47 protein-coding genes and 1 pseudogene (2 of these 48 cut by a window edge) are annotated in these 57,671 nt (G+C 32.0%); 12 read left to right on the top strand and 36 right to left on the bottom strand.

Annotation, left to right across the window (positions count from 1 at the left end):
* The 3 genes from LJY17_RS12880 to LJY17_RS12870 form a co-directional block, all read right to left on the bottom strand.
* A protein-coding gene (locus LJY17_RS12880) for a M48 family metalloprotease (protein WP_264544226.1) crosses the window boundary here: on the bottom strand, positions 1-213 show its 5' portion. It extends 1,092 nt beyond the left edge of the window; the window shows 213 of its 1,305 coding nt (coding positions 1-213); it begins with the start codon at positions 211-213; the stop codon falls past the left edge of the window.
* A 30-nt stretch (positions 214-243) separates the two neighbouring features.
* Positions 244-1,785, bottom strand: a complete 1,542-nt coding sequence (locus tag LJY17_RS12875) for a glycine--tRNA ligase (protein ID WP_264544225.1) — start codon at positions 1,783-1,785, stop codon at positions 244-246.
* Positions 1,786-1,854: 69 nt separating this feature from the next.
* Positions 1,855-2,712 (bottom strand): hypothetical protein, encoded by an 858-nt coding sequence (locus tag LJY17_RS12870; protein ID WP_264544224.1) that lies wholly within the window; start codon positions 2,710-2,712, stop codon positions 1,855-1,857.
* 210 nt (positions 2,713-2,922) lie between these two features.
* Between LJY17_RS12870 and LJY17_RS12865 the strand changes: the two genes are divergently transcribed.
* Together LJY17_RS12865 and LJY17_RS12860 are read left to right on the top strand one after the other, a co-directional pair.
* Positions 2,923-3,459: a ComF family protein gene (locus LJY17_RS12865; RefSeq protein ID WP_319800130.1), complete on the top strand. Its 537-nt coding sequence runs from the start codon at positions 2,923-2,925 to the stop codon at positions 3,457-3,459.
* 69 nt (positions 3,460-3,528) lie between these two features.
* Positions 3,529-5,130: an Ig-like domain-containing protein gene (locus LJY17_RS12860; protein WP_264544222.1), complete on the top strand. Its 1,602-nt coding sequence runs from the start codon at positions 3,529-3,531 to the stop codon at positions 5,128-5,130.
* Here LJY17_RS12860 and LJY17_RS12855 read toward each other — a convergent pair.
* The 9 genes from LJY17_RS12855 to LJY17_RS12815 all read right to left on the bottom strand — a co-directional run bounded on the left by LJY17_RS12855 (position 5,119) and on the right by LJY17_RS12815 (position 16,470).
* Positions 5,119-5,886, bottom strand: coding sequence for a nitrilase family protein (locus LJY17_RS12855; protein ID WP_264544221.1), 768 nt, complete (start codon positions 5,884-5,886; stop codon positions 5,119-5,121). The two genes, LJY17_RS12860 and LJY17_RS12855, sit on opposite strands and share 12 nt — an antisense overlap.
* Positions 5,887-5,889: 3 nt before the next feature.
* The gene (locus LJY17_RS12850; protein ID WP_264544220.1) at positions 5,890-8,718 is read right to left on the bottom strand and encodes a GH92 family glycosyl hydrolase; all 2,829 of its coding nucleotides are present in this window, start codon (positions 8,716-8,718) and stop codon (positions 5,890-5,892) included.
* Positions 8,719-8,789: 71 nt separating this feature from the next.
* Positions 8,790-9,905 (bottom strand): polysaccharide deacetylase family protein, encoded by a 1,116-nt coding sequence (locus LJY17_RS12845; RefSeq protein ID WP_264544219.1) that lies wholly within the window; start codon positions 9,903-9,905, stop codon positions 8,790-8,792.
* Between the two features lie 2 nt (positions 9,906-9,907).
* A complete protein-coding gene (locus tag LJY17_RS12840) occupies positions 9,908-11,086 on the bottom strand; it encodes a tetratricopeptide repeat protein (protein ID WP_264544218.1) in 1,179 nt (392 codons plus the stop codon).
* Between the two features lie 106 nt (positions 11,087-11,192).
* Positions 11,193-11,708 carry a thioredoxin family protein gene (locus tag LJY17_RS12835; protein WP_264544217.1) on the bottom strand — a complete coding sequence of 172 codons (516 nt, stop codon included), beginning with the start codon at positions 11,706-11,708 and terminating at the stop codon, positions 11,193-11,195.
* Between the two features lie 67 nt (positions 11,709-11,775).
* Entirely contained in the window at positions 11,776-12,540 is a 765-nt protein-coding gene (locus LJY17_RS12830; protein WP_264544216.1) for a succinate dehydrogenase/fumarate reductase iron-sulfur subunit, read from the bottom strand.
* Between the two features lie 27 nt (positions 12,541-12,567).
* Positions 12,568-14,577, bottom strand: a complete 2,010-nt coding sequence (locus LJY17_RS12825) for a fumarate reductase/succinate dehydrogenase flavoprotein subunit (protein WP_264544215.1) — start codon at positions 14,575-14,577, stop codon at positions 12,568-12,570.
* A 17-nt stretch (positions 14,578-14,594) separates the two neighbouring features.
* On the bottom strand, positions 14,595-15,425 hold the full coding sequence (locus LJY17_RS12820) for a succinate dehydrogenase cytochrome b subunit (protein ID WP_264544214.1): 831 nt from the start codon (positions 15,423-15,425) through the stop codon (positions 14,595-14,597).
* Positions 15,426-15,594: 169 nt separating this feature from the next.
* Positions 15,595-16,470 (bottom strand): hypothetical protein, encoded by an 876-nt coding sequence (locus LJY17_RS12815; protein ID WP_264544213.1) that lies wholly within the window; start codon positions 16,468-16,470, stop codon positions 15,595-15,597.
* Between the two features lie 150 nt (positions 16,471-16,620).
* Between LJY17_RS12815 and LJY17_RS12810 the strand changes: the two genes are divergently transcribed.
* The 3 genes and pseudogenes from LJY17_RS12810 to LJY17_RS12795 all read left to right on the top strand — a co-directional run bounded on the left by LJY17_RS12810 (position 16,621) and on the right by LJY17_RS12795 (position 19,837).
* Entirely contained in the window at positions 16,621-17,913 is a 1,293-nt protein-coding gene (locus tag LJY17_RS12810) for an aminopeptidase P family protein (RefSeq protein WP_264544212.1), read from the top strand.
* Between the two features lie 80 nt (positions 17,914-17,993).
* Positions 17,994-19,051 (top strand): annotated as a pseudogene (locus LJY17_RS12805) (DUF2891 domain-containing protein).
* 3 nt (positions 19,052-19,054) lie between these two features.
* The gene (locus tag LJY17_RS12795; RefSeq protein ID WP_264544210.1) at positions 19,055-19,837 is read left to right on the top strand and encodes an alpha/beta fold hydrolase; all 783 of its coding nucleotides are present in this window, start codon (positions 19,055-19,057) and stop codon (positions 19,835-19,837) included.
* Here LJY17_RS12795 and LJY17_RS12790 read toward each other — a convergent pair.
* From LJY17_RS12790 to LJY17_RS12765, 6 genes are all read right to left on the bottom strand, one after another.
* On the bottom strand, positions 19,834-22,050 hold the full coding sequence (locus tag LJY17_RS12790; protein ID WP_319800129.1) for a PD-(D/E)XK nuclease family protein: 2,217 nt from the start codon (positions 22,048-22,050) through the stop codon (positions 19,834-19,836). The two genes, LJY17_RS12795 and LJY17_RS12790, sit on opposite strands and share 4 nt — an antisense overlap.
* 29 nt (positions 22,051-22,079) lie before the next feature.
* Positions 22,080-22,598, bottom strand: a complete 519-nt coding sequence (locus tag LJY17_RS12785; protein WP_319800128.1) for a hypothetical protein — start codon at positions 22,596-22,598, stop codon at positions 22,080-22,082.
* A 64-nt stretch (positions 22,599-22,662) separates the two neighbouring features.
* Positions 22,663-24,081, bottom strand: coding sequence for an OmpA family protein (locus LJY17_RS12780; protein WP_264544209.1), 1,419 nt, complete (start codon positions 24,079-24,081; stop codon positions 22,663-22,665).
* Positions 24,082-24,185: 104 nt separating this feature from the next.
* Positions 24,186-25,382 carry a glycine C-acetyltransferase gene (gene kbl, locus LJY17_RS12775; protein WP_264544208.1) on the bottom strand — a complete coding sequence of 399 codons (1,197 nt, stop codon included), beginning with the start codon at positions 25,380-25,382 and terminating at the stop codon, positions 24,186-24,188.
* Between the two features lie 25 nt (positions 25,383-25,407).
* On the bottom strand, positions 25,408-28,560 hold the full coding sequence (locus tag LJY17_RS12770; RefSeq protein WP_264544207.1) for a UvrD-helicase domain-containing protein: 3,153 nt from the start codon (positions 28,558-28,560) through the stop codon (positions 25,408-25,410).
* 8 nt (positions 28,561-28,568) lie between these two features.
* On the bottom strand, positions 28,569-29,987 hold the full coding sequence (locus LJY17_RS12765) for a hypothetical protein (protein WP_264544206.1): 1,419 nt from the start codon (positions 29,985-29,987) through the stop codon (positions 28,569-28,571).
* Positions 29,988-30,154: 167 nt separating this feature from the next.
* Between LJY17_RS12765 and LJY17_RS12760 the strand changes: the two genes are divergently transcribed.
* Positions 30,155-30,760, top strand: coding sequence for a superoxide dismutase (locus tag LJY17_RS12760; protein WP_264544847.1), 606 nt, complete (start codon positions 30,155-30,157; stop codon positions 30,758-30,760).
* Positions 30,761-31,231: 471 nt separating this feature from the next.
* Here the strand turns inward: LJY17_RS12760 and LJY17_RS12755 are convergent, their stop codons facing one another.
* From LJY17_RS12755 to LJY17_RS12740, 4 genes are all read right to left on the bottom strand, one after another.
* Positions 31,232-33,130 (bottom strand): amidophosphoribosyltransferase, encoded by a 1,899-nt coding sequence (locus LJY17_RS12755; protein WP_264544205.1) that lies wholly within the window; start codon positions 33,128-33,130, stop codon positions 31,232-31,234.
* 102 nt (positions 33,131-33,232) lie between these two features.
* Entirely contained in the window at positions 33,233-34,159 is a 927-nt protein-coding gene (locus tag LJY17_RS12750; protein WP_264544204.1) for a PfkB family carbohydrate kinase, read from the bottom strand.
* A gap of 105 nt (positions 34,160-34,264) precedes the next feature.
* Entirely contained in the window at positions 34,265-34,744 is a 480-nt protein-coding gene (gene rnhA, locus LJY17_RS12745; RefSeq protein WP_264544203.1) for a ribonuclease HI, read from the bottom strand.
* A 9-nt stretch (positions 34,745-34,753) separates the two neighbouring features.
* Positions 34,754-35,323 (bottom strand): phosphoribosylglycinamide formyltransferase, encoded by a 570-nt coding sequence (locus LJY17_RS12740; protein ID WP_264544202.1) that lies wholly within the window; start codon positions 35,321-35,323, stop codon positions 34,754-34,756.
* A 218-nt stretch (positions 35,324-35,541) separates the two neighbouring features.
* Between LJY17_RS12740 and LJY17_RS12735 the strand changes: the two genes are divergently transcribed.
* The 5 genes from LJY17_RS12735 (at position 35,542) to pyk (ending at position 40,010) form a co-directional block, all read left to right on the top strand.
* A complete protein-coding gene (locus tag LJY17_RS12735) occupies positions 35,542-35,778 on the top strand; it encodes an acyl carrier protein (RefSeq protein WP_007137004.1) in 237 nt (78 codons plus the stop codon).
* Between the two features lie 194 nt (positions 35,779-35,972).
* Positions 35,973-37,223 (top strand): beta-ketoacyl-ACP synthase II, encoded by a 1,251-nt coding sequence (gene fabF / locus LJY17_RS12730; RefSeq protein WP_264544201.1) that lies wholly within the window; start codon positions 35,973-35,975, stop codon positions 37,221-37,223.
* 8 nt (positions 37,224-37,231) lie between these two features.
* Positions 37,232-37,978, top strand: a complete 747-nt coding sequence (gene rnc / locus LJY17_RS12725) for a ribonuclease III (protein ID WP_264544200.1) — start codon at positions 37,232-37,234, stop codon at positions 37,976-37,978.
* Positions 37,979-38,093: 115 nt separating this feature from the next.
* Complete coding sequence (locus LJY17_RS12720; protein WP_264544199.1) at positions 38,094-38,573, top strand: IPExxxVDY family protein; 480 nt, start codon at positions 38,094-38,096, stop codon at positions 38,571-38,573.
* 3 nt (positions 38,574-38,576) lie between these two features.
* Positions 38,577-40,010 (top strand): pyruvate kinase, encoded by a 1,434-nt coding sequence (pyk, locus tag LJY17_RS12715; protein ID WP_264544198.1) that lies wholly within the window; start codon positions 38,577-38,579, stop codon positions 40,008-40,010.
* Between the two features lie 15 nt (positions 40,011-40,025).
* On the opposite strand, the gene dinB is transcribed toward pyk, so the two are convergent.
* Entirely contained in the window at positions 40,026-41,105 is a 1,080-nt protein-coding gene (gene dinB / locus LJY17_RS12710; protein ID WP_264544197.1) for a DNA polymerase IV, read from the bottom strand.
* 25 nt (positions 41,106-41,130) lie between these two features.
* Between dinB and LJY17_RS12705 the strand changes: the two genes are divergently transcribed.
* Positions 41,131-41,598, top strand: coding sequence for a CYTH domain-containing protein (locus LJY17_RS12705; RefSeq protein ID WP_264544196.1), 468 nt, complete (start codon positions 41,131-41,133; stop codon positions 41,596-41,598).
* On the opposite strand, the gene LJY17_RS12700 is transcribed toward LJY17_RS12705, so the two are convergent.
* The 13 genes from LJY17_RS12700 to LJY17_RS12640 all read right to left on the bottom strand — a co-directional run.
* Positions 41,599-42,099, bottom strand: coding sequence for a septal ring lytic transglycosylase RlpA family protein (locus tag LJY17_RS12700; protein WP_264544195.1), 501 nt, complete (start codon positions 42,097-42,099; stop codon positions 41,599-41,601).
* 86 nt (positions 42,100-42,185) lie between these two features.
* Entirely contained in the window at positions 42,186-42,608 is a 423-nt protein-coding gene (locus LJY17_RS12695) for a hypothetical protein (protein WP_264544194.1), read from the bottom strand.
* An 83-nt stretch (positions 42,609-42,691) separates the two neighbouring features.
* Positions 42,692-45,457 carry a TonB-dependent receptor gene (locus LJY17_RS12690; protein ID WP_319800127.1) on the bottom strand — a complete coding sequence of 922 codons (2,766 nt, stop codon included), beginning with the start codon at positions 45,455-45,457 and terminating at the stop codon, positions 42,692-42,694.
* A gap of 174 nt (positions 45,458-45,631) precedes the next feature.
* A complete protein-coding gene (pgi, locus tag LJY17_RS12685; protein ID WP_264544192.1) occupies positions 45,632-47,275 on the bottom strand; it encodes a glucose-6-phosphate isomerase in 1,644 nt (547 codons plus the stop codon).
* A gap of 141 nt (positions 47,276-47,416) precedes the next feature.
* Positions 47,417-48,640, bottom strand: coding sequence for a M23 family metallopeptidase (locus LJY17_RS12680; RefSeq protein WP_264544191.1), 1,224 nt, complete (start codon positions 48,638-48,640; stop codon positions 47,417-47,419).
* 63 nt (positions 48,641-48,703) lie between these two features.
* Positions 48,704-49,627: a tryptophan 2,3-dioxygenase family protein gene (locus tag LJY17_RS12675; protein WP_264544190.1), complete on the bottom strand. Its 924-nt coding sequence runs from the start codon at positions 49,625-49,627 to the stop codon at positions 48,704-48,706.
* Positions 49,628-49,630: 3 nt separating this feature from the next.
* Positions 49,631-50,404 carry a DUF3108 domain-containing protein gene (locus LJY17_RS12670; RefSeq protein ID WP_264544189.1) on the bottom strand — a complete coding sequence of 258 codons (774 nt, stop codon included), beginning with the start codon at positions 50,402-50,404 and terminating at the stop codon, positions 49,631-49,633.
* A gap of 526 nt (positions 50,405-50,930) precedes the next feature.
* Positions 50,931-52,448 (bottom strand): DUF6770 family protein, encoded by a 1,518-nt coding sequence (locus LJY17_RS12665; protein ID WP_264544188.1) that lies wholly within the window; start codon positions 52,446-52,448, stop codon positions 50,931-50,933.
* Complete coding sequence (locus LJY17_RS12660; protein ID WP_264544187.1) at positions 52,445-53,722, bottom strand: M48 family metalloprotease; 1,278 nt, start codon at positions 53,720-53,722, stop codon at positions 52,445-52,447. The genes LJY17_RS12665 and LJY17_RS12660 overlap by 4 nt, the downstream gene beginning before the upstream one ends.
* A gap of 62 nt (positions 53,723-53,784) precedes the next feature.
* On the bottom strand, positions 53,785-54,948 hold the full coding sequence (gene hppD, locus LJY17_RS12655; RefSeq protein WP_264544186.1) for a 4-hydroxyphenylpyruvate dioxygenase: 1,164 nt from the start codon (positions 54,946-54,948) through the stop codon (positions 53,785-53,787).
* Between the two features lie 13 nt (positions 54,949-54,961).
* The gene (locus tag LJY17_RS12650; RefSeq protein WP_264544185.1) at positions 54,962-55,399 is read right to left on the bottom strand and encodes a hypothetical protein; all 438 of its coding nucleotides are present in this window, start codon (positions 55,397-55,399) and stop codon (positions 54,962-54,964) included.
* Positions 55,399-56,556 (bottom strand): homogentisate 1,2-dioxygenase, encoded by a 1,158-nt coding sequence (locus LJY17_RS12645; protein WP_264544184.1) that lies wholly within the window; start codon positions 56,554-56,556, stop codon positions 55,399-55,401. The genes LJY17_RS12650 and LJY17_RS12645 overlap by 1 nt, the downstream gene beginning before the upstream one ends.
* A 236-nt stretch (positions 56,557-56,792) precedes the next feature.
* Positions 56,793-57,671, bottom strand: the 3' portion of a protein-coding gene (locus LJY17_RS12640; RefSeq protein WP_264544183.1) for an amino acid permease. 597 nt of this gene lie beyond the right edge of the window; only the last 879 of its 1,476 coding nucleotides appear in the window; the start codon falls outside the window, past its right edge — the gene reads right to left on this strand; its stop codon occupies positions 56,793-56,795.

The raw sequence follows: 57,671 nt of genomic DNA, 5'->3' as shown, positions 1-57,671 counted from the left end.
TAACTTGTAGCTTTTCTCAAATTCTAAAGATGCGTTTTCGTTTACAAAAAGATCCTTAATAGCTTCAGGCTTTAAAAGTCGCCTTTCAAATTCTTTTTCAAGTTCATCCCTAAAAGGTATGTTAGAAGTATCTATTGGTTCTTTATATTGAGTATATCCAAAATTAGAAACCAATAAAAAACTTAAATAAAAAAATAAAGGGGCTATTTTCATGCCCCAATATTACTAAATTTATTCTATAACTTACATCTTCATCAACCAGTTACGCATTGAAACTTCATTTGAGATAATTGCTCTCAATTCTGAAATCGCAACGCGGTCTTGCTGCATTGAATCACGGTGACGGATAGTAACAGTTTTATCTTCTAATGTTTGGTGATCTACTGTAATGCAGAAAGGAGTTCCTAATGCATCTTGACGACGGTAACGACGACCCACGGCGTCTTTCTCGTCATAAGCTACATTGAAATCCCATTTTAAATCTTCGATGATTTCTTTTGCTAATTCTGGCAGACCATCTTTTTTTACCAATGGTAAAACCGCAGCTTTTGTTGGTGCTAATACAGAAGGTAAACGCAATACAGTTCTTGTAGAACCATCTTCAAGTGTTTCTTCTTTTAATGAATTGGAGAAAACTGCCAAGAACATTCTATCTAAACCAACTGAAGTTTCTACTACATATGGCGTGTAGTTTTTATTCTCTTCAGTATCGAAATATTGCATTTTTTTGCCTGAAAATTCTTCGTGTGCTTTTAAATCAAAATCAGTACGAGAGTGAATTCCTTCTAATTCTTTAAATCCGAATGGGAAGTTGAATTCGATATCTGCCGCCGCATTAGCATAATGTGCTAATTTTTCATGATCGTGGAAACGGTAATTCTCTTTTCCTAATCCTAAAGACAAATGCCAATTTAAACGTGTATTTTTCCAATACTCGTAGTATTTCATTTCTTCGCCTGGTTTTACAAAAAACTGCATTTCCATTTGCTCAAATTCACGCATACGGAAAATGAATTGGCGTGCAACAATTTCGTTACGGAAAGCCTTACCAGTTTGTGCAATACCAAACGGAATTTTCATACGTCCCGTTTTTTGAACGTTCAAAAAGTTTACAAAAATACCTTGAGCAGTTTCTGGACGTAAATACAAATCCATTGCTGTATCAGCAGAAGCTCCTAACTTAGTACCAAACATCAGATTAAATTGGCGTACTTCGGTCCAGTTTTTAGAACCTGAATCAGGACAAGCAATTTCTAATTCTTCAATTAATGCTTTTACATCTGCCAAATCACCAGAATCTAAACCTTTAGCCATTCTTTGTAGAATTGCTGTTTTTTGATCTAAATATCCTTTAACTCTTTCGTTTGTTGCAACAAATTGCGCTTCATCGAAAGCATCGCCAAAACGGCCTTTTGCTTTTTCAATTTCTTTTTGTGCTTTTTGATTTAATTTTTCAGCATAATCCTCAATTAAAACATCGGCACGATATCTTTTTTTAGAGTCTTTGTTATCAATCAATGGATCGTTAAAAGCATCTACGTGACCTGAAGCTTTCCACGTTGTTGGATGCATAAAAATTGCAGCATCGATGCCCACAATATTTTCATGCATTTGTACCATTGATTTCCACCAATAATCTCTAATATTCTTTTTTAATTCTACTCCGTTTTGAGCATAATCATATACTGCGCTCAAACCATCATAAATTTCGCTTGACGGAAAAATAAATCCGTATTCTTTTGCGTGCGAAATCACATTTTTAAATAAATCGTCTTGTTTTGCCATAGTGGTGCAAAAATAAAAAAACGGACTTAAAAAATCCGTTTTAATTTGTATAATTCAATCTTTTATTACTTATTTCAGCGAAAAAACAGTATTTCCAATTAAGTTTATACCAGAGTAGATGTTGATTTCGTAATCTCCTGGAAGTAAATCTTTTTTATTAGGATCAATAAAGACACAAACATCCAATTCTTCGTTTTCGTAAAAAACATTAGTTTTAGCACTATAACGTAATAATTGATTATCAAATTCAACAAACTCACCGTTGTTAGTAACAACTCTCTTTTTAGGATTTATGATTTGTAAATAAATGTCCTTATAACCCTGTATAGCAGATTTATTTTCGAGTAATGTAAAACAAACTTTTATTTGCTCTGTAGCACTAAAGCGTTTTGTTTCTATAATATTATTAGAGACTATTTTAACGCCGTTAGCAATTACATTAGTCGCAGTAAGGTTTCTTGTCTTAGAAACATTTTTTTCGTTTTCTCTATTTTTATTTTCAAGTTCTGTGTTTTTTTGAGAAAGCCTATCCATTTCATTATGAATACTTGCATTCTCCTCTTCTTTCTCTTTTATAAGATTTTGAAATGAATCTATCTCTTTTTTTGAAGCATTTTTTTCCGAATAAATTATCTTAGAAGATCGTTTAGGGAGTGACGCTTTTTTTTTCTCAACTTTTACTACATCTAGGGAAACTTCTTCTTTTTTTGATCCAGAAAGTTCAGTGTTTTTTAAAACCTGATTATCATATCTTTTAAAGATTTCTTTCAAATCATTAATGTATGTTTCTTTATCAAGCTTAATAGATTCTTTTAATTGAAGATTTTCTTTTTTAGCTTTAAAATATTTCACAGCAAAAGTCGTTGTTGTAGATAACAACACGATAGATGCTAACTTTAAAAAAGTTGATGAAATACGTAAGGACATTCTCTGGGTAATTTTTTCTAAATGTATCTTTTTCCTTTCCATATAAAAAATAAAATCGACGAAATGCTTAAAAATTTGATAAACTTATTCTTTCCTGAGATCTGTTCGGGATGTTTCAGTCAATTATTAGAATCTGAAAATCAAATATGTATCAATTGTCGACATGATTTACCTCTTACAAACCATCTTCTTACAAAAAACAATGAAGGAATGAAAAAATTCTATGGTAAAATCCCTATCGAATATGTTTCTTCTATGTTTTACTATCATAAAAAAGGGATTTCGCAGGAAATAATACATAATTTAAAATACAAAAATCAACAAAAAATAGGTACTATTCTAGGAGACTGGTATGCCATTGATTTAAAAGAAAGTAAAAAATTTGAAACAGTAGACTACATAATTCCTGTTCCTTTACACAAAAAAAGACTTAAAAAAAGAGGTTATAACCAAGTCGATACATTTTGTCAATCAATTTCAAAAAAGCTAGAGAAAGAAATACACTATGATATTTTGACTCGCGAAGAATTCTCTGAAACTCAATCAAAGAAAAACTTAATCAACAGGAATACAATTTCTGAAAATACATTTTCGGTTTCTTTTAATGATTCTCATCACAACAAACATTTTTTACTAATAGATGATGTACTCACAACAGGGGCAACATTAGAAGCTTGCGGAAAAGCAATTTTAAAAATTCCTGGAGCCAAAATAAGCATTGTTACTATGGCTTTCTCTGAATCGTAGTGTAATACTTAAAAAAATTTCGTTTCCACTAAATAAAGTGGTTATTTTGTACTGATTAAATTGCAGTTCATGAAAAAAATCAACATACAGTTCTTTTTGTTTTTAACTTTCGTGTTAATTGTTAGTTGTGCAAAAAGAGGCACAATTACAGGTGGTGAAAAAGACATCACTCCTCCTAAAATTATTTCTAGCAATCCAAAGAACTTATCCACTCAATTTAATACAAAAACCATCAAAATAAACTTTGATGAATTTATTAAAGTAAAAGATCTTCAGAAAAACTTAATTGTTTCTCCTCCCATGAAAAACCAAATCACGGTTTTACCTCAAGGAACGGCTAGCAAACAATTGGTTATAAAAATAAATGACACCTTAAAAGCAAATACTACTTATAGCTTTAATTTTGGACAAAGCATTGTTGACAATAACGAAGGAAACGCTTACCCTCAATTAAAATATGTTTTTTCCACAGGTCCGGATTTAGACTCACTGTTTGTTGAAGGAACTATTAAAGATTCTTACGAAAAAGAGACCGACAACTATGTAAATGTCATGTTATTTGAAGTCGATGAAAACTTTAAGGACTCCATTATTTATAAACAAAACCCCCGTTATATCACAAACACATTAGATAGTTTAAAAACTTTCAAAATTGAGAATGTAAAAGCTGGAAATTACAAACTAATTGCATTAAAAGAAAAAACTACAAATTACAAGTTCGATCCTAATAGTGACAAAATTGGTTTCTATAATCAAACAATAACAGTTCCAGACAAATCTATTTTTGAACTGGAACTCTTTAAAGAAGATGCTGCTTTTAAAGCAAAAAAACCATATCAAGCATCTGGTAACAGAGGTGTTTTAGGCTATGAAGGAAAAAACAAAAACATCAAACTTACTGCTATCCATAAAGGAAATCCATTACCAATAAAAGTAACCAAATTCCCTGAAAGAGATTCGCTTCAAATTTGGTTTCCAGTTATAAAAAACGATTCTATTAGTCTACAGTTACAAAATAAAGAAGTAAAAAAAGATTTCGTTTTAAAATTGAAAAATCAAAAACAAGACACCTTAAGCATTACTGCCAAACAAAGAGGAGGTTTAAACTTTAATGAAACTTTTACTTTAAAAACAAGCACTCCTTTAGAAAAATTTGATTTTTCTAAAATGAGTTTAACTAAAAAAGACTCTTCAAAAGTAGATTTCAAAACAAATTACGACGAATTCAATCATAATCTTGAAATCCTTTTCACAAAAGACGAAAATGAAAGATACACTTTCAAAATGTTACCAAATGCTATTGAAGATTATTTAGGTCAAAAAAATGATAGTTTAAATTTTACCTTTACAACAAAAAATTATTCTGATTATGGGAATTTAAAACTAAATTTCAAAAATGTAAAATCGTTTCCAATAGTTATTGAGCTAACAGATAGTAAAGGAAAAATTTTAGCATCACAATACAGTGAAAATAATCCAGTAGTCGAATTTTTACTTCTTGAACCACAAAGATATTCGTTAAGAATTATCTATGACGAAAACAAAAACAAAGAGCGCGACACTGGTAGCTATTTAGAAAAACGCCAACCTGAAGAAGTAGTTCACTATCCAACTGAAATTGATGTTCGTGCCAATTGGGATGTAAATCAAGATGTGGATTTAGGAAAGTAATTGAAACTTATCCTTATCATTCAAAAAGTTCAACTTTTTGCGCGTTTCAAGCATCTCATTTTTATCAAAAGAAAATATTTTAACCATTTCATTTTCGAAAGGCTCAATAACATAATTTCCTAAATAATCTACAACTTGTGAATGACCAACATATTCAAGTTGACTTCCATCTGTTCCAATACGATTGACACCTATTACATAAGAAAGGTTTTCGACAGCACGGGCACGCAATAAAATATCCCAAGCGTTAATGCGTGGTTTAGGCCAACTTGCAACATAAATCAACATATCATAATTCTCAACATTACGAGCAAAAACTGGAAAACGCAAATCGTAGCAGATTTGGAGACAGATTTTCCAGTCTTTATAATCTACGATGACTTTTTCGTTTCCGCGCCTAAAAACAGTTTCTTCTTTCGCTAAAGAAAACAAATGTCTTTTATCATACGTTTGAATTTTTCCATCAGGAAAAACAAAAAGCATACGATTGTAGTAATTTCCATTTTCTGTAATTACTACACTTCCAGTTATTGCTGTGTGTGTGTTTTTGGCTAATGAAACCATCCATGAAACAGTTTCTCCATCCATAGTTTCAGCAACGACCGAAGGATTCATCGTGAAACCTGTTGAAAACATTTCAGGCAAAACAATTAAATCAACCTCTTCCTGAATAGAATTTATTTTTTCTTCAAAGTTAATTCTGTTAATTCTTGGACTTTCCCAAACTAAATCCGATTGAATGATTGCTGTTTTCATAAATTATTTAATTGTTATCTCATCAATAAAAATAAACGCATCTCCTCCTGCTCCTTGGTGCCACTCGGGCAGTTTACCAAAGTTTTTTGCAATCACTTTTACGTATCTGGCAGAAGTTACTTTTTTATTACTGTCGAATGATTTTAAAATGTTCTTGTCAATTTTAGGATCTACATCATTATTTATTTTATCAACCAATTCAAAGTTTACATTATCATTAGAAACATAAAACTCTACTTGGGTTGGCATTAAAATCCATGAGCGCTGATCTTGCAAGAAATTGGCACTGATAATATTAACAGGTGAACTAGTTTGTCTATCGATGACACATTCAAAATCCTGACTTTGATACCCTTGCCAGTCCCCTTTGCGCCAATTTTCAGAACCAAAAATTCCGTCCAACAAACCTTCTGCACCACCAGCATGGTATTGTGGATTGTATTTTGATTTGATGTTGATGGTGTAGTTGTTTGGTTTTTTGAAGAACTCAGCAGAAATAGTATCGCTTGGTACATACCAAAAATTTGGACCACACATATTAGAATATTTATAATCTGTGTAGGTGTAAATTTTTGTGGATTTTGTTATTACAATTGGCTCTTTATATTCTTTATAAGTTCCTTTCTTCCTAAATGAATAATAAATTTTATCATAATTACAAGCTGTCGTTATTTTAATATTTAATTTATCTTTGAATGATTTTCCATCGCTATCAATTACTGGCAAAGTATGTAAAGTATAATACATATTTTGTTTGTAAGATGAAGCTTCAATATATTTTGATCCCAACATTATAAAATCTGCAAAAAGACCCTTTTCAGATATATCATTTAGCTCGAAAAATTTATCAAATTGATTTTTTATCATAACATTTTTAAATATTGGTTTAACAAGATTTATTGTTGTTTCACCTGGTGTAACAGAGTAAATCCCTATGCTGCTTAGTACATACCAAGCACTCATTTGCCCACAATCTTCGTTACCAATTAATCCATCAGGAGTGTTTTTATAAAACTCATTTAAGATGTAATGTACCTTTTCTTTCGTCTTTTCTGGCTTACCTACATAATTATACAAATACGCCATATGATGACTTGGTTCGTTCCCGTGTGCATATTGTCCAATTAAACCAGTAACATCCACTTGTTCGCGACCTGTGGTTTTGCTTTCACCATTAAACATTTCATCCAACTTGGCCTCAAACTTTTGTGGCCCTCCATATGCTTCTATCATTCCTGGAATGTCTTGTAGCACAAAAAAAGAGTACTGCCATGAATTCCCTTCTGTAAAATTATTATTGACTTCACGAGGATCGAAAGGCTTATCCCAACCTCCGTTTTTCTTTGGTCGCATAAATCCTGTTTCCCAGTCAAAAATATTTTTCCAGCTTTGAGAACGTTTCATGAAATATTCATAATCTTCTTTTTTGTTTAAGATTTTTGCCATTTGGGCAATGCACCAATCGTCATAAGCATATTCAACCGTTTTAGAAACACTTTCGTGTTCATCATCCATCGAAATAAATCCATTTTTCTTGTACGCCTCTAAACCTAAATGGTCTAGCATGGCCGAATGTTTTGACGCCTCAAAAGCTTTTTCATAATCGAAACCTTTGATTCCTTTTACCATAGCATCAGCAATCACGGAAACGGAATGATAGCCAATCATACAATCTGTTTCGTTTGAAGCTAATTCCCAAACGGGTAATCTTCCTCCTTGCTCGTATTGTTTAATAAAAGTATTTACATAATCTGATGTTCTTTTTTTATCAATTAATGTATATAGTGGATGTGCTGCACGAAACGTATCCCATAATGAAAAGACCGAGTAATAATCGAAAGTATCTGCTACATGAATTTTATTATCACGTCCACGGTATTTACCATCTATATCTTCTGCAATATTGGGTTGCATCATGGTGTGATACAATGCTGTGTAAAAAACGGCCAACTTATCTTTATCTGAAGAAGCTACTTGAATTTTAGACAACTCTTTATTCCATGTTGCTTCAGCATCTTTCTTTACTTTCTCAAAATCCCAATGCTTGATTTCAGACATGTTCAATTTTGCTCCATCATAACCTGTTGGCGAAAGCGCTACTTTTACTAATATTTTTTCTCCTTTTTTTACATTTTTTGAAGCTTTTATAGCCACTTTGGTTCCTGAAAAGTATTTCGCTTCATTCCTCTCATTTCCGTAACCCAATACTTTCACTGACACATTAAATTCGATTCGTGCATATATATACTGGTCTTTAGCCCAAGCTTCACTTCTGCGGAAAATCTCAATCGTTTTATCATCGATCACTTTTACTTCCCCATAAAGCAATTTATCTCGGTGATTTAAATCTATTACAATATCTGCTTCCCCAGCATTATTAAAAGTATACTCATGAAAACCAACACGAGTTGAGGAAGTTAATCGAACATCAATATTATTTCTATCTAACTTTACACTATAAAATCCAGCAGATGCTTTTTCGTTGTCATGAGAAAATGATGAAGCATATTGTTCTTTTTCCAAAAGAATTTTCCCCATTGAAGGCATTAACATAACATCACCATAGTCTGAACAACCAGTTCCATTCAAATGGGTATGTGAAAATCCATAGATAATTTTATCAGAATAATGATAACCCGAACAACCGTCCCAACTACCATCCACCCGAGTATCAGGTGATAATTGAATCATACCATAAGGCAAAGTGGCTCCTGGAAAAGTATGCCCGTGTCCATCGGTCCCTATAAATGGATTAACATGTTTTGTGAAATCCTGCGAAAAAACAAATTGTGAAAAGAAAAGAATTAAAAAATAAAACTTAGTTGAGTTCATTAGTGGTTGTTTTTTCAAAGATAAAAAAACGCATTCAAATCAATGAATGCGTTTTTTATTAAAATAGATAGTTAAATTTTTACCGTCGAAGGATCAATCCAATTGACATCTGCCTTTTTAAAATATTCTTTTATAATAGGCACTGCTGTTTGTACTTTGGAATGTACATCATGAAATAGCAAAATTCCCTTTCGCCACAAAAGCATCAAAGTAATTTGTCTATCTGCTACTTGTCTTGCTGTAATGTCTTTATTCCAGTCCTGAGAATCCATATTCCACAACACTACTTTAGATTGATGATTGTTTAAATAATCAATCAAAATTTTATTTCGTTGTCCGTATGGTGGACGGAAGTAAACCATCGCTTTCGATTTCATATTCGATTTGATTATATTTTGAGTATAATCAATTGAATTTTGCCAATCTAAAAATTTTTGATGTGATTTATGAATCTTACCATGTGATGCCACTAAATTTTGCCCATATAACATCTCTAAAGATTTAGATGATGTCGCTTCTAATCGTTGATTAAAATTATCTCCTAAAACAAAAAAGATTCCTTTAAGATTATTTTCATTAAGTACCTTAACAAGTTTATCTGTATTTCCGTTTTGAGGAGTTGGACCGTCATCAAAAGTCAATAAAAAATGCTTTTGCTCAAAATTATCACCAGTAACTTCAGTTTCATCTAAGATTGTAATTTCACTAGTAATTCTAGGATTTAAGGAAGCTAAACGATACAATTCAAACAAATAATCTTGATAAAAAACTTTTGAAGAATTGTACCAGTTTTTTAATTCTGAAGGAATCTTTTTATCCAACTGCAATGCTATCATTGAATTCCAATCTATATTTTTTTTAATCGAAATATATTTGGGCAATGATTCATCCAACAAAGCATGAAAATTATCAAGCAAGAGTTTTTTGGTCCTTGCTTCCCATTCTTTCACCGATTTTTCACTAACATTCTTAACTCCAATTTTAAGAGATAATTCTGAAGTACTTAAACTCATGTAGTCATTGAAAGTTTCAGTAAAAACCAGCATTTCCATTTTTGAGGCTACATCAAAATCTACTTTTGAATTAATTGAATAAGGCCAAACGGAACGGTCAATTTTTGCCACATTTATTTGCCCGAAAGAATGAGTTACAACAAACAGTAAGAATAAAGCTTTTAGTCTTTCCATTATTATGATCTCGCTTTTGCTGACATTCTTGCAATACCTTTATCGTAAGCAGGGTTTTGGTTATGCTGTTTCGCTAACTTAAAGTTGTTTAACGCATCATTCCATTGTCCTTTTTGCTCATATATTCTAGCAATATTATAATATGAACTTGCTTTAACTACATTGGCTTTGGCTCCTTCTGCTAAATCGATTGCTTTTCTGTTTGCCCATAAAGCTTCTGCTTCTCTTCCTAATTTTTGAAAAGATAAACCAAGGTTACTATATGCTTGACCATTTCTAGGATTTTCTTCGATTGCATCTTGATAAAAAGAAACCGACTCTTCTAAATTTCCTGAATGGTAACTTCTCTCCCCTGCTTTATTTAAACTAATAGATTCTTGGATACTTGCTGCATCTACTACATGATTGCTAGCATCATATCTATAATCTCTTAAAATTGATCTAACTCCTTCCCATGAAGTAGCATTTTTAAAATCACCGACATCAACTAAATTACCGTTCTCATCAATTACAAAAGGAATCCAAACTGTTCCTGTTTTCCCAAATTGTGGAATGTAAGTTCTTATTAATGTATTACCAATATAAACATAGACTTTCGCATTGCTTATTTTAGATAAGTTTGCATTGTTGTTATTGTCTTTATTTGAAAAATTATGTACCGCATACACATATTTTTTCCCTTCAATTTTTTTTGTTATTGTAATTGTTTCCGGCCCATAACTATCCGTATCATCCACATCTAAATTTGCTTGAGAAGCATCTTTTTGGTAATAACACACATAACCTCCTTGATAAGAAAGATGTGAATCTAAATCTGATGGCTCGCTACCCCAGCTCAACACAATACGCATACCATCCAACTCCTCCATTACAGGGCTTATTGCATATGTTAATCCTCCACAAGGACATTTAGAAACCAATGTTGAATACCCTTCTTTTTTGATGATAATGGTCAAATCTGTTTCATCTTGATATTCTGCTGGAATTTGTACTTTTCCCCTTTGATCTGAATATAAAGGAATAGATTTTTCCCCGTTTTTCTGAAAGATAACCTGAGCACCAGGAATTACTTTATCTTTAACAACTGCACTTAATACTAAAATTTCTTTTGAAGATTGGGCATAAAATGCCTGAGTAAGCGTAAAAAGTAAAAACGCTACAACGTATTTTTTTAATGACATATTTTAATTTTAATAATTTTCTCACAAATATAATTTTTTACTCACATAAAAAACGCATTCAAATCACTGAATGCGTTTTTTTAAAATAAATATATTATTGATTTTTTTAGCTTTTAACTTTCCATTCCTCAAAGAATGCTTTTACTTTATCTTTACCATAGCCTTTCCCTTCTTCTAAAGAGCCTGTTTCTTGTACATGGATTAATTTCCCTTTTTTATTTAAAACCATAAAAATTGGATACCCTTGTTTATCGCCTGGATTACCATACTTTGTAAAGAATTTTTCGTTTTTGTTTTTAGGTGACCAATTCAGATGATAATAGATATAATTGTTATCGACTACACTTTTTAATTCATCGGTTTTTTGAATAAAATCGTTTAAACGCAAACACCAAACACACCAGTTACCACCAACTTGAATCATTATGTTTTTATTTTCTGCTTTTGCTTGAATTAAAAGTTCTTTCACTTTAGCATCAGCATCTTCCATTTCTTGATAAGGTTTAGGTAATGTGGCCTTCTCTGCTTCAATTTGTTTCTTCTTTTCTGCCTTTTCTTCATCTGTTTGAGAAAAACCAATTGCCGTTACCAATAATAAGCAAGCTAAATATATCTTTTTCATCTGTTATGTCTTTATGTTAAGTTAACAAAAATCAAGCCATAAAAAAAGCGTCCGAAGACGCTTTTAATTATTTTACTAAACTTGCTTTTAAGTATTCTCTATTCATACGAGCAATGTTTTCTAAAGAAATTCCCTTAGGACATTCAATTTCACATGCACCAGTATTTGTACAGTTACCAAATCCTTCTTCATCCATCTGGCGAACCATATTTAAAACACGGTCGGTAGCTTCTACTTTACCTTGAGGTAACAAAGCATATTGTGAAACTTTTGCTCCAACAAATAACATTGCCGAACCGTTTTTACATGTTGCCACACAAGCACCACAACCAATACAAGCTGCAGCTTCAAATGCTTTATCAGCATCTGCTTTAGGAACAGGAATAGTGTTAGCATCGATAGTGTTGCCCGAAGTATTTACAGATACGAAACCACCTGCCTGTTGAATTCTGTCAAAAGCACTTCTATCAACAACTAAATCTTTAATTACAGGGAAAGCTTTACTTCTCCATGGCTCAACAAAGATTGTATCACCATCATTGAACATACGCATGTGTAACTGACAAGTTGTAATTCCTGTATCTGGACCGTGTGCACGACCATTAATATACATAGAACACATACCACAAATCCCTTCACGACAATCGTGGTCAAAAGCGATAGGTTCTTTCTTTTCTGCAACCAATTGTTCATTTAATTGGTCCATCATTTCTAAGAATGAACTATCTGTAGATACATCATTTAATGAGTAATCTACCATTTGTCCTTTGTCAGAAGCTTTTTTCTGACGCCAAACTTTTAATTTTATATTGATATTCTTTTTAGATGCCATAATCTTATTGTTTTAAGTCAACAACTATTATTTGTAGTTACGAGCTGCGATTTTGATAAACTCGTATTTCAACTCTTCTTTGTGTAATACTTCTTTGTTGATGTCTTCACCTTGATATTCCCAAGCTCCAACAAATGAGAAGTTTTCGTCATCACGTAATGTTTCTCCTTCAGCATCTTGGTGCTCTTCACGGAAGTGACCTCCACAAGATTCTTCGCGTTGTAAAGCATCCATTGCCATCAATTGACCTAACTCCATAAAGTCAGCTACACGAATAGCTTTCTCTAGTTCAGGATTCATTTCATCAGCAGAACCAGGAACAAAAACATCTTTATAGAATTCTTTACGTAAAGCATCAATTTCAGCAATAGCTTCAGTTAAACCTTGAGCATTTCTTCCCATACCTACTTTATTCCACATGATGTTTCCTAAAGCCTTGTGGAAATGATCTACTGACTTGTTACCATTGTTATTAAGGAAGAAATTGATTTGATCTTGTACTCTTTTTTCTGCTTCAGCAAATTCTGGAGAATCTGTAGAAATTTTACCAGTACGAATTTCATCAGCTAAATAGTTAGAAACTGTGTAAGGTAATACGAAATAACCATCTGCTAAACCTTGCATTAATGCAGAAGCTCCTAAACGGTTAGCTCCGTGATCAGAGAAGTTAGCCTCTCCAGCAACGAAACATCCAGGAATTGTTGACTGCAAGTTATAATCAACCCATACACCACCCATTGTATAGTGAACTGCTGGGTAAATTTTCATTGGTGTTTCGTATGGATTTTCGTCAGTAATTTTTTGGTACATGGTAAATAAGTTACCATATTTTTCTTCTAACCACTGTTTCCCTAAAGCAGTAACTTCAGCATCTGAAGGATTATGATTTCCTTTAGCATAAGCAGCTTGCTTTCCTTTTGCAATAATTTCAGAAGAGAAATCAAGGTAAACCCCTTCATTAGTATCATTTGCTTCGATACCATAACCTGCATCACAACGCTCTTTTGCTGCACGAGAAGCAACATCACGTGGTACTAAGTTACCAAAAGCAGGATATCTTCTCTCTAAATAATAATCTCTATCTTCTTCAGCAATTTGTGTTGGTTTCAATTTACCAGCACGGATTGCTTCTGCGTCTTCTTTTTTCTTTGGTACCCAAATACGTCCTGAGTTACGTAACGATTCAGACATCAATGTTAATTTTGACTGATTTGTTCCGTGAACTGGAATACATGTTGGGTGAATTTGTACATAACAAGGATTAGCGAATAGAGCTCCTTGCTTGTGGATTTTCCATCCTGCTGTTACATTAGAACCCATTGCATTTGTTGATAAGAAATAAACATTTCCGTATCCACCTGAAGCAATGATTACAGCATGAGCTGAATGACGTTGAATTTCACCTGTAACTAAATCACGAGCAATAATTCCGCGAGCTTTACCATCAACTTTAACGATATCTAACATCTCGTGACGGTTGTACATTTTTACACGTCCTAAACCAATTTGGCGAGACAAAGCTGAATAAGCTCCTAATAATAATTGTTGTCCTGTTTGACCAGCAGCATAAAATGTACGTTGTACTTGTGTTCCACCAAAAGAACGGTTATCTAACATTCCACCATATTCACGTGCAAAAGGAACCCCTTGCGCCACACATTGGTCAATGATATTTCCTGAAACTTCCGCTAAACGATGAACGTTTGCTTCACGAGCACGGTAGTCACCACCTTTGATAGTATCATAGAATAAACGGTAAACTGAGTCGCCATCATTTTGGTAATTTTTTGCAGCATTTACACCACCTTGTGCCGCAATTGAGTGCGCACGACGTGGAGAATCTTGAAAACAAAATGCTTTTACATTATAGCCCATTTCTCCTAAAGAAGCAGCAGCCGAAGCTCCAGCTAATCCAGTACCAACAACAATTACGTCAATTTTTGGACGGTTATTTGGTGCAACAAGTTTTAAATGATTTTTATGATTAGTCCATTTCTCTGAAATAGAACCTTCTGGTATTTTAGAATCTAACTTCATAATATATCTGATGTTGATTATTTTGTAAAGTGGATGAAAAGAGGAATAATTGCAAATAATAAAGGTACTATAATCGCAAATCCTGTTCCTAACATTTTAATTGCTGGTGTGAATTTATTATTAACTCCCAATGACTGAAATGCACTTTGGAAACCATGAAGTAAATGGAATGCCAAAACAACCATAGAAAGCACATATAAAATTGTAAATACCAAACCATATTGTGGCTCTCTAAAGAAATCGAAAGTGATTTTATGTAGGTCTTTATACGCTTCTTTTACTTTTACGTTTGCATTAGCCTCATAGATTTCAGTTCTATTTTTAACCACATAAGTAGGATCGTTAACAGGAACATATCCACCATCTGTAGTAAGGTAAAAATCCTGATTCATTCCTGGCTGGACTGCAATTGTCATTTTTTGCAATGGCATTTTTTCATCAAAATGCATTCTAGCCCAAAAACTTACCATATGAGTTACAATGAATACTAAAATTACAGTTCCCAACACCGCCATATTCCTTGAAGCAAAACTACTGTTCACTTGAGGCTTATTCATTGCGTAAGCCACTGGACGAGCTGCTTTGTTTTGAAAAGCAAGCATAATCCCGTCGATTGCATGAAAGATAATAGAGATGTAAGTTAAGTAAGAAAGAATTTTTACTGCTGGATTTGTAGTCATGAACAAAGCATACTTATTAAATTTTAAAGCTGCTTCTGGTGAATTCCCAGCTAATAACTGAAGATTTCCCAATAAATGTCCCGTCAAAAACAAGCATAAAAATAAACCTGTAAGAGCCATCCAGTATTTTTTTGCTAAAGATGACTTTAAAAGCGCAGATTTTGCCATAGTATTGATTTGATTTTTTAATTTAAAAAAGTTGTAACAAAAGTAAAGGAATTTGAATGTAAACACAACCTTTTTCTCCTAATTTATAATGAATTTAAAATACGTATTAAAAACAAAAAAGCATCCAAAATTTCTCTTGAATGCTTCATAATTATTTTTTCAAATTATTCTAATCATAACTAGGAATCAATCCTCTTAACCCCATATCTACAACATTTTCGCCTATAGAAGGTTCATACTTACCGTCTGCTGTAACTTCTGTCCATTCAAAACTTTTATTTATGGAAAGCGAAAGTGTAACAACAATATCTTTTGTCTCATTACCGGTAATCACCAAATTATTTCCAAACTTCCCAGTTACTACACAAGAATTTGCCGGTATTGGTGATGTTGAATTAATTGGATTTGGTACTGTAGTTGCTCCAACTGGTGTTTGCCCAGAAGTTGAATAGTTAAATCCTTGTAATCCAAAAGCCCAAAAACCTTGATCATTATTGGCGTTAACATTATAAGTGTACCCTCCAGAAGTAAATGAAGAAATATATGTTATCTTACCAACAAAACTTGCCAAGGTTCCATTATGCTCTATTCCAGAGCTTAGAACTTTAATATTATAATCTTGATATGAAAGTGAACATCTAGCCCACTCATAACTTCCAGGAGTAATATTCTTAAGAGGGATTGATAAAAATACTTCTCCCTCTCCAACAATTTTTGCCTTACTAAAATCGAAAGCAGTTGCGCCTCCAATTGCAGTTTCTTGACCATGATACAAAATTGTTCCTTGCCCTATTTGTGTTGTTGCATTAGGTGCAAATTCTAAATAATGTGAACTGATTTTATTGAACACAGGCGTTTGAGCTGCGTGTCCTACTGGAATTGTCGATGGCTGACCAACATTATCCAATCTAGCTTGATTAGGATCGAACTTGAATTTCACAATCAATTGAGGCTCATCTTGAACTAATTCTTTATCATCTTTATCATCACAAGAAATAAACATTACACTCAAAAGAGCTAATCCTAAAATCGACTTTAATTTCATAACGCTTTTGTTTAGAGTTGATAGATTTAAAAACGAAAATAGGTGAAAAAAAGTATTATCCCAATTAAATGCTAATTTTACAGAATAGTTAATAACTTTTAGCTTCAAAACCCTAAATTTGAAATTCATTATTAATAAATTCATTTCATTATGAAATACCATCAAATAGACCGCAATTTATTTATTAAAAACAGAGCAAAATTTACAGCACAAATGAAATCCAACAGTGTAGCTGTATTTAACTCAAACGATATTTACCCCGTTTCTGCTGATAGTACTTTACCCTTTGCACAGCACCGCGACATATTTTATTTAAGTGGCGTTGACCAAGAAGAAAGTATTTTATTATTATTCCCTGATGCTCCTTATGAACACTTAAAAGAAATTTTATTTTTAAGAGAAACTAATGAACATATTGCTGTTTGGGAAGGCGAAAAGCTAACAAAAGAACGTGCATTTGAAGTTTCAGGAATTAAAACTGTAATCTGGCTACAAGATTTCCACAAAACATTAAAGGAAATTATGGCTTACGCTGATACAATGTACATTAATACTAATGAACATTATCGTGCCACAATTGAAACTGAAACGCGTGAAGCAAGATTTGTAAAGTGGTGGAAAGAAAATTATCCTGCTCACAAAGTAGAAAAATCGAATCCAATTTTACAACGCTTACGTTCAATTAAAGAAAGCGAAGAACTTGACTTGATTCAAAATGCTTGCAATATCACCGAAAAAGGAATCCGCCGACTTTTATCTTTCGTTAAACCCAATGTAATGGAGTACGAAATTGAGGCAGAACTTGCTCACGAATTTTTACGCAACCGTTCAAAAGGATTTGCTTACACTCCTATCATCGCTTCAGGAAAGAATGCTAACGTATTACATTACATAGAAAACAACCAACAATGTAAAGCAGGTGATTTATTGTTACTTGATGTTGGTGCCGAATATGCAAATTATTCAAGTGACTTAACCAGAACCATTCCAGTTTCAGGAAAATTTACAGATAGACAACGTGCTGTTTACAACGCCGTTTTAAATGTTAAAAATGAAGCAACTAAAATGTTAGTTCCTGGAACACTTTGGAAACAATATCATATTGAAGTAGGTAAAGTTATGACCTCTGAATTGTTAGGACTAGGATTAATTGACAAAGCCGATGTGCAAAACGAAAATCCAGATTGGCCAGCTTACAAAAAATATTTCATGCATGGCACTTCTCACCACTTAGGTTTAGACACACATGATTACGGATTATTACACGAACCAATGCAATCTAATATGGTATTCACGGTTGAACCAGGAATTTACATTCCAGCAGAAGGATTCGGAATTCGTTTAGAGGATGATGTGATAATTCAGGAAAAAGGAGAGCCGTTCAACTTAATGCGTAATATTCCTATTGAAGCTGATGAAATTGAGAGTTTGATGAATTCATAATTTTAAACAAAAGAATAAAGATTAAAAAACACTTCATAATGAGGTGTTTTTTTATAAATTTATTTTCCTAAAAATCAGCCATGAAATACTTCCTACTCTTATTATTATATTCTTTAACTGCATATTCTCAAAAATTGAATTTAGAAACAGCATTAAAGTTAAGCAAAATGCCCTTGCATTGTATCGCTTCAGAATTCCCTAACAAAACCTCTCATTTAGCAGATGGGGAAAAAGATGCTAAAATGTTGCCTCACGAATTACATCCTGTTTTTTATGGCTGTTTAGATTGGCATAGCAGCGTCCACGGTCATTGGATGTTAGTTAAGCTACTAAAAGATTTTCCTAAAATTGGAAATAAAGAAGAAATAATTAAAATCTTAGAAAATTCATTTCAAAAAGATAAGATGGTACTGGAAGCGGAATATTTTGGGAAATATACTGCTTCAAAAGGATTTGAAAGAACTTATGGTTGGGCATGGCTATTAAAATTAGATGAAGAACTTTATACATGGGATTCTGATTTGGGAAGAAAATGGCATGAGTCACTTCAGCCTTTAACACAAAAAATTACAACCATCTGGAAAGAGTTTTTACCCAAACAGACTTATCCAAACAGAACAGGAGTTCATCCAAACACTGCTTTTGGATTATGCTTTGCTTATGATTGGGCAAAAACAAGAAAAGAAGTTGAGTTTTTAAATTTAATTATCAAAAAAAGTAAAGATTTTTATTTAACAAACAAAGAGATTCCCGCTCATCTAGAACCGGACGGGAGCGATTTTTTTTCACCTAGTTTACAGTCAGCCGATTTAATGACTCGCATATTGTCGCCAGAAGAATTTGAAAAATGGTTCAAAAAATTTTACACTAAAAAAGGGTTTGAAAGAATCTGTCAAGCACCCACTGTTAGTGACCGAAATGACTACCAGATTGTTCATTTAGACGGACTTTCATTTAGTAGAGCTTGGAACAGAAAAACATTGCCAAAAACCTTCCTAAAAACAATCCTGTTAAGAAAAGATTTGAGACAACTGCTCAAGAGTTCATCAATAAATCCTTAAATGTTTTATTTAATAGTGGATATGGAGGTGAACATTGGTTAGCATCATTTGCTATTTTTGCACTTTCAATAAAATAATTTGTGAATACAATTAATTATAAAAATATCAATGTAGCTTATTCTACAAAAGGGAAAGGCACAGCTCTTGTTTTACTTCATGGTTTTTTAGAAAATTCGACAATGTGGAATTTCTACATTAATGATTTTGCTAAAAACCACCAAGTAATTACTATCGATTTACTTGGACATGGCCAGACCGAAAACATGAGTTATATGCACACCATGGAGGATATGGCTGATGCAGTTCATGCTGTCCTTTATGAATTAAATATTTCTGAAGCAATATTTGTAGGCCATTCGATGGGTGGTTATGTTTCTCTAGCTTTTGCCGAATTATATTCTGACATGGTAAAAGGAATTGTTTTACTCAATTCTACATCAAAAGAAGACAGTAACGAACGTAAATTAAACCGAATGCGTGCCATTAAAGCCGTAAAGCAAAATCCCTCTGTTTTTATAGGCATGTCGATTGCTAATTTATTTTGTGAAGAGAACCGCGAAAAGTTAGCTGATGAGATTGAAGCTGTAAAGCAAGAAGCTCTAAAAACTCCTTTACAGGGCATCATTTCTGCATTAGAAGGAATGAAGGCAAGAAAGGACAGGGAGTTTATTTTACACCAAGCTACTTTTCCTATTCTTTTAATTTTGGGCAAAAAAGATCCTGTATTAAACTATGAAGATAACATTTCTCAAATTGAAGGTACTTCTGTCGAGCTAGTTAACTTACCTGATGGCCATATGAGTCATATTGAAAATCAAGATATTTTAGAAGCTATTTTATTGGATTTCTTTAAAAAAATTTAAACGTTCTCTTTGAAATCAATTTCAGGATTCAAAATCTCCAAAATTAGTTCTATAAGTTCCTTTTTAAAGTCTTCTAATGTGTCAGAAGTTATTTTCGAATCAAGTTCTCTTCCTTCTTTAATCCCAAAAGGCATAAAACCTGATTTCATATTTTTAAAAGACACAATTCCTACTTCAACTTCAAGATCTTTAGCTTTCTCTTCAAACATAAAAGCATAACATAAAAGCTGAATAATTTTATCGTTTTTTATATCTGTGGTAAGTCCAGTCCAGTCTTTTAATTGAAGACTTCTCGCTTCTACTTTCCCAGTTTTATAATCTATGATTCTTAATTTAGCATTTCGAATTTCAATTCGATCAACATTACCAGCAATTTTTACAGGATATGGTAATCGAGCGTCATCCAAATATCTTTCAAGTGAAACTTCTAAACCAAGAATTTTTACAGCGTCACCGTTTTCAATTGTCTTTTTTTCATCGTTTAAAAAATTATAAATATTACGTTTAGCAACTTCAAAAGCTAGTAGATTTTTACCTTTTTTTATCTCTCCTTCCTTATAAACTTCTTTAAATTGTTTTTCAATTTCATTATTTGCCGAAGCAATCATTTGGTCAATTATATTAACTGATAAAAATTGGTTTAAATAAGGCTTATATAATTCTTCTAAAGCACCATGAATGATTGTTCCTAAAGTGTTTAGAGCAATATTCTCCTCAACTTCCTCAACTTCTCTTATCGATAATACTCTTTGAAAATAAAATTGAATAGGATTACGAATATAAGTTGTTAAAGCTGATGGAGAAAAACCTTTTTCAGTTGCAATTTGTTTGAGACGCTGTAAAACCAATTCCGTTTTACCAATCTCCATACTTTGATAGGCAATATTAGGAATAAATGGCTGAATTATTCGATGTGAAATAGTATGACTGTTTCTTTTCTCAACTTCCAATTGTGTAATAAATCTACTTTTTTCTCCTCCATCTAAACCTTCATTTTCTGTATTGTATAGTAAATAAATATTTTTTGCTCTAAGTAATAAATGGTAAAAATGATATGAATAAATAGCATCTTTTTCTTTAAATGTAGGCAATCCAATTTCTCGTTTTATATCATACGGGATAAACGAATTATTAGACTTCCCCGAAGGGAATTTGCCTTCATTCATTGACGTAATTATAACGGTTTCAAAATCTAAAACACGACTTTCTAAAACCCCCATAACTTGTAAACCTAACAGTGGTTCTCCTTCAAAAGACACTTCACTTAAATCAACAACTTGTTTATAGAGACTTTGAAGTATTTCAACTGAGTTCACATAACTATTCTTCGAGCAGTATGACATCAATTGATTTATTGTTTTGAAAATAGAATAAAGAAAAGTTTTAACCAGTTTATCTTCTTCTTTTTCATGATTAAGCTCATCTTTAATCAACAATAATAATTCTTTTATGTTTTGAAGAATTTCGAGAGGTTTTTCATCCCATTTCTTAAAGATTATATTAAAAAAAATGTTTCTATCTTCCTTAAGGCTTGTTACCCTATTATGTGTTATGAATGTGTAGTTATTCTTTTTAATCAGGTTAATTAAATCTGATGCATTAACATAAGTCTCAATGATTGGATTTGAGAGAAGTTCCAAAACATCTTTATAATAAAAAAGATAACTTTCAGAATTTCTTTTTAATGCATGACTATGCATTTTAAACAATTTAGCAACTAGAATTTGTACTGGATTATTTTTACTTGAATAACCCATAGTAATATTTAAACTCCCAACAGTTGAAGGCAAAGAATGCAGAACTGGAATCAATAAATTTTCATCACCAAGGACTAAAGCTACTTTACTTAAATTATCTATAGAAAGATCGGCGGATTTTTCTTCTATAATTTGTGATACAATTTTTGCCTGACCAATTGATTTTGAAGTACCAATTATCTCAATGTTTTTCTCTTTAGAAAATTCATTAACTATCCACTGAAACTGATTTGTATTATAATAGTTCCATTGGTCTTTAAATCTTCTTGCGAATAGGCCAGCATCATGATGTGTATCCCTCAGAAAGACCTCATCAATATCCCAAAGAATTTCTGCTTTATTTTGGGAAATCAAATGTTGAATTATTTTTTCCTCAGCTTGATTTAATGCGTTGAATCCAGCAAAAACAACTTTATTTTCTTTCATCATAGACGAAAATACCTCAATATTTTTCACAGCTTCCCTATAAATAAGCCCTTGATATCCTATTTTTTTTCTAGAAGATGATTGTAAAATTTGCTGTAATAATTTGGCAAGCAATCCCAAAACTCAAGTTGCTTGTCTATAATTTCGGTAGTATTATTTGGAGATAAATCCCATCTTTTAAGAACTTCAATATCCTTTAGATAAGAGAAAACATAATCAGGATTTATAAGATAACGATCAATTTCATTAAAATCTTGCAATAGCGTTTTTGCCCAATTTGCAAATTGTTCAAAATCTTGTCTTTTATCTGATACTGTAAGAGATGAATAAACTTCAAAAAACTCAAACAATAACTCAACGTTATCGATGTTTCTTACTCCAGAAATTTCTTGAACAAAATCTTCAACACTTACTATTTTTGGAGCAAAAAAGTAATCTTTCAAATGCTTTTTAAAAGATTCCAATAAAAATATTTTGGCTCTTTTATTAGGTAAAACAATAATGATATCTGAAAAAGAATATTGCCTTTCATTGACAATATAATTGGCTAGTTTATCTAAAAAGGAAGCTTGAGTCATTTTATAAAAATAAAAAAACGCTCCGACTAATCGGAGCGTTTTAAAGAATTTATTTCTTAAGAAATTATTTTACTAATTTCACTTCAACTCTTCTATTTTGAGCTTTACCAGCTTTAGTTTTGTTAGAAGCGATTGGTTTAGACTCACCAAAACCAGCAGAAGATAATCTTGAAGCTTCAATACCGTTTTCTACTAAGTAAGTAACAACAGCAGCAGCTCTAATTTCTGATAATTTTTGGTTAGCAGTATCTTTACCATCTGAATCTGTGTGACCTTCGATAGAGAAGTTAGAAGATGGGTACTCTTTTAAGATAGCAACCATAGCTTGTAACACAGGGAAAGTTCTTTGTTGGAAAGTAGCTTTATTAGTATCAAATAAGATAGTTTTAGCGTAGTCGTTTAATTTTTTCATTACGTCTTCGCTCACTTCAGGACAACCATTATTAGCTACAGTACCTTTAACATCTGGACATTTGTCATCTTTGTCAAGAACTGAGTCACCATCAGTATCTGGCCATGGACAACCACCGTTATCTCTAGGACCTGCTACAGTAGGACATTTATCATTTTTGTCTGCAACACCGTCACCGTCAGCATCAGGACAACCTTGTAAGTTAGCTAAACCAGCAACTTCAGGACAAGCATCATCTTTATCAGCAATACCATCACCATCAGTGTCAGGACAACCGTTTAATTCTTTTGGACCAGCTACCTCAGGACAACCGTCTTCTTTATCTTGAATACCGTCACCGTCTGTATCAGGACAACCTTGGAATTCTTTCAAACCTTTAACATCTGGACAAGCATCATCTTTATCGTAGATACCGTCATTATCTGTATCTTTACCTCCGAATTGAAAAGTAAGACCAGCCATGTGTTGGAATACTGAAGGAACATCTAACGAACCATCCGTATTATTTCTATCAGTAAATGCTTTTTTATAAGTTGAGCTTAATGATAAACCTACTTGCTCAGTAAACCAAAATGTTAAACCAGCTCCAGCATTAGCATTCCCTGCTGATTGCTTATCTAACCAAGTATAACCTCCACCAATATGAACTGAAGGATCAAACCATTTGATTCCGATTAAGTTTTTTAAGCTGTACGCCACTTTAGCATCAGCACCGTAGTACATTAAATCACCAGGATTAAATGTCTCTACAGAGTTTGCAGAAGGACCAACCCAGTTAACCCATTTAGAAATTTTGTTAACTGACCCAGTAACACCTACTGAGAAATTTCCACCAACATTTCTTGAAACAGTTAAATAAGAAACTGAAGGAATAATGTTCCAGTTTTCTTTAACATTAAAAAATTGTGAAAAGTGGTCTTTAATATTTGCATCTTTCACACCCGCACTAGTTCTAGTGTCTACTGCATTAGCTCCGAAAGATATTGCCCACGGATTATCACTGCTTTGTGCGTTAGCACTCAAACCAGCTACCATCAACATGGAAACAAAAAGTTTGTTAAGATGTTTCATACTTAATTTTATTTGATTACAATACGTTATTGTGACAAAAGTAAGAGGTAAATAATTAATTACAAAATGAATTGTTAAAAAAAAGGCTAAAATTGATAAAAAAATCAATTTTTTATAATATTTAGGCTCTTTCCAACCTCTATAAAAGCCTCTATAGCTTTATCTAAATGCTCTTTTGAATGTCCCGCTGAAAGCTGAACTCTAATTCTTGCTTTGTCTTTTGGAACTACTGGAAAGAAAAATCCAATTACATAAATCCCTTTCTTTAGAAGCTCATCAGCCATAATTTGAGAAAGCTTTGCATCATATAACATTACAGGAACTATAGCTGAATCTCCATCAATTATATCAAATCCAGCCTTTTTCATACCATCTTTAAAATAATTAGTATTCCATTCTAATTTATCTCGCAATGTTGTGTCTTTTTCCAACAATTCGAAAACTTTTAAAGACGCTCCAACAATTGAAGGTGCCAAAGAGTTAGAAAACAAATACGGACGTGATCTTTGACGTAAAATCTCAATAATTTCTTTTTTAGCAGTTGTATAACCACCCATTGCACCTCCCAAAGCTTTTCCTAAAGTCCCTGTAATAATATCTACTCGACCCATAACATTTTTAGCTTCAAGCGTACCTTTTCCTGTTGCTCCAATGAATCCAGCAGCGTGACATTCATCGACCATCACCATTGCGTCGTACTTATCAGCTAAATCACAAATTTTATCCAATGGCGCGACTAAACCATCCATAGAAAAAACACCATCTGTCACAATTAACTTGAAACGATGACCTGCTTCAGTAGCTTTTTTAAGTTGTTCCTCTAAGTCAGCCATATTATTATTTTCATAACGATAACGTGCCGCTTTACACAAACGAACTCCATCAATTATAGAAGCATGATTTAAACTGTCCGAAATAATACAATCTTCTTCACCTAATAAAGGTTCGAATACTCCACCATTTGCATCAAATGCTGCGGCGTACAAAATAGTATCTTCTGTTCCATAGAACTTTGCAATGGTTTCTTCTAATTTTTTATGAATATCTTGTGTTCCGCAAATAAAACGAACAGAAGACATTCCAAATCCATGAGTATCCAAAGCGTCCTTTGCAGCTTGAACAACTTCGGGGTGAGATGACAATCCTAAATAATTATTGGCACAAAAATTTAAAACCGTTTCTCCATTAACGACAATCTCTGCGCCTTGAGGTGAAGTGATAATACGTTCTTTTTTATATAATCCATTTTCCTGAATAGCATTCAGTTCATTTTGTAAGTGTTGTTTAATTTTTCCGTACATACTATTATGAGTTTGTTTTGAATTTTTACAAATGTACCACTTCTATTTTTTCTCCTATATATACAAGAGCTTTTTTACTGACTTGGTATCCCATTTCTTTGAGTACGTTTTCGTACTCTGTTATTTGAGTCACATATTTTTGATTATGTACTCCCGTCTTATAGTCCAACAAATAAGCTGTATTTTCTCTAATTACAATTCTGTCTGGAATTATTGTTGACGCATCACTTCTTAAAATACTGACTTCGTTCAACACTCTTCCTCCTTCTGTAAAAAAGTCTGAAAGGCTTGCATGATTTACAATTTTCGAAAGACTATTAAAAACCAACTCTTTTTGATCTTCTGAAATCAAACCATTTTCTACAGCTTTTAAAATAGCCAGATCAACATCGTTATTTGTTTCAACGAAAGACAACACTTTATGCATAACGTTACCAAATTCGATTGCTTCCTGTTGATGTGTCCCCCACATAAGCGCTTCACGCTGTGCGATTTTTATCGACTCTGGTTTTATAATCGATTCATTATTTTTAATAAACTCCTGCGTTTCTTCTCTTGGTTTGGGCAGAGAAATTCTTTCAGAATTACCAAAATCATATCCTATTTTTTCTGAATTGAAATTGCTATTTAATTCTAAGAACTCAATAAAATATGAAGCAAGGTTATTGGGTAATTCTCCTTTTTTATTCCTTTCTTTTACAGACGAAATTATATGTAATTGTTCTTCGGCTCTTGTTAAAGCCACATATAAGACATTAATATTGTCTAATAATTTTTCCTGTTCTTTTTGATTATAGGTTTCAACAGCTACTTCTCCATAACGTAAAACATTACTCGATTTGTCGACTAAAAATTTATCAAACTCTATTTCCTCATTTGCATCTATCCAAAGCTTTTCTCCTTTATTTGCACTGTAACTTTCTTCGGCAAAAGGAAAAATAACCACAGGGAATTCTAGCCCTTTCGATTTATGAATAGTCATGATTCTTATTGCGTCTGAATTTTCATTAGCAGGAACACTAAATTTAGAACCGCTTTTATTCCAAAAATCAAGAAAATCACCAATACTCATTTGATACTTTACATCTCTTTCCAAAACAATATCTAGAAAAAACTGAACGTAAGCATTGTTATTTTCAGGCAAAATCCCTTTATAAATTAAGGTTTCAACAACTTCAAAAAGCGATTTCTTTTTAATAGCTTGAAAATTTAACTCAATTCCAAAAGAATTTAACCACGACTGAAGTTCGTCTTGTTTTTCGAATGAAATTCCTTTAACTATAAAATCATGAGGTTGAGCTGTTTTGATTCTATTTTTAGAAAAATAATACAAGACTTGAGCTAGCGACTCTTTATCTTTTACATCATTAAGATAACCTAGCATATGAAGTAAATACTGCACTTCGCTTGAAGATTGTATCAATAAACTTTCTGATGATATTACTTGAACATTATTTTCAGTCAAATAATTTGCCAATAACACTCCGTGTTTATTATTCCGCACCAACAAAACAATTTCATTCAAAGAAAAACCTTGTCGCTTTACACCATGAATGGTTTCAAGTGTTTTTTGAAGATATAAATCATCAGTAGTCAGTTCTTCTGATTCATCAACCTCATCACTATTTTCAACAGAAGGTAAAAAAGAAATATTTACAAAACCTCCTTTCTTGTCATTACTGAGTTGAAAACTTTTTTCTAAATAAAGCTTCTTATAATCTTCATTTTCGAATTTATGAGATAGAAATTTAAAAAAATCGTTATTAAAATTAATAACCTCATCATAACTTCTATAGTTACGCTCAAGGTCAAAAATCTTTTTATCCTTATTACTAAATGGATTTTCGTCCTTTGTTAAGTTAATAAACTGTTCAGCTTTTCCTCCACGCCATCTGTAAATAGATTGTTTAGGATCTCCAACAATGAGCAAAGAACCTTTTACGCCTTGCAAGTCTTCACTCGACAACGCATTATCTATCAACGGAATTAAATTCTCCCATTGCATTTGTGAAGTATCCTGAAATTCATCTATAAAGAAGTGCTTGTATCGTTCACCCAAACGTTCATAAATGAATGGAGCAGGTTGCTTTTTAATTTGGTCATAAATAAGCTTATTAAATTCGGCTATTGACAAAATGTTTTGCTCTTCTTGAATGTCCTTCAACTTATTGTTAATGGTATTCAACAAGGAAAGCGGTGTAATATTTTTTAAGAAAGCTTCATAAAAAGACTTCTTTTCAAACTTTTGATAAATTATTTTAAGTTGAGACAGCATTTCAGGAATTAAAGACTCAATAATTTCTTTGTCTTTTGCCCCTTTGTTTATTTGAATATCATCAAACTCATGAAAAGTTTTATTGTTTGGATTAAATCTACTTTCACTAATACTTTGCAAGTGATTTGGAAATGTAGCTCTAGAAAAAGATTTTAAATCAATCCCTCTTTTATTAATTAACTCTAAAAGATCAGTTGCCAAACCTTTGGTCTCATCATCAAGTTGCTTACAAAATTCATTTAGTTTAAATTTTAGCCTTATGAAATCAGGAATAGTTTTTTCTTGTAATGAAAGGACTTCTTCTCTATAATTTTCATTAAGCACTAATTTCCCTGCATTAAATATTTCTCCAGAAACATCCCAAGATTTATTATCATCTGTTTTTTCCATGGTAAAATCCACAAGAAGCTTTGTTAAAACCTCATCATTCCCAGCTTCAGCAATAATTGCATCAACAGCTTCTTGTAATAGATTTTCAGTATCCAGTGAAACATCAAAAGTGATTGGCAAATCTAAATCTAAAGCAAACGAGCGAATAACTTTGTGCGTAAATTTATCTATGGTCGAAATATCGAAAGCTGCATAATTGTGAATGATATTCTTGATGATTGATTTAGCCTTAGTAGTGATTTCAACTAAATTAAGACCTGTATCTCTAGACAAGTCTTGCATTAAAGACAAGGCTTTCAAGGAAGGCTGATCTTTTGTAAAATCATACAAACTATCAACAATTCGACTTTTCATTTCTTGAACAGCCTTATTTGTAAAAGTTATGGCCAAGATACTTTTATAGGCGTCATCTTTAGGAGAAGTCAACACAATTTTAAGGTATTCCTTAACCAAAGTATAGGTTTTACCTGAACCCGCCGATGCGTTGTATATGGAAAATGCAAGTTTGTTCACTTGGCGCTCTAATATTGTAAAGGTTGCTTTATATCAAAAAAACTTTGTTTTTTCATTTTTAACAACTCAGGTTTGATTTCTTCTTTATTGTTTACAACCAACACAATTACCGCTCTACCTTTAGAATCAAAAAAACTTAAATTCATTGGTTGATTAGCAAATTTGTAATTATCAATTTGAGTAAATTTCTTCTTAAGCTCTAGCAATGTTTGTTGCTGATTTTTATGAATAATAAACAATTGTGTATCTTTTGAATTTTCCATAAATTCAAAACTATACTTATGAAGTATGGGTGAAGATAAATTCAAACTATACACCTGAAAATAATCTCCTAGTTTATTAACTATTTCAATTTCTGTCATGTCATCTGCATAGACAGTAGTTTTGTTTAAAAGAATGGAATAGTCCTGAATTGCCTTAGGAAAATTATACGCAAAAAGTCTACTAGCCTCATTAATAAAATCTCTATCAATAGACTTACCTTTTTGCATATATTGTTCTACCATCGGATAAATTACCTTTGCAAATGCATTTATTGTTGCATCAGCATACCATTCTCCTTCATCTAGTTTATTATTAATTAATTTATAAGCCCAACCGTTACCAATTGCCGTTGCCAAAGCTTCGTCTAAATAAGAATAGGCAAATTTTGAATACAACGTGTTATTATCGTTAAAATATCCTTCAATATCAAATTGCTTACTTAATTTTTGTTCTCTGTAAAGAATGTGACACATTTCATGTAACACAACTCCATTTCTTGACGCATGATCAACTTCATCAGTAAAAACTCCAACACACAAACTATTTACATGAGGTGTTGCTGTTGAAAAACCATTAACGCCAGGAATTGGATAAATAGCTACTTGAAAAGGAATATCTGATGTCCAAGAAGAATCATAAAAAGTTCTTATTTTATTAAATATATCAACGTTTGTTTTTTCAAATTTGGATAGTTCAAAAAGCTGTTTTTCAATTTTACTTTTGTTTTGTAACCAAATTAAATTATCATACTTTTCTTCTGCTTTTTTAAGCAATTTGTATAGCTTTTGATTTGTTTCCAAAGGAATAATCCCTAAGCATTTTAATTTAAATTCTTCCAAGTCTTTAGAGGAAACTGCATTCATAATCAACAAATCAAAAGTCGAATTACTTTGTTTTCTTCCTTCTGGAAATCCTCCTCTATTAATTACATCATTCAAATTTAACTTAGAATATTCTTCAATCAAAGTTTTAAAATCATCATCACTTTGCCCGCCAGTAATAATATAATCTTTAAACGAAGGTGATGTACCATGTGACCCAATTGCAGTCTGCATGAAGTTAAGCACACAATATGGTTTACTGATTTTATAATTAAAAAAGTTTTGTGAAAACCCAACTAAAGAGAATAATAATGTTGCAATAAGAGAATATACGTGTCGCATTATGAATGTGTTAATCAAAATAGATTTAAATCTGCCTTGATATCTTGACTATAAAAATAAAAAGATTGTTCGGAAAAGGAGGAAAACCAGCCAAAAAAATTTTAATTACAAAGTTAAATGTTTAATTTTGAATGAATTTAATTATTAATCTTTTAAACATAAATAATATGGCTTTTGAGTTACCACAATTACCTTATGCATATGATGCATTAGAACCACATATAGATGCTAGAACAATGGAAATCCATCATTCTAAACACCATAATGCTTACACAACAAATCTAAATGCTGCCATTGCAGGAACAGATTTAGAAGGAAAATCTATTGAAGAGATTCTTAAAAATCTTGACATGACCAAAGCTGCTATTCGCAATAATGGTGGTGGCTTTTACAATCACAATTTATTTTGGACCGTAATGTCTCCAAATGGCGGTGGTGAGCCTACAGGAGAATTAGCTAATGCTATCAATTCTGCTTTTGGAAGTTTTGCTGCTTTCAAAGAAACTTTTTCTAAAGCTGGAGCAACTCAATTTGGTTCTGGATGGGCTTGGTTATGTGTTAAAGATGGAAAATTAGAAGTTTGCGGAACTCCAAATCAAGACAACACATTAATGCCTGGCGTTGGTTGTGGCGGAACTCCAATTTTAGGAATGGATGTTTGGGAACATGCTTATTACCTCAACTATCAAAACCGTCGTCCTGACTACATTGAAGCTTTCTTTAATGTAATTAATTGGACGGAAGTAGCAAGACGTTACGCGGAAGCAAAATAAAAAGACTTCTTTACATAAAAAAAGCGCACTGTTTTTCAGTGCGCTTTTTTATTATTATTAATTCATTAAATTCAATAAAAAAGGTAGACGCTTAGTTCTACCTTTTTTGCCCCAAATCTACCATAAACTTAACCTACTTATGTAATGGTGAGGTAAAAGTATATTGCTGATTTTGGTAAACCAAAAATAATCGTCAAAATGAGAAAATAATCGTTTATCTGATTAAAAATATTGTTTTCTAACTAAATTTAGTTAGGCGTTTTTTTCTATTTTTTTTGAAGGAGAAAATAGAATTGGAAAACAATAAAATAAAAAAGGTAGACGCTTAGTTCTACCTTTTTTGCCCCAAATCTACCATAAACTTAACCTACTTATGTAATGGTATGCCAAAAGTATATTTTGATGTTTCAGTTGCCAAAGAAAGTCGATTAATTACATAAAAAGTCGATTAAGTGCAGTTTCGTAATCCTTTTAGTACGCCCTTGCATCCTTACCTTCATAAAAATTCATAAAAGCGCGGTTAACCACACGATTACCGCCATCTGTTGGATAATCTCCAGTGAAATACCAATCTCCTAAATTCTTTGGACAAGCTTTGTGTAAATTTTCAACTGATTGGAAAATAATTTTTACTTCTGCTTTAACAGATGATTCTGTTAACATTTCAGCTATTTTATCTGAAATTTGCTCATCTGTGAACTGATTATAAAGCTCATTTACATAATTCACAACTTCAGAATCTTGCTTATGTTCTTGCGCTTTACATTTAGCATATACATCTTCTACCAAATGATATTTATTATTCTGTTTTAGAAGCTCTAACGTCGCTTGAAAGGCCACCAATGTTTCCAATTTAGCCATATCAATACCATAACAATCTGGATAACGAATTTGTGGCGCAGAAGAAACAATTACAATCTTTTTAGGATTCAATCGATCCATCATTTTGATGATACTTTTTTTCAAAGTAGTTCCTCGAACAATACTATCATCAATAATCACTAAATTATCTGTTGGTTTTATGACACCATACGTAACATCATATACATGAGCAACCATGTCATCACGAGAACTATCCTCAGTAATAAATGTACGAAGCTTAACGTCTTTAATCGCAATTTTTTCAGAACGGAGTTTTACAGATAAAATTTCTTTTAATTTTTCTTCTGACAAGTTCTCTTTATTTTCTAGGATTGCTGATATCTTACGTTGATTTAAAAAATCATTTGCCGCTTCGACCATACCATAAAAAGAAGTCTCTGCTGTATTAGGTATATAAGAGAAAACTGTATTGTCAGTATCATTATCAACAGCTTTTAGAACAGATGGCATGATAAGTTTGCCTAAATCTTTTCGTTCCTGATAAATCTCGGCATCACTTCCACGAGAGAAATAAATTCGCTCAAAAGAACATGCTTTTTTCACAGAAGCTTCTCTTACTTTTTCATCAAGCACTCTTCCATCTTTTTTAATAATTAATGCATGTCCTGGTGTTATTTCTTGAATTGATTCAAAAGGAACATTAAATACTGTTTGAATTACTGGTCTTTCTGAAGCCACTACCACCACTTCATCATCTTGGTAATAATATGCTGGTCGAATACCTGCGGGGTCACGTGTTACAAATGCATCACCATGACCAATCATACCCGCCATTGCATAACCTCCATCCCAATTTTTAGATGCTCTTTTTAAAATTCGAGCAATATTTAAATTTTCTGCTATAACAGGTGAGGCCTCTTGTTTTGACAAACCTTTTTCTTTACATTCTTGGTACAAATCTGTGACTTCATCATCAAGAAAATGACCAATCTTTTCCATTACAGTTACCGTATCTGCCATTTGTTTTGGATGTTGTCCTAATTGCACCAAATCCTCAAATAACTCTTTTACATTAGTCATGTTAAAGTTTCCAGCTACAATTAAATTACGGTGCATCCAGTTATTTTGACGTAAAAACGGATGAACGTTTTCGATACTGTTTTTTCCAAAGGTACCATAACGTACGTGCCCTAAAAATACTTCACCAACATAAGGAATGTTTTCTTTTTGAAGTGCAACATCATCTTTATATTCAGGATGTAATTCTAATTCTTGATTGATTCTAGCATTGATTTGCCCAAAAATATCCTGAATAGGCTGTGCTTGATTTGAACGAATTCGGCTAATGTATCTTTCTCCTGGATCAACATCTAGTTTAATACTAGCCAAACCAGCTCCATCTTGCCCTCTATTATGCTGTTTTTCTAGAAGAAGGTACATTTTTTCAACGCCATAAAAAGCTGTGCCATATTTTTGCTTGTAGTATTCTAAAGGTTTTTTTAATCGCAAAAGTGCAATTCCGCACTCATGTTTAATTGCGTCACTCATTGTATTGTTGTTGTGTAGTTATAGTTGTTTGAATTCCAGTTCATTTATCTAAAATTCGATAATTCTAAAAATAAAAAAAGCCCCGAAAATCGAGGCGTAAATTTATGATAATTCTATGTCAAATTGTGTTAAAGCTTTAAATTGCTTCAAACGATTTTGTACTTCTTCTTTAGTTAAACTCACCATTCTTTCTGTACCAAATTTCTCTACACAGAAAGATGCTAAATTAGAACCATGAATTATAGCTGTTTTCATGGTTTCAAAAGAAATATCTCCTTGTTGCGTTATGAATCCAGCAAATCCTCCAGCAAAAGTATCTCCCGCACCAGTTGGATCAAACACATCTGCTAATGGTAAAGCAGGAGCAAAGAAGATTTCTTTACCATGGAAAATTAAAGCTCCATGTTCTCCTTTTTTAATTACCACATATTTAGGTCCCATAGTATGGATTTTAGCTGCAGCTTTTACTAATGAGTATTCACCTGATAATTGACGAGCCTCTTCATCATTTATTGTAATAACATCAACACGCTTAATAACGTCTAATAATTCTGGTAATGCACAGTCCATCCAGAAATTCATAGTATCAAGCACTACTAACTTAGGTTTTTCAGTCAACTGGTTTAAAACACTTGATTGTACTAGTGGATGTAAATTTCCTAATAAAACAATATCAGAATTTTGATAGTTTTGAGGAACTACAGGGTTAAAATCAGCTAATACATTTAATTCGGTAGCCAAAGTATCTCTTGAATTCATATCATTGTGGTAACGACCACTCCAGAAGAAAGTTTTTCCTCCTTTTACAACCTCAAGACCTGTTACATCAATATTTCTTGATTTTAATAAATCGATATATTCTTGCGGAAAATCTTCACCTACTACAGAAACAATAGCAGATTGTAAGTTAAAATGTGATGCAGAAAGTCCGATAAAAGTACCTGCACCACCTAAAATTTTATCAGTTTTACCAAACGGCGTTTCAATAGCATCAAAAGCTACTGTTCCAACAATTAATAATTTATTCATAAATTGAATTGAAAAAAATTAAGCGGCAAATGTACAACATTGTTTTGGTAAAAACCAATTAGATTTTACCCATTTAAAACAATCAATCTATTGATTAAAAAACATCTATAAAATTGAACTGCTTTCTTGTTCATAAAAAGCATCAATAGAAAGTTCAGATTGCTGAGAAGCCATTACTGCCAATTCATCACAACGCTCATTTTGAGGATGATTGTTATGACCTTTTATCCATTTGAAGTCAACTTGGTGCTTACGGTAAATTTTTAAAAAACGTATCCATAGGTCTGGATTCTTTTTAGCTTTAAATCCTATTTTCTCCCAACCAAAAACCCATTTTTTTTCTACAGCATCTACCACATATTTAGAATCAGAAACCACTAAGACTTTCATTCCAGGGTTTTTAAGTTTTTCCAAACCTACAATAACAGCCAACAATTCCATTCGATTATTAGTAGTTAATCGAAACCCTTCGTAAAACTCTTTTTTATAGTTAGTCCCCACTAACTCCATAATAACACCATAACCACCGTTTCCGGGATTACCTTTGGCAGCACCATCTGTATAAATATGAACTTGATGTGACAAAATATAAAATTAGAAGTTAGAAAATAGAAGTTTTTCAACTACAACAGGAAAATATTCATGTTCCAATTCTTGCACTTTAATTGCAACTTCTTCTGGAGTTAAACAATTTTCAATACTTACAGTTTTCTGAAAAATAATTCCTCCTTCATCATAATGCTCATTTACATAATGAATAGTAATGCCTGTTTCTTTCTCTTTATTTTCTAAAACTGCTTTGTGTACATTCATACCATACATCCCCTTACCACCATATTTAGGCAAAAGTGCTGGATGAATATTAATTATACATTCAGGATACTTACTTATTATATCCGAAGGAAATTTCAAAAGAAATCCTGCTAACACAATTAAATCGGGTTGTAAACTTTCTACAATTTTAAGAACAGTACCATCTGAAAGCTCATTTTTATCAAAAGAGAAAGCCTCAACATCATGATTTTTTGCTTTTTCTAAAACTTTGGCATGCAGATTGTTAGATAGAACACCAACTACGTTTCCTTGATTATTGTTTTTAAAATGTAATATGATTTGTTCAGCATTAGTACCTGAACCTGAAGCAAATATTACAATCCTTTTCATTTATTAAGTATTATAAAGTGTGTCAAACTAGTAATTGTCAAACAACAACTGTAATTTTTATTACGCAAAAAAAAGAATAATAAATGACAAATAATTAAAAATGATATCCTTTGTTAAATTAATTTTCTAAATTCGTAGTAACATTTATTAACTAAAAAACTTGGTTTTAAATAAATTTTTTATTTTTGCCAACTAATTAAAATTTAAAATTAAAGATTATGTCAGACATTGCATCAAGAGTAAAAGCGATTATCGTAGACAAATTAGGTGTTGACGAAAACGAAGTTGTTACAGAAGCAAGCTTCACTAACGATTTAGGGGCTGATTCATTAGACACTGTTGAGCTAATTATGGAGTTCGAAAAAGAATTCGATATTCAAATTCCAGATGATCAAGCTGAAAACATTGCTACTGTAGGTCAAGCTATTTCTTACATCGAAGAAGCTAAAAAATAATACTCTCAAACATCTGTAAGCCTTAATCCCTTACAGATGTTGTTATTTTTTACGTCTTTATCAAAATCTTTTCATAGATTTGTAAAAAACATTGATTGTATTACAATCATAAAATATTTATGTAATACCCATTGTTTCTTTTAGTTAATTAAAAGTACTTTGGGTTTTTTTATATCAAACAAAAACAGCTAAACATGCAATTAAAGCGAGTAGTAGTAACAGGATTAGGAGCCTTAACACCAATAGGAAATAATCTTCAGGAATATTGGAACGCATTAATAAGCGGAAAAAGTGGTGCCGCTCCTATCACATATTATGACACTGAAAAACACAAAACTAAATTCGCTTGTGAGGTAAAAAACTTCAACGTAGAGGATTATATAGATAAAAAAGAAGCTAGAAGAATGGATAAATTTGCACAGTATGCTATTGTTGCAAGTGATGAAGCCATTAAAGATTCTGGTTTAGATTTAGAAAAAATCAACAAATATAGAGTTGGTGTAATTTGGGGGGCAGGTATTGGAGGTTTAGAAACTTTCCAAGAGGAAGTTTTAGCTTATGCTAAAGGTGACGGAACTCCACGTTTCAATCCTTTCTTTATCCCAAAAATGATTGCTGATATTGCTCCAGGACACATTTCAATGAGGAATGGATTCATGGGACCTAACTACACAACAGTCTCTGCATGTGCTTCATCGGCCAATGCTTTAGTTGATGCTTTTAATTACATTCGTTTAGGTATGTGTGATGTAATTGTTTCTGGGGGCTCAGAAGCAGCTGTAACTATTGCTGGTATGGGAGGGTTCAACTCAATGCAAGCATTATCTACAAGAAATGAAAGTCCTGAAACCGCCTCAAGACCTTTTGACGCTACTCGTGACGGATTTGTTCTTGGAGAAGGTGCTGGAGCATTAGTTTTAGAAGAATATGAACATGCAAAAGCACGTGGCGCAAAAATATATTGTGAAGTAGGTGGTTGTGGTATGTCATCAGATGCTTATCACTTAACAGCTCCACATCCAGAAGGAATTGGTGTGATTGCAGTTATAAAAAACTGTTTGCAAGATGCTGGTTTAAATCCTGAAGATGTTGATCATATCAACACCCATGGTACGTCAACCCCACTTGGCGATATTGCTGAATTGAAAGCAATTAGTGCAGTTTTTGGTGATCATGCTAAAAACATTAATATCAATTCGACTAAATCGATGACAGGTCACTTATTAGGTGCTGCGGGTGCTATTGAAGCTATTGCTTCAATTTTAGCTATCAAAAATGGAATTATTCCTCCAACTATAAATCACAGTGTAGTTGATGAAAATATTGACCCATCATTAAACCTAACATTAAACAAAGCGCAAAACAGAGAAGTTAAAGTAGCAATGAGCAACACTTTTGGTTTTGGCGGACATAACGCTTGCGTTTTATTTAAAAAAGCTGAGTAATTCTATATATGAGAATTATCAAAAAAATATTTCAAACTTCCCGTTCTCATTCTGCTGAGGACGGGATTTTTTTTGACAAACTCACTACAATTTTGGGATTCAAACCCAACAACTTAGAACATTATCGCAAGGCATTCACACATCGTTCTATGAATAAAACCGACGAAGGTGGTCATGCAATAAACTATGAACGATTAGAGTTTTTGGGTGATGCGATGTTAGGTTCTGTAATAGCTGCGCATTTATTTAGTAAAGTACCAACAGGAGATGAAGGTTACTTAACTAAAATGCGTTCTAAAATTGTTTCACGAGAACATTTAAATGAACTTGGTAAAGACTTTAAACTTATAGAATTTGTAGAAAGCAAGGTGTCTGTTCAGCATTTTGGGGAAAATATTCATGGCAATATTTTTGAAGCTTTTATTGGTGCGATTTATTTAGACAAAGGCTATTCCTTCTGCGAAAAATTTATTCATAAAAAAATCATTAAACCTTATGTAGATATTGATCGCCTAGAAGGAAAGGTAATCAGTTATAAAAGCTTACTTATTGAGTGGTGCCAAAAAGAAAAAAAACAATTTCAGTACGAAATATATGATGACAATGGCACTGGGAATTTAAAGCATTTTGGAGTTAAGCTACACATTGACAATAAAATAGTTGCAAAAGCTCGAGCAACTTCCAAAAAGAAAGCCGAAGAAATTGCCTCAAAAAGAGCCTATTTTGTTTTTCAATCTCAAATTGACACAAAATAATTCTACACAACGAAAAACTCAATCGTTTTCGTTAATAAATTAGCAAAAACCTAACACCCTAAAGCTATTTAAATACTTAATTAGTAGTATATTTACATTTTGTTTTAAGGTGTTTATGGCAATCCACAAATTACAACTGGAAGATTTTGATCAGGTAGATTATCAATTAATTGCCATTCATACAACATTAGAAGACTATAGATTAGCATTCAAAATAAATCAGTCACTATCTATAATGCTCTCAAAAAACGAAAACGAAATCCCAATTGAAATCAACAAACAAAAAACTTCATTCTCAAGATATACTTTTGAAGATGAAATGGAAATGATGGTCTGGGATTTAATTCAAAACAAACAAGAAATCGAATTACCTGTGCAAAATAAAAACGCTTCTTTATTTGAAGATAGCAACGTAACAACACAAGTAAATTTGGTATCTGATTTAAAAAAAGTAGATTTTTTTTTAAAAATCGAGCACGATAATCAAATTAAAACCAAAGAAATAATAACAAAAATAAAAGGAATCGATTTGGTAAGCACAGTATATGAAGTTGACCCAAATGATATCAAATCAAAAAACAATTTAATCTTTTAGAAAATGCCTACAAGTAAAAAAACTAAAATTGTAGCTACTCTTGGGCCTGCATGCAGCACAAAAGAAGTTATAAAAAAAATGATCGAAGAAGGTGTTAATGTGTTTCGCATTAATTTCTCACATGCCGATTATGATGATGTTGCCGAAAGAATTAGAATTATACGTGAAATAAATCAGGAGAACAATTACAATACCGCAATTTTAGCTGACTTACAAGGTCCAAAATTACGTGTTGGTGTAATGAAAGAAGATGTCGTGGTAAAAGAAGGAGATCTAGTAACTTTCCAAACCACTGATGATGTACCAGGAACTCCTGACAATGTATACATGACCTATAAATCTTTTCCACAAGATGTTAAGCCAGGTGAAAAAATTTTGTTAGACGATGGAAAGTTAATTTTCGAAGCGGTTTCTAGCGATAAAAAAGCGAACAAAGTCGTTTGTAGAGTAATTCAAGGAGGACCTTTAAAATCTAAAAAAGGGGTAAACTTACCTAATACTAAAGTATCGCTTCCAGCTTTGACTAAAAAAGACATTAAGGATGCTATTTTTGCTATCGAAAATCAAGTAGATTGGATTGCTTTATCTTTCGTGAGAACTCCAGAAGATTTAAAAGATTTAAGAGATTTAATTGACAAACATTCACGACATAAAATTCCAATTGTTGCTAAAATCGAAAAACCAGAAGCGGTAGAAAATATCGATAAAATTGTTGCTCATTGTGATGGTTTAATGGTTGCCCGTGGAGATCTAGGTGTAGAACTTCCTGCACATGAAGTACCATTAATTCAAAAGAAATTAATCCACAGAGCAAAGTTAGCTCGTATCCCTGTTATTGTGGCAACACAAATGATGGAAACCATGATTACCAGCTTAACACCTACACGTGCGGAAGTGAATGACGTTGCTAACTCAGTTATGGATGGAGCAGATGCGGTGATGCTTTCAGGAGAAACATCTGTTGGAAATTATCCTGTACAGGTAATCGAAAAAATGACTCAAATTATTGAGGCTGTTGAAGATTCTCCATTGGTGCAAATTCCTCAAAAACAACCCCAAATAAAAACAAATCGTTTTATCACTAAACACATTTGTTATCACGCCTCTATTTTAGCTAACGATATAGACGCAAAAGCCATTACGACTTTAACAAATAGCGGTTATACTGCATTTCAAGTTTCAGCTTGGAGACCTAATGCCCATATTTTAGTTTTTACTTCAAACCGCCGTATTTTAACGCAGTTAAATTTACTTTGGGGAGTAGATGCCTTTTATTACGATAAATTTGTAAGTACAGACGATACGATTGATGACATCAATAAAATAGCACAAGAAAGTAAGTTTGTTTCTAAAGGAGATTTACTAGTAAACCTTGCAGCTATGCCAGTTGCTAACAAAGGAATGGTAAATACGTTAAGAATATCTGAAATAGAATAAAAACAATATATATTCTTAAAATTCAAACCGTAGTTGTACCACTACGGTTTTTTTTATTTCTGTATTTAAATTAGAAAGGGAAATTCCAAGTAAACGAACCGAGTCTTTCATTTTCTCCTGATACAGTAATTCTTTAGCATTTTCAAACAACAATCCTTTGTCTGAAATAAAATAGGGAAGCGTTTTACTTCTTGTTTGCTGTGTAAAATCGGAGTATTTAATTTTCAGTGTAACTGTTTTACCAGATATTTTGTGTTTTTGTAATCTTCGGGAAAGTTCTTCAGCAATTCGTTCTAATTTTTCTTCCATAAAAATCTCCGAAGTCAAATTAGTGTAAAAAGTATGCTCTGCTGCGACAGATTTTGCAGTTCTATTTGGTTTTACGGCACTATTAGATATCCCTCTAACCAAATAATAGTAATGTCTTCCACTTTTACCAAAATGCTCGTCCAAATATTCTATCGATTTTGCTTTTAAATCGGAACCAGTATAAATTCCAAGTTGGTACATTTTTTCTGCTGTTACCTTTCCAATTCCAAAGAATTTTTTAACATCCAAACCTTCTAAAAAAGATTCTACTTCTTCGGGATTTATTGTTTTTTGGCCGTTAGGTTTATTATAATCGGAAGCTATTTTTGCGACAAATTTATTTACTGAGATTCCAGCCGATGCTGTAAGCCCAACTTCTTCATAAATTCGTTTCCTAATTTCCTGAGCGATTAAAGTAGCGCTAGGATTGCCCTTTTTATTAACCGTAACATCAAGATAAGCCTCATCTAAGGAAAGAGGTTCAACTAAATCAGTATAATCCTTAAAAATAGCTCTAATCTTCTTAGAAATTTCTTTATATCGAGCAAAACGAGGTCTAACAAATATTAGACCGGGACATAAACGCTTGGCTTGCACACCACTCATAGCACTTCGCACGCCAAACTTCCTAGCCTCATAACTTGCCGCCGAAACTACTCCACGTAATTCATTTCCACCTACAGCCAATGGTTTCCCTTTTAGTTCAGGGTTGTCCATTTGTTCTACAGAGGCATAGAAAGCATCCATGTCAACATGAATTATTTTACGCGTTTGGTTTTCTTCCATACTGTAAATTTAATATCTTTAATTCATGTTAGAAATTGAACGCAAATTTTTAGTCAACAATCTTGATTTTATCACATTGGCTACTACAAAAAACAGAATTGTACAAGGTTATCTAAATTCGACTCCTGAAAGAACTGTCCGTGTGCGTATAAAAGGCAACAAAGGATTCTTGACCATAAAAGGAATAAGCAATGAAGCTGGCACAACCAGAATGGAATGGGAGAAAGAAATTGATATCCAAGATGCTGAACAATTATTATCCCTTTGCGAAAAAGGAATCATAGACAAAATACGACACGAGATACCCATAGGCAAACACACCTATGAAGTAGATATTTTTTTTGGTGAAAACGAAGGTTTAGTTATGGCCGAAATAGAACTTCAAAGTGAAGATGAAGCCTTCGAAAAACCATCTTGGTTGGGCCAAGAAATTACGTCAGACAAACGTTATTACAACGCTTATCTGAGTAATAATCCTTATAAAAATTGGTGATTATTTTTTTACAGCTATTTCAATTTTTACTCTCATCTCGCCTGCAGCCTTATTAACTGCCAGATATTTGAATGCCCTCTTTGTTAAATCAATTTCGCGACTTCTAACGTGAGGACCACGATCGTTTACAGTAACAATTACCGATTTCTTATTTCTTAAATTAGTAATTCTTAATTTGGTCCCAAAAGCAAATTTACGATGTGCTGCTGTAAATTTATTATTATCGAAACGTTGACCACTTGCAGTGCGCCTTCCATTAAATCTATTGGAGTAATAAGATGCGTGAGAATTACTTTTATATAATTTATAATTGTAATCTCCTTCTTTTTCAATTACAAGACTATCAATTAAGGTAGTATCAACTTTAACTGTATCTTGCTTTACAGTATCAACTGGCATGTAAAACAAAGGCTGATCCTTCTTGAAATTTTTACATGAAAAGCTTGAAACAAGTATTACTGTTATTATCGTGGTAATTACCAATAAAAATCTATTTATCATAATTATTATTTTTTAACATTACACACTCCTACACAAATACCGTACCCTTATTGAAAAAGAAAGCCCTTTTCAGGGCTTTTAATTTTTTATACTAACCATGAAGTCCATGGTATTCTTGATAGTATAAGCAATAGGCCTAATCCGAATCCTACTAAGATTGATTTGAATTTTGCCGTACTGTCTGACTGTCTTTTATGTTTTGACCAACCAATAGTAATTAAAACTATGGCAATAATGTTTATTAATGGATGCTCCATCGAAGTCAGCCTTAATGCAGCATCTTTCATATTAAAACCAGCCAATCCTAACGGAGAAACAAAGTAAAGGATAAGTCCTACTACTAATTGTATATGAGTAGCAATCAAACCAAATAAAGCAATCTTTCTATCCTTTGCAGTAAATTCTTTTTTTGAAGAGAAACCGATTACACTATTAACCACTGCTACAACTAATAATAACAACGCTAAATAAGCCCAACCCGAGTGAAATTTTTGAATAAATTCGTACATTTTGTTTGTTTTAGTTTAAACAAATATAAGTAAAAAACCATTCGCAATGCGAATGGTTTTTCTAAATTATTGATTACTAATTATTAGAATTCGTAACGGAAAGTTAAGTTCCAAGTTCTACCATAACCGAAGTAAACAGTATTTGCATCTGCAACTCCATCATATGTTCTTCCTGCTTGTTGATAAGTAGGAGCATTAGCTGCTGTACTAACTTTATCATCAGCAAAAATATTTGATCTAGACTCAGCAATATAAACTTCGTCTAATAAATTGTTTATATTAAGTCTTAAATTAAATGAATCTTTACTATCCTTAGTTCTATGAATTTTAAATGACACACCTGTATCAAGCAATCCATAAGATGGTAATTCCAAAGATCCTTTATGTCCTTCTACAGAAAAGCTACCAGGTGAAATAAAAGCATACAATTTATCAGAAAAACGATAATTAGCATCAAATCTTAAATTTTTAACTACTTCATAATCAGCACCAACAGACGCTGTCATTTGAGCAACATTCCCTACCTTAACTTTATCTAAATATAGAGTCTGAGAAGTACCTCCTGCAATAGGTGCATTATTTGCGTCATATCTATTACTAGTACTATTTCCATCATATACCCAGTTACCATAAGAGAACATACCATTCAATCTTAACTTATCCATAATTCTAGCATTTACATCTAACTCAACACCAGAGTGAATTTCTGTAATCCCAGCAAAGTCATAATATCCCCCTGGATTATCTGCAGCATTGTCTGTAGAACGTTGGTATCTATCTTTCCAAGTAGTGTGATATAAATTTAAGTTTGCATTAAATATTGAAGAACGGAATCCATAACCTGCTTCAAATCCTAAAATTTTCTCATTTACTAAATTACCATTAACTAAAGATGCATTATTAGGATATACAGCATTAAAGAAAGGTTGTTTAGAATAATAACCTGCATTTAAAAACACGTTGTGTTTTTCATTAATATTATAATTTGCTCCTCCTTTTACATTTCCTCCAAGAATATTTTCAAAATCAGTTGAGCTTAATGGATCACTAGATTTGTATTTAAAATAATCAACTCGTTTAAATCCTTGTTGAGAAATTGCTCCTTGCACAAATGCAGACAAGTTTCCTTGAGTATATTCTAATTGAGTAAAGGCACCATACCATCTAACTAAACCATCATTATTATAGTTTATTTTTTCTTGACCTTTCACATCAGTAAGAGGGTTAAAACTTGGTCTTGTAGAATAAGTTTCCGACAAAATTCTTGGCTGTTGTACACCTGCGTCATTAACATTGTTAACATCAAAATTATCTGAATAATTTGTAGCCCCAATAAGATCATTTAATACTTGAAAATGGTATCCTCTATATGTTCTCGCATCTAAACCAAAATCTAATGTAAAGCTTTCGCTTAATTTTCTATTCAAATTAATAATTCCACCATACCAATCATGTGAGTTTACAGAAGAAATTTTTGAAATACCGTTTGTTAGGTTGTTAGAAGTTGAAGCACTATTTTGATAAGCTCCTCCTACTTGTGATCTAGTTCCAAGTGATGTTGGATAACCTGAGTTCCAAGCTTGGATTAAATTCATATTAATAGTTCCGTCAGTCAATCTCAAATTATCTGCAAAAAATCTATTACCTCTGATAGCTCCTGCTCCATTAGATCCTCCTCCACGTCCCCAAGAACCATAAAATACTGTTGAGAGTTTGGTTTTATCATTAATTTTCCAGTTATAATTTAATGAAGCGATAGGCTTATGGTAGAAATTAGTTCTAAAACTATATTGTTCACCATTTAAAACACCCCAATCTGAGTTGTATTTTCTATTAGGCTCACTTCCTCCTCCATATTTTAAATATTGAGCTATAGTTGGAGCAGCACTTCTTTGGTTATGCCATTGTGGAGCTCCTGTAAAAGTAAATTGCAAATCATGCTTATCGTTGATTTCATATCCTAAACCAATAAAATAGTTTTGTGCAGAAAATTGAGTACCGTCAGCATACATATTACCTTGAGCATTTCCTAACAAAATTGATGCAGACAAACCATTTTTCATTTTACCTGTAGAATAAGAACCAACAGTTTTAATATAGTCATTATTACCCAATGTTGCTGTGAAAGAACCTCCTTCTTTCATATCAGAAGTTCTAGTAATAATATTAATAGTCCCTCCAACAGAAGATATTGCTAACTTAGAAGATCCTAAACCTCTTTGCACTTGCATTGCAGATGTAACATCAGACAAACCTGCCCAGTTACTCCAGAAAACAGCACTGTTCTCCATATCATTTACTGGCATACCATTAACCATTACTGCAATATTTTCCTGAGCAAATCCACGAATATTGATTCTTGAATCACCAAAACCTCCTCCTGATTTAGTAGCATAAACCGATGGAGTATTAGCTAGCATTTCCGGGAATTCTTGGTTTCCTAATTTTTCTTTGATCTCTGATGCTTTAATAGTTGAAACAGCAACTGGTGTTTTTCTGTCTTTAGCCACATCAATTACTGTAGAAGTAATAACTACTTCTCCTAATACATTGCCTTCGTCAGATAAAACAATTGTTCCAAGATCTGCTTGACCATTTACGATTGTGAAAGGAATGGTTTTTGAAGTAAAACCTAAAAAAGAAACAACAACATTTCCTTTTGATGTTGCTGCATTTAGAGAGAAAGTCCCATCAAAACTTGTAGAAGTTCCTGTAGAAGTTCCTTCGATAACAACATTTGCTCCTGGAAGAGCTCCATTGTTATCTTGAATAATTCCTGAAATTTTTCCTTGAGCAAATACCGTTGTAATACTCAAGAAAAACAAAGCTGTTAAAAGCCATTTTTTCATGTTCATCATTGTGTTATTTATTTTTGTTTGGAGCAAAATTCACACAAATTTTTCAGCTCAATGTTAATTTAATGTTAACATTATGCACGCATATGAAGAAGTTAAAATGAGCTTTATTAACTAATTATCAACGATTAAGATTGTTTTTTATATAAAATATTAAATACTTCCGTTTTAACGATTTTTTTGATAATAATTTAATAAAAAGTTTGTTGAAGAATCATGACTTTTTATTGCAGAATTATTAATTTCATTTAAAATTGAATTCGCCAATTGCTTTCCTAATTCAACACCCCATTGATCATAACTAAATATATTCCAGATAATTCCTTGTACGAAAATTTTATGTTCGTACATAGAAATTAGAGAACCTAAAGTTTCTGGTGTCAATGATTTTGCTAATATTGTGTTTGTAGGCTTATCTCCAGAAAAAACTTTATAAGGCAGTAAGAAACTTGCTTGTTCACTAGTTATTCCTTGCTTAACAAATTCCTCTTTAACTTGAGTTTGAGTTTTACCATTTAATAATGCCTCAGTTTGAGCGAAAAAATTAGACATCAATTTGTTATGGTGATTTTCATCTCCATATAGTGGTTTAACAAATCCAATAAAATCAGTTGGAATTAGTTTTGTTCCTTGATGTATTAATTGGAAAAAAGCATGCTGTGAATTTGTTCCTGGTTCACCCCAAATAATGGTTCCTGTTTCATAGTCAACTAATTTACCGTTTCTATCTACGCTTTTACCATTACTTTCCATAATTCCCTGTTGAAGGTATGGTGCTAATTTTTGCAAATATTGTGAATACGGAATTAAAGCTTCACTTTCGGCACCAAAAAAATTATTGTACCAAATAGTTAGTAACGCTAATACAACTGGAATGTTTTTATCGAAAGATTCTTCTTTAAAGTGTACATCCATTTTATGGGCTCCTGATAAAAGTTGGTCAAAATTATCAAAACCAACAGCCAAACTAATTGTAAGACCAACAGCACTCCATAAAGAGAATCTGCCTCCAACCCAATCCCACATTGGAAACACATTATTGGCATCGATACCAAATTCTGTTACTTTATTTATATTAGTAGAAACTGCTACGAAATGTTTAGCTACATCTTCTTGTTTAGCCGATTGCAAAAACCAAGATCTAATGGTTTCGGCATTGGTCAAAGTTTCTTGAGTGGTAAATGTTTTAGAAGCCACAACAAACAAAGTAGTTTCAGGGTTTATTTTCTTTAAAACTTCATTTACATGATCACCATCAATATTTGATACAAAATGTACGTTTAAATGGTTTTTATAAAATTGTAGTGCTTCAACTACCATTGCTGGCCCAAGATCTGAACCTCCAATTCCTATGTTTACAATATCTGTAAAAGACTTGTTAGTAAAGCCTTTCTTTTCTCCAGAAATTATTTGATTTGTAAAAGATTTTATCTTGCTTTTAACCTCAAAAACTTCAGGAACAACATTTTTACCATCAATTAAAAAAACATCTGATTCTTTTGCCCTAAGAGCTGTATGAAGCACTGCGCGATTTTCCGTTTGATTAATAGCTTCTCCCGAAAAATAACTTTTAATTGCTTTTTCCAAACCCACTTCGTTAGCCAATTCTAACAATAGATCAACAGTCTTAGAGTTAATCTTGTTTTTAGAATAATCAATTAAAAAATCTTCCCATTGTATATGAAATTTATCTGCTCTTTCAGAATCTGAAGCAAACATTTCCTGCATAGTAATACTAGCAATTTCAGAATGATGCTCTTTTAACTTTTTCCAAGCTAAAGTTTGAGTAGGATTTACAGATGGTAATGACATACTTTTAATGATTTTTCAATTAAATGAACAACGAAGTTACAATTTTGGTTTTGAAAAATCATCAATAAAATCAATATGCTAGCGAGTTTTTTTACGAAAACGTTATAGTTTTATCTGAATTAATTACAACTAAAAACAAAGTTATTTCAAGGCAGCAATGCTATCCAACTCTCTTTTTAATGGAGTCATAAAAGCAATAAACCTAGGTTTGTTTTTCTTATCCATTGGCGCCGAATTAGGCAATTTCAACTTTAAAGCATCTACTTGCTTACCGTTTTTCCAGAATCTATAGCAAACATGAGGTCCGGTAGCCAAACCAGTGCTTCCAACCTTTCCTATAATTTGACCTTGACGAACATGTTGCCCTTTTCTGACCAAAATTTTAGACATGTGTAAGTACTGTGTAGAATAAGTCTTATCATGCTTTATCTTAACATGATTTCCATTTCCTGCTGAATATCCAGCCAATTCAACTACTCCATTCGCAGTTGACATAATTGGTGTACCATGAGGCGCAGCATAATCAGTACCGTTATGAGGCTTGAAAAATTTTTGAACTGGATGATATCTTCTTTTAGAAAATCGAGACGTAATATTAACTGTTTTTAAAGGTGCTTTTAAGAAAAAGTTTTTCAAAGCCTTCCCTTCTTCATCATAATAATCAACTTTTTTATCAGAAGCATTTTGCTTGAACGGAAAGGCATAGATTTTTTTTCCTTTGTATTCGAAAAAAGCACACTCTAAAGAATCTACACCATCATAAATGGTATCATTAATATATCTTTCAGTAAAAGTAACTGCAAACTTATCTCCTTTTTGAGACTTAAAGAAGTCGATAGACCATTTAAAAACACTAGTTAATTGAGCTGATAAAGAAGCAGCAACACCTTCGTTTTTAAGAGTCTCCGAAAGCGATCCGTTTAACTCTCCAGCAACAGTTCTTCTTTTAAAAGTTACTGGTTTTAATTTTTTTGACGCTTTAACTATTGAATCATTAAAATCAATTACATAATACGTTAATTGATCAGGCTGATATATAAAATATTGAAGTCTTTTTGATTTATCTTTTGAAAGAAGCATAGTATAAGGCTTACCCAGACGTACTATTCTTACATTGAAAGTATCTTTTACTTTTGCAATTACGTCATAAACCTGTTTCCCATTCAGATTTTGTTTTTCTAGTATACTACCAAAGGTATCATCCTTTCTAATGGTATCAGAAACAACTTTGAAATCGTTTAATTTAAAACCAAAATCATATCTAATTGGTTCTGGTTTTTTAACAGGCACTTTAGTCCCGACCTTATCATCTTTACAAGAAACAACTAAAAATAAAACTAATAAAAGAGTAATGTATTTTTTCAAATGGAGCATTTTTATTCCAAAATCTATCGGAAAATTTGACAAAAATGCTAATATAATAATTTTTTATACATTTTCACCCCAAGTAGCTAATTCATGTTCTGACAACAATTCAGGAAAAAATATTCTTCTTTGATAACGAGGATGCATGTATTTCTTCCAATCACTACCTCCAGTTGCTTCACCGTCCCCTTTTCCGTTGTCTATATATTTTTTAGCGGCATTGTAATGACCCATTACCCATGTAATATTTACAGTATAGTCGTAATGGCGCATGGCTTTCACTAATTCAGGATCTTTTTGATCGGCTTCTGGCAATTCATTAAATTTTCGCCAAAGGTTAATGGTGTTGTATTCTTCCATCATACGTAGAAATGTACCCTTGTATTTTTCCTCAAACTGTTTTAGGAAGTATGATTTTTCACCTGTATGATAATCTTTCCCTGCAGCTTGCCAGTACAAATGTTCTAAGGCGTGCTCATAAGGCGTATTTCTATCAATGGTTGCTCTAAATCTGTAATCGATTAGGTTTATCAAATCTGTCGAGCAAAATTCAATCATTCTATATTGAGCACTTTGAAACCCACTTGCAGGTGTTAAAGTATGTCGGAATTTCATATACTGCTCAACTTCCATTCCATCACCCATAATGGTAAAAGATGTGGTAAGCATATCAAAATATCTGCTGATACGCATTAATCGTTCTGCAAAAAAAGTAGTGGTTAATTTTTCGGCATAAGAAACTTGTTTGATTTCCCACAAAATCATTTTAAACAACAACTCATTAATTTGATGATACATGATAAAAACATTTTCATCTGGTAATGTTGTTCTTTGAATTTGCAAACTTAAAAGCGCATCAGTTTGTATATAATCCCAATAAGTTATTGGTTTTGACCAAAGCAGCCCTTCAAGATGAGCTTCGGTTTTTTGGTTGATTGCTTTATACTTTTCGTCAATTTCGTTTACTAATGCAGAATAATCACTCATAATTTATTTTGAAATTACCATAAATGGATTTTTTAAACCTTTAAACGCTTCTAAATCGGCTTTAAGAGAACCTACCGCCAAATCAGCTTTGATACGTAAAGGAACTTTGTTTTCATCGTCTGAAACCCAAACCGTTAAACTTTCCTCTTCTTTAAAAACACGACCCGACTGAACAATTGGTTTAAATATCATAGTATTTACTTTACCAAATTTAGTTCTAAGTTTTTCTTTTCCTACGTATTTTAATTTGAATTTATAAATTTCATCATCAAAAAACATATCAATCATAATAGATTCGCCAACTTTAAGTTTGTCAATATTGGGATGATTTCTAAGATAATAAAATGAAGAAACTATGTCCTGAACATTTTCAGTAACATTAAATGTTTTCTCGGTCTTATGCTTATAATCTTTAACTAAAACTGTGTTTTTTTCTTGATTGAAAAATCCTTCTTGATCTTTGGTATATCCACCTTCATCAATTTTACGTAAATACTGATATGGTTTTGTAGTTTCTTTATCAAACTGACTTTGATAATAATCATCTACTTTAAAAAAGAATCTAGACATGCCAACAGTATAGCCATGACCAACCGCATAGAATACTTTTTTACCGCTTCGATTTGCTTCTTTTAGTTCAAGTTCTGCATAACCAGCATTGACTAAACCATAATGGATACGAAACTTAAACCATTCGCCAACATCAAATGCTTCTGGCTTTTGTGCAAAAACCGCCGTTGAAAATAATAAAGATAGGAGTGCAAATTTTAGTCTCATGTTTTTCGAATTTATATTCTTTTTGAGTAAGAATACAATATCCATTCCAAAGTTAATAAAAAACAAAAAAACCCAGTCATTACTGACTGAGTTTTTATGCTATTAACCAACCAAAAAACTATAAATTATGAAAATTTATTTAATTAAGAGGGAACCACCCCTCCCAATTGCTTAGCAAAGGTATAGCAGAAGTTCAATTATTCCCAACAAAAAATCAACTTTAACATATTTTTATCAAAATATGACTTACTACAACGTTTTCTTTTGACAATTCTTTAATGAAAATGATTTTTTGTTAATATAACATTAACAAAACAAAAAGTTAAAAATTACAAAAACACTAAAAATCAGACGTTTATAAAAATAAAAAATCCGAAAAAATTACTTTCTTCGGATTTTAATCAATTTTATTCAATATTTTACAAAGTACCTCTCAATTCTTGTTCTCTTTCGATTGACTCAAAAAGTGCTTTAAAATTACCTGCACCAAAACCACGAGTCTCCACTCTTTGGATGATTTTGAAATTTACATGTTAACTTTTTCCAGTCTAATCTCAGAAGATTTTTTATTAGAATCAAAAAATTCAATTAACATCATATATCCTTTTTTCCCAGGAAAAGCAAATATTTTGCTGGTGTTAGTTTTTAAATCCAACTGCTTTTTGATAAACTCATTATTACTATATGAGACTATTCCAAATTTTGTATTTTGATTTCTATTTTTTGAATTTTTCTCATTATCACTAAAGTAAAAAAGAAATTCATCATCGTCTAAATCTTGAAAATCCATATAATCAAATCCACCAGCTTCTTTAATTACTCTTGAAGGTGCTTCAGTTCCAGGAAACTTATTTCTAAATTTTTCAGCAATTAAAATTTTATCAAACGTGAATTTAGCGGAAATCTCTAAAAAATATATATTATTTGTAGTTACTGGTTTTCTTTTAAAAGCTTCACAAACTGCAATAATTTTGCCATTACTTAATTGGATAAGATCATGAACGAAAATATTCCCTTCTTTTTTAATTTCTCCATATTTATCGATGTCAACTTTTGGAGATAGTTCGGTCCAGTTTAAAAACTTTTCTTCTAATTTCTTTCCATTTTCAAGACTTAACTTAATTTTGAAGATACCTAGATTCTCTTCATCTCGAATAAATCCGTAATCAGATCTTTTTGAGTAATTTCCTAACAATGTCAATTCATCATTCTGCATATAAGAATCAACTACTTTGTAAGTATATTTATCTTGGTTTGAGAATAAATATTCAAAATTTTGTTTGCCTGTAGCATTGTTAAAACACAAAACAGAATTGACAGGTTTATAATATCCGGATTTTGTATAATGATTTGAAAACAATACATACTCTTTCGATGCGTTTAAAAATTTTAATTCTTTAAAACCATGATCGTTTTTAGAAGTTTCGTAGGTTGTTTTCCATTTATTATTAAAATTATCGTCTAAGCAAAATAAAGATTTTTCTTTTCCAGTTTGATCTTTATCTTCTTTTATAGCTATCAGACCGACCTCATTTATCCCAATAATTTCATCGGTCTGATTGGCATCAAAATTTTTTAGTTTTCTATCAAATTCTGGTTTCACTTCAACTTTACCATTTCTAAAGATAAAAATATCACTCATTTTATTATTTGATAAATCTAAAGTTCTATAGCGTCTAAAAAACTTTCCGTTCTCAGTATCATCGTTCAATTCTATTAATAATTTATTATTGAACAGAGTGATATCAAATGTAATTCTGTCTGATTTTAAAAGAAACGAACTATATTTCATTTCTTCAATAAAACCGTTTGTTACTTTAGTTAAATTTTCATCTAAAACGATGTATTCCAATAAAAATTTTTCTTTTTGAATTTTGTCTGATTCAAACAATAGGAAATATCCTTTTATATTATTTTTATTGTCTTTTATTTCTTCAGAATGGTAAAATCTACCTGTAGACAACTTATTTAACTCAATAATCTGAGCCCCTACAGATTGCATACACATCATCAAGACGATTAATAATATTCTTATCTTTTTCATTTAAATTTTTGAATTATTATTTCTAAATCGGTGTTTTTTAAATTATTGATTATGTTAATGAATCGATTCAAACTTGGAGAATTATATACCAAGTCCATTTGAGGAATATATTTTGATATAGTTTGGTTTCTTTTTGCCTTTTGAATTTCAATCAGGTTTAAAAAAATCAAGTCTTTGTAAAATTTACTACTCGTTTTTTTGTATTCTTTTAAAGACTCATACAAGCAAATTCCAAACTCACCTCTTACATACAAATTATATAAGTTTTGATAATTCGCCTTTTTCTTTAACTCGATAAATTTGCTAGAATCGATTGCTTTGATGTTCTGGTTATTAATAAATTTTTGAAGATTTTTTATTCTGTATAAACAATCTGGATGTGTTTTCAAAGAGTCTATTTGATAAGCGGGCTTGTAATCGTATTTTTTAAAGATTGATTCTTCAACTTCAAAATATTTGTTTTTGATTTTATACGTTTCGGTTTCAAATAAAGTTTTGTAATCACGAACCGTTAACGAATCCATTTCTTTGTTAGAATCATCTAATTTATTTAAAAGACTAATGGAATTATTTAAATCTCTTTTTGTTTTCGAGTAGAAATGAAAGCCTAAAGAATCAGCTTCAATTTCTTTTTTTCTTCTATGAAAATAATTTTTATAATTTAATTTCAGTAGAAATGTATTAGCTGCTTTAGAACGATTATATTTTAAATTCTTTATTTCTTTTGTTTTATTAATGATTTCTTCAGAAGTATTTAAACTGACAAAATTATCAACTTCTTTTTTAACATGTTGTAGCACTTGATGGCCTATTTCATGACATAAAACAAAAACCAATTCATCTTCATTATCTAAAACAGTAAACAAACCATAGTTTACAACGATTGTTCCGTCTCCAGTGTTATAGGCATTTTTTTCTGAGTCATTGGAAACTAAAACTCTATAATCTTTTTTGGCTAATTTGTTGATATCTAAAATTTCGAACAAAAGCTTTTGAGCGTAATCATTTAAATTTTTATCTGAAATAAAATTATTGTTGCCTATCTTTTCTAAAAACTCCTTTTGGTATTCTAGATAAATATTTTTAGATAGTTTAGATTTATTTACAGAATTTACATCTAAACTTTCATTAAAAGTAGTATATTTTAATTTATAAAATTCTGATAATTCATGTTTGAATGAATTGGAATTTATAGTGTCAAGTAATTCTATTCTTTCTTGCCCAAAACATTTTAATGAAAAAACAATTAAAAAAAGTATATTAAGAATTTTCATAAAAAAACTGTTTAGAAACAAATATAATATTTATTTCTAAACAGTAAGATTGTTTCATTTTTTTACAAAGTACCTCTCAATTCTTGTTCTCTTTCGATTGACTCAAAAAGTGCTTTAAAATTACCTGCACCAAATCCTCTAGCTCCCATTCTTTGGATAATTTCAAAGAAAAGTGTTGGACGATCTTCTACTGGCTTTGTAAAAATCTGCAATAAATATCCTTCCTCATCCGCATCAATCATAATTCCTAATTTTTGTAATTCATTGATGTCTTCTTTGAATTTAGACATGTGATCTTTTAATCTTTCTGGAATTGCATCATAATACGCTTGTGGCGGTGTACTTAAAAATTCAATACCACGAGCACGCATATCTGCAACAGTTTTAATAATATCATCTGTAGCAACAGCGATGTGTTGAACTCCCTCATCTTCATAGAAATCTAAGTACTCTTCAATTTGAGAACGCTTTTTACCGTTTGCTGGTTCGTTAATTGGAAACTTGATACGACCATTACCATTCGACATTACTTTAGACATCAAAGCTGAATATTCAGTAGTAATTTGCTTGTCGTCGAAAGAAAGGAAATTCACAAACCCCATCACATCTTCAAACCATTTTACCGCTTCATTCATTCTGTTCCAACCAGTGTTTCCAACCATGTGGTCAATATATTTTAGTCCAACTGGTTCTGGATTATAATTAGATTTCCATTCACTATATCCTGGCAAAAAGATCCCGTTATAGTTTTTACGTTCAACAAAAACAAAAACTGTCTCACCGTAAGCGCCATAAATACCTGCGCGAACAACTTCACCATTTTCATCTTTTTCAACAACTGGCTCAAAATAAGATTTTGCTCCACGTTTTGTAGTTTCTTCAAATGCCGAACGCGCATCTTCTACCCAAAGCGCAATAACTTTTACACCATCACCATGTTTTTTTACATGTTCTCCAATAGGTGAATTGCTATTTAAAGCTGTAGTTAACACCAAACGAATTTTATCTTGCTTTAAAACATATGAAGCTCTGTCTTTAACACCAGTTTCTAAACCTGCATACGCTAATGATTGAAATCCGAAAGCTGTTTTGTAAAAATGAGCAGCTTGCTTAGCATTCCCTACATAAAACTCTACATAATCTGTTCCTAACAAAGGAAGGAAATCTTGTGCCCCTTCAAATATTTTTTCTAATCCGTATTCTACTGATTTTATTTCTTGTGACATGATATTTTATTTTTTAATTATAAAGTGAATCTACATCTGTAGAATCTATATAAAGCGAGTTATTTTGATAATTTTGTTTGTACCTTAAAATGGAATCGTTGATTTCCTGATTCTTTTTTTCTTCAATTTTATTTTTGAAAGCATCAAGTAAACTTACTTGATAAATTGCAACCATAACCAAAACTACTATGAAATATAATGAAGATAAAATCGTAGCAACTAAACAAACAATTTTTGCAACATATACATTTTGATACGTTTGGCGCGAATAATTAGTTGGATTCAATTCATATTCTTTAAGGCTTTTAATCGAAAGTATTAACCCTATTATACCTATAATCAAAGAAAGAAACACTAATAGCCCGCAACAGAAACCTAAAACTATAATAACCGAAGCAATAGTCCCAAATATTAAAGCTGATGGATCTGCTGGTAATTTACCGTAATTCATTAATCTAACCAAGATTGATAATACTTTTCATCAGCTATTTTCATAGCATCTTCAGTAACCATTAAAGGCTTGAAAGTATCGACCATAACTGCCAACTCTTGAGTTTCAGTTTTACCAATACTTCTTTCAGTCGCCCCTGGATGAGGACCATGCGGAATCCCTGCAGGATGCAACGAAATATGACCTGCTTCAATATCGTTACGACTCATAAAATCTCCATCCACATAATACAATACTTCATCACTATCGATATTACTATGATTGTATGGGGCCGGAATAGATTCAGGATGATAATCGTACAAACGTGGCACAAACGAACAGATTACAAAAGCATCTGATTCAAATGTTTGATGCACTGGAGGCGGTTGGTGAATTCTACCTGTTATTGGTTCAAAATCATGGATAGATAATGCATACGGATAATTAAACCCATCATATCCAATTACATCAAAAGGATGTGTTGCGTATACCATTTCAAAGATTTCGTCTTTCTTTTTTACTTTGATAACAAAATCTCCTTTTTCGTTATACGTTTCTAATTCTTGAGGTTGACGAATATCCCTTTCGCAGAAAGGCGCATGCTCCAATAATTGCCCAAACCAGTTACGATAACGTTTTGGTGTATAAATTGGCCTGTGAGATTCGACAATAAATAATCTGTTATCTTCTGTATCAAAATCAATTTTGTAAATCATTCCGCGCGGAATAACTAAATAATCACCATATTTGAAATCAAGATTCCCAAGCATAGTTCTTAGTTTTCCTGTTCCACGGTGAATAAAAATCACCTCGTCAGAATCTGTATTTTTATAAAAATAATCAGTTGTTGATTTCTTAGGCGCAGCCAATGCAATGTGACAATCAGAATTCGTCAAAACAATTTTTCGACTTTCTAGAAAATCATCTGTTGGTTCCACCTGAAAACCACGCAATCTATAAGATTGAATATTATTGGATTTAGCGATTTTGGGCGCTACAGAATATTGTTTTCTAATTTCTTTAACCTGTGTTGGTCTATTTTCATGGTACATATTGGTTGACATTCCGTCAAACCCTATTGTACCAAACAATTGCTCATAGTACAAATCACCGTTTTCTTTACGGAATTGTATATGTCTCTTATAAGGTATTTTTCCTAATTTATGATAAAATGGCATTTCTTTTTAGTTTAAAAGTTTAAAGTAAAGTTTACAGTTATTACAACTATAAACTGTCGTTTTTAAATCAAAAAGAGTAACGCTCATTCAGGATTTCTCTTGATGAGGAACTTTAAGTGCGCTAATAAACCTTTAAAAATGGTTTCCATACTCTTACAAATATCGGAAAAATCTATTAGTTTTTAAAACAAAAAAATCCCAAATTGAATTTGGGATTTATATTATATGATTGAACCTTATTGTTGTCCGTTATTTAATTTACTATTCTTTTTACTATATCCGAAATAGATAACAACTCCAATAGCCATCCAAGCAAAAAGACGCAACCAGTTTGGCCATCCTAAACCATACACCATGGCTAAACAAACTCCTACTCCTAAAATTGGAACAAATGGAACTAAAGGAGTTTTAAATTCACGTTTCATATCAGGGTTTGTTTTTCTAAGTACAATAACCGAAATACAAACTAAAATGAAAGCAAATAAAGTTCCAATACTTGTCATATCTCCAACAATATCTCCAGGAACAAAAGCTGCAAACAAACCTACAATAACAAAAATAATCATGTTTGCTTTATAAGGTGTTTTATATTTAGGATGAACTTCGCTGAACACTTTTGGTAACAAACCATCATTACCCATTGAATAAAACACGCGAGACTGCCCTAATAACATTACTAAAATTACTGATGAGAAACCAGCTAAAATAGCTACAGTCACAAATTGACCTAACCACTCATAACCAACCATATATTTTTGGATTGCATAAGCTACTGATGCTTCTCCACCTTCACCTCTAAAATCTTCTACTGTTGCAACACCTGTTAAAACGTGAGCAAATAAAATATATAAAACTGTACATACAGCCAAAGAACCTAAAATACCAATAGGCATGTCTCTTTTTGGATTTTTAGTTTCCTGAGCTGCTGTCGAAACTGCATCGAAACCAATAAAAGCAAAGAACACAGTACCAGCTGCACCTAAAATCCCAGGTATACCACCAAAATGATGATCTAATCCTGACTTATCAGTATAAATAGTGGATTTTGGTATATATTCTGCATGATTAACAGGATTAATAAACTGCCATCCTATAATAATAATTAATATAACAAT

The sequence above is a fragment of the Flavobacterium hankyongi genome (genome assembly GCF_036840915.1).
In the GTDB taxonomy this organism is placed as follows: Bacteria; Bacteroidota; Bacteroidia; order Flavobacteriales; family Flavobacteriaceae; genus Flavobacterium; species Flavobacterium hankyongi.
This window is presented reverse-complemented; position numbering and strand designations above follow the sequence as displayed.

Coding starts and splice junctions, on each gene's coding strand:
- kbl (WP_264544208.1), bottom strand. CDS start 25,382: ATGTACGGAAAAATTAAACAACACTTACAAAATGAACTGAATGCTATT.
- dinB (WP_264544197.1), bottom strand. CDS start 41,105: ATGGAAGAAAACCAAACGCGTAAAATAATTCATGTTGACATGGATGCT.
- LJY17_RS12855 (WP_264544221.1), bottom strand. CDS start 5,886: ATGAAAACAGCAATCATTCAATCGGATTTAGTTTGGGAAAGTCCAAGA.
- LJY17_RS12850 (WP_264544220.1), bottom strand. CDS start 8,718: ATGAACTCAACTAAGTTTTATTTTTTAATTCTTTTCTTTTCACAATTT.
- LJY17_RS12870 (WP_264544224.1), bottom strand. CDS start 2,712: ATGTCCTTACGTATTTCATCAACTTTTTTAAAGTTAGCATCTATCGTG.
- LJY17_RS12825 (WP_264544215.1), bottom strand. CDS start 14,577: ATGAAGTTAGATTCTAAAATACCAGAAGGTTCTATTTCAGAGAAATGG.
- pgi (WP_264544192.1), bottom strand. CDS start 47,275: ATGTCATTACCATCTGTAAATCCTACTCAAACTTTAGCTTGGAAAAAG.
- LJY17_RS12645 (WP_264544184.1), bottom strand. CDS start 56,556: ATGCCATTTTATCATAAATTAGGAAAAATACCTTATAAGAGACATATA.
- LJY17_RS12740 (WP_264544202.1), bottom strand. CDS start 35,323: ATGAAAAGGATTGTAATATTTGCTTCAGGTTCAGGTACTAATGCTGAA.
- LJY17_RS12835 (WP_264544217.1), bottom strand. CDS start 11,708: ATGAAAAAGATATATTTAGCTTGCTTATTATTGGTAACGGCAATTGGT.
- LJY17_RS12755 (WP_264544205.1), bottom strand. CDS start 33,130: ATGAGTGACGCAATTAAACATGAGTGCGGAATTGCACTTTTGCGATTA.
- LJY17_RS12780 (WP_264544209.1), bottom strand. CDS start 24,081: ATGAAACATCTTAACAAACTTTTTGTTTCCATGTTGATGGTAGCTGGT.
- LJY17_RS12705 (WP_264544196.1), top strand. CDS start 41,131: ATGTTAGAAATTGAACGCAAATTTTTAGTCAACAATCTTGATTTTATC.
- LJY17_RS12670 (WP_264544189.1), bottom strand. CDS start 50,404: ATGAGACTAAAATTTGCACTCCTATCTTTATTATTTTCAACGGCGGTT.
- LJY17_RS12675 (WP_264544190.1), bottom strand. CDS start 49,627: ATGAGTGATTATTCTGCATTAGTAAACGAAATTGACGAAAAGTATAAA.
- LJY17_RS12840 (WP_264544218.1), bottom strand. CDS start 11,086: ATGTCATTAAAAAAATACGTTGTAGCGTTTTTACTTTTTACGCTTACT.
- pyk (WP_264544198.1), top strand. CDS start 38,577: ATGCCTACAAGTAAAAAAACTAAAATTGTAGCTACTCTTGGGCCTGCA.
- LJY17_RS12700 (WP_264544195.1), bottom strand. CDS start 42,099: ATGATAAATAGATTTTTATTGGTAATTACCACGATAATAACAGTAATA.
- LJY17_RS12750 (WP_264544204.1), bottom strand. CDS start 34,159: ATGAATAAATTATTAATTGTTGGAACAGTAGCTTTTGATGCTATTGAA.
- LJY17_RS12650 (WP_264544185.1), bottom strand. CDS start 55,399: ATGAATTACGGTAAATTACCAGCAGATCCATCAGCTTTAATATTTGGG.
- LJY17_RS12720 (WP_264544199.1), top strand. CDS start 38,094: ATGGCAATCCACAAATTACAACTGGAAGATTTTGATCAGGTAGATTAT.
- LJY17_RS12785 (WP_319800128.1), bottom strand. CDS start 22,598: ATGACTCAAGCTTCCTTTTTAGATAAACTAGCCAATTATATTGTCAAT.
- LJY17_RS12690 (WP_319800127.1), bottom strand. CDS start 45,457: ATGAAAAAATGGCTTTTAACAGCTTTGTTTTTCTTGAGTATTACAACG.
- LJY17_RS12865 (WP_319800130.1), top strand. CDS start 2,923: ATGAAAAAATTCTATGGTAAAATCCCTATCGAATATGTTTCTTCTATG.
- LJY17_RS12735 (WP_007137004.1), top strand. CDS start 35,542: ATGTCAGACATTGCATCAAGAGTAAAAGCGATTATCGTAGACAAATTA.
- LJY17_RS12765 (WP_264544206.1), bottom strand. CDS start 29,987: ATGCGACACGTATATTCTCTTATTGCAACATTATTATTCTCTTTAGTT.
- LJY17_RS12810 (WP_264544212.1), top strand. CDS start 16,621: ATGAAATACCATCAAATAGACCGCAATTTATTTATTAAAAACAGAGCA.
- LJY17_RS12660 (WP_264544187.1), bottom strand. CDS start 53,722: ATGAAAATTCTTAATATACTTTTTTTAATTGTTTTTTCATTAAAATGT.
- fabF (WP_264544201.1), top strand. CDS start 35,973: ATGCAATTAAAGCGAGTAGTAGTAACAGGATTAGGAGCCTTAACACCA.
- LJY17_RS12845 (WP_264544219.1), bottom strand. CDS start 9,905: ATGGAAAGACTAAAAGCTTTATTCTTACTGTTTGTTGTAACTCATTCT.
- LJY17_RS12820 (WP_264544214.1), bottom strand. CDS start 15,425: ATGGCAAAATCTGCGCTTTTAAAGTCATCTTTAGCAAAAAAATACTGG.
- LJY17_RS12860 (WP_264544222.1), top strand. CDS start 3,529: ATGAAAAAAATCAACATACAGTTCTTTTTGTTTTTAACTTTCGTGTTA.
- LJY17_RS12695 (WP_264544194.1), bottom strand. CDS start 42,608: ATGTACGAATTTATTCAAAAATTTCACTCGGGTTGGGCTTATTTAGCG.
- LJY17_RS12665 (WP_264544188.1), bottom strand. CDS start 52,448: ATGAAAAAGATAAGAATATTATTAATCGTCTTGATGATGTGTATGCAA.
- hppD (WP_264544186.1), bottom strand. CDS start 54,948: ATGTCACAAGAAATAAAATCAGTAGAATACGGATTAGAAAAAATATTT.
- LJY17_RS12815 (WP_264544213.1), bottom strand. CDS start 16,470: ATGAAATTAAAGTCGATTTTAGGATTAGCTCTTTTGAGTGTAATGTTT.
- LJY17_RS12875 (WP_264544225.1), bottom strand. CDS start 1,785: ATGGCAAAACAAGACGATTTATTTAAAAATGTGATTTCGCACGCAAAA.
- rnc (WP_264544200.1), top strand. CDS start 37,232: ATGAGAATTATCAAAAAAATATTTCAAACTTCCCGTTCTCATTCTGCT.
- LJY17_RS12760 (WP_264544847.1), top strand. CDS start 30,155: ATGGCTTTTGAGTTACCACAATTACCTTATGCATATGATGCATTAGAA.
- LJY17_RS12830 (WP_264544216.1), bottom strand. CDS start 12,540: ATGGCATCTAAAAAGAATATCAATATAAAATTAAAAGTTTGGCGTCAG.